This is a genomic window from Halomonas salsilacus, assembly GCF_051216275.1.
Taxonomy (GTDB): domain Bacteria; phylum Pseudomonadota; class Gammaproteobacteria; order Pseudomonadales; family Halomonadaceae; genus Halomonas.
The window spans coordinates 170,930-226,658 of sequence record NZ_JBPKAQ010000003.1 but is presented as its reverse complement, the minus strand read 5'-3'; the positions used below and the strand labels follow the sequence as shown (position 1 = coordinate 226,658).

Sequence of the window (55,729 nt, the reverse complement as noted above, 5' to 3'; positions counted from 1 at the left end):
TCTTGCTTGCGACCAGCCTGTCAACGAGGCGTTCATCAACAGTAAGCCGCTGGCCTGCTAGAATGCGCTCCCTTCGAGATGCGGCCAGGAGTGCCCATGACCTTTGACACGGTGATTATCGGCGCGGGCGCCGCCGGGCTGATGTGCGCGCTGACAGCGGGCTATGCCGGGCGGCGGGTGCTGGTGATCGACCATGCCAACCGGGCCGGCCGCAAGATCCTGATGTCCGGCGGGGGGCGCTGCAACTTCACCCACCTGGCCTCTACGTCGGACAATTTCTTCTCGGATAATCCGCGCTTCTGCATCTCGGCACTGAAGCGCTACCGCCCGGAGCACTTCGTCGAGCTGGTGGAGCGCCACGGGGTCGAGTATGTGGAGAAGGCCCCGGGCCAGCTGTTCTGCGCTGATTCCGCCAAGGAGATCGTGCGGGTGTTGCTGACCGAGTGCGAGTGGGCCGGCGTGGAGCTGCGCCTCAAGACCGCCGTGGAGCGCATCGAACGCCACGGCGAGGGCATGCGGGTGGTGACCTCGTCCGGCACCATCAACTGCGGGGCCCTGGTGGTGGCCACCGGCGGGCTCTCCATTCCCAGCATGGGCGCCACCGGCTTCGGTTTCGATCTCGCCCGCCAGTTCGGGCTCGCTGTGACCGCGACCCGTCCGGCGCTGGTGCCGTTCACTCTGACGTCGCAGTGGAAGGCGCGGGCCGAGGCCCTGGCCGGGGTCGCCTGCGAGGTGGGCGTGCGCGCGCTGCGCGGCGGCAAGTCCCACGGCCATTACCGCGAGCCCCTGCTCTTCACCCACCGCGGCCTCTCGGGGCCGGCGATGCTGCAGATCTCGAGCTTCTGGGAGCCCGGCGTCGAGTTGGCCATCGACCTCCTGCCGGGCGTGGACGCCTTCGAGGCGCTGTGCGCCGCCCGCCGGGAGACGCCCAGGCGCCAGCTCGCAAGCTGGCTGGGCGAGCGGTTGCCCAGGCGTCTGGCCCAGGCGCTGGTCGAGTGGCATGGTGGCGACGGCGTGCTGGCCGAGCGGAGCAATGCGCAGCTAGCCGCCTGGGCGGCGCATCTCGGCGACTGGCGGATCAAGCCCGCCGGCACCGAGGGGTGGCGCACCGCCGAAGTGACCCTGGGCGGGGTGGACACCCGGGTGGTGTCGTCGAAGACCTTCGCGGTGGAGGGGCTGCCCCAGCTGCGCTTCATCGGCGAGGTGCTCGACGTCACCGGCGAACTGGGCGGACATAACTTCCAGTGGGCCTGGGCCAGCGGGGTGGCCTGCGGCAGTGCGCTTTGAGACCGGCGTCGGGTGCAATTCGTGGGGTTATACCAGACGCTAAGTCAGGCGCTGGGCGATCTCTTCCCACAGCGCCCGGTAAGCCCGGGCCGCGGGGGTGGCGGGGGCAAACTGGCGCAGCGGGGCGCACTCCAGGCCCATTCGCTCCACCACGCTGGCGCTGGGAATGGATGTGGAGAGCCGCAGTGGCCAGCGTTCCGGCAGGGAGGCGATGGTCTCGCGGTGCAGGGTGCGCCGGCGATCGGCGAGGGTCACGAAGGGCCACACCTGGCAGGGGATGTCGCGCTCGTCGAGGAAGTCGCGCAGCTGCTCCAGGGTGCGCACCGAGAGCACCGTGGGCACGACGGGCACCAGCAGGGCGTCGACGCTGGCGAACACGCTCTCGGAGAGGGTCGAGAGGCTGGGCGGGCAGTCCAGGATGACCAGGTCATAGTCGTCGCGGACTGGTTTGAGGATGCGGCGCAACTGATTGTCGCGCCGGGCGGCGAGCAGATGGTCCAACTCGCGGGAGGCCAGCGCGGCGGGGAGCACGTCGAGGCGCTCGATTTCGGTGGCGCGGATCACCTTGTCGAAGGCGGCATCGCCCTTCACCAGCCGGGCCACGCCGCCGCGCACCTTGGGCTTGGCGCGCAGGTAGAAGGTGGTGGCGGCCTGGGGATCGAGGTCCCAGAGCAGTACTCGCCAGCCGGCGGCGGCGGCCTCGGCAGCCAGGTTCACCGCCGAGGCGGTCTTGCCGACCCCGCCCTTGATGCTGTAGAGCGCCAGCATGCGCATGGCGTGCCTCCCTTCCCCGTTCTTGCCTTACCGGTTCATTCCCGCTGCCTGCGGCTCGCCGGCCAGGAGGAACGGCTAAATACACTAGCAGCTTCAGACGTGCTTGAGATGACAGTTTTCTGACAGTCGGCCAGCTCGCGCCGTAACGACTATTCTCCTGGCAGAGACGGAACTTGTGCCGCGTGGCTCGGATTCCCTGGAGGTGCCCCATGACCCTGATCGCTGTTCACCACGACCCCGGCGCCGATGCGACGTCGCTGCGCGACCGCGTGCTCGACGAGGCCCTGCGTCAGGCCGAATCGCAAGGCTGGGAGGCGGTGCGCCTCACCGAGGTGGCCACCCAACTGGAGGTGCCGATGGCCGCGGTGCTGGCGGAGTTTCGCGACCTCGACGCGGTGGCCAATGCCTGGTTCCAGCGCGGCCTGGAGGCGCTGCTCGCCGACAAGCCCGACGGCTTCGATCACTGGCCCGAGGCGCAACGCCTCGAGCACTGCCTGCTGGCCTGGCTCGACGCCTTGGGAGCCCACCGCCGCGTCACGGTGGCGATGCTGCGCACCAAGGCCCACCTGCCGCACCTGCACACCTGGGTGCCGATGGTCTTCGACCTGTCGCGTACCGTGCAGTGGTGGCGCGAGGCGGCCCGCCTGCCGTCGCCTTACGGCACCCGGCGCGCCCAGATCGAGGAGCTCTCCCTGACCGGGCTCTTTCTGGCCACCCTGGCAGTATGGACCGGCGACGCTAGCGAGGGCCAGGCGCGAACCCGGCGCTTCCTCGAGAGGCGCCTGGCCTGTGGCTCGCGCTGGATGCGCTGGGTGCCCTGCGGCCACGCGCACCACAGGGACCACGAGGTGGCCCTTCAGATATAGCGCCCGCCTGCGGCGATGGCCACGGTGAGCAGACCCAGGATCAGGTTCAGGCCGATCATCCGGCGGATCTGGCCGAGCTGGCGTCCGCCCTCTGGCCAGTCGGCGGCATCCACGGCGCGACACAGCCGGCGATAGGGGGCGAACCAGACGTGCAGGTAGATTGCCATCATCGCCAGGCCCAGCAGCAGCATCAGGTGGATGTGCCAGCGTGCGCCGGCCATGCCGCCGAACACCGCGAACAGCATCCATAGCCCGGTGACCAGCAGCACCGCCACGGACCCCCACACCCAGGGGAAGAAGCGGGCGAAGACGCCGCGCCACAGGGTCAGGCGGGCCGGCGGCTCCAGCAGCCCAGCGGCCACCGGCCGCAGGATCATCCAGGCGAAGAACATGCCGCCCACCCAGAGGACAGAGGCGAGCACGTGCAGGGTAATGGCGAGAGACATGGGGGGGTCCTTTCGTCGGTGGGTCTTTTGTTGATGGGTCTTTCGTCGATGGGTCTTTCGTCGATATGACCGGCGGGATGGCGTAGCGCTTTTGCCGCACCATAGCGCGCTCCGGCGCTCAGCGTCACCCGCGGCTGGTGGGCGACGACGTCTCGCGGCATGATGGTCGGTCCCTGACCGTTAGCGCCGAGCGAACCATGAAGAAGCTACTGCTGATCGCCCTGTTGGCCCTGGCCGGCCTCTCTTTCCTCGAGGGGCCGGGGTCCTGGTTCGACTCCCGCGAGCCCGCCCCCGTCGAGCAGCGCCTGTCGGGCCAGGCCCAGATCGACGAGACCCTGCGGCTGATCGAGCGGGGCGGACCCTTTCCCCACTCCCAGGACGGCACGACCTTCCACAATCGCGAGCGGCTGCTGCCCCAGCGCCCGCGCGGCTACTATCGCGAGTACACCGTCGAGACGCCGGGGCTGTCCCATCGCGGCGCGCGGCGCATCGTCACCGGCGGCGACCCCCCGGAGATCTTCTACTTTACCGATGATCACTACGCCTCCTTCCGGGTGCTGGAGGATCACCGATGACCTCGCCTTCTTCCAGCCAGGCCCTGGCGCGCTTCCTGGCCGACCCCGCCCATGGCGGCCTCTATCGTCTGGCGGCCTCGATGGCCCGGGGCCTCGGGGACGCCGAGGGCCTGGGCTGGCACCGCTTGCCCGTGCCGCCTCGCTGGAACCGCGAGGCGCTGCTGGATGCCCTGGCGGAGAGCCTGACCTTTCCCGCCTATTTCGGCCGCAACTGGGACGCGGCCTGGGACTGCCTGACGGAACTCGGCTGGCAGGCGGGTAGGGTGCGGGTGATCTTGGTACCCGCCGCCCCGGTCGATGGCGCGGCCATGGCCACCTTCCTGGAGCTGATGGGCGATGCCTGCGACCACTGGGCGTCCCGCGGTCAGACCCTGACGGTGCTGCTGGTCGAGCCCGAGGATGGGGAAGCCCCCGAATGGCTGGCGGCGGTGCCGCCCCTGCCGGAGGCGGCGCTGGGAAAGGTTGGGTAGAGGGTCAGCGCAGCAGGCGCCGGGCGCGGCGCAGCAGCAGGACGCCAGCGGTCAGCCGCTTGGCCACGCGCAGCAGGGAATTCGGGTGGCGGGCGCTCTTCATGAGCAGTACCCCGCCCAGGGCATAGAGCGGCGCCTTGAAGCGCATCATCATCTGCCATCCCTCGTCGATGGGGCGACTCGCCTCACGGTAGCGGCTCGCTTCCACCAGAATATCGATGCGCTGCTGTTCGATCCTGGCTTCCAGCCTTCCCTTGCGTTCGGCGCGGGAGGGTTCGGGGGCTTCGCGGCGTGCCGGCAGCCTGGCTCTGGCATCAGCGCTCATGGCGTACCTCCCGGCGATCGCGCTCCACCAGATCGCGATCGGTGGCCAGGTGCTTCAGGGTGCTGGCCAGCAGGGTGCGCCGCTTGGCCAGCTGCAACGCCCGAAGCGCGAGCAGCAGGCCGCCGCCCAGCAGTATCCCGGCGCTGACGGCGATGGCGGTGAGCCGATAGCTGTCCCAGAAGGCGACGATCACCAGGGTCGTCAGCACTCCGATGCCGAGCATCAGCAGTATCAGGCTGAGCCCCACGATCAGCAGCAGGCCTACCAGCCTGACCCTCTCCTCCTCGAGCTCGAGAACGGCGAGACGCAGACGCGTCTCGCCGGTGGCCAACAGGCTGCCCAGCAGGCGCCGGGCGGCGGTGAACAGGCGCTGCGCCGGTCCCTGGCTTTCCGGCATCAGCGACGCCCGATCAGCATGCCGACGACCACGCCCAGGGCGGCGCCGATGCCGATGCTGGTCCAGGTGTTGTCGTGGACGTAGCGGTCGACGGCATCGACCTGTTGCTCAACCGAATCGCGGGCCTCGCCGTAGAACCGCTCGCCGCGGTCCTCGAGGCGGTCGCGGGTCTCCTTGAGGCGTTTCTCGGCGCGGTTGCGCAGCTCCTTGATGTTGCTTCGGGAGTCATCTGCTGTGGCGCTGACCAGCTCCTCGATGGTCTGGGTGAGATGGTGCAGGTCTTCCTTGAGCTGCTGGGTGGAATCTTCGGTATGGTGGGCACGTTTTGCCATCGGGTCTTCCTCTGACGGTGAATGACAGGCTCAGCATAGCAGCCGGTGCAGCTCTTGCCACGGCCATGACAGGTTGGCAGAGATGAACTTGATTCGAGTCAGGGTCAGCGCGTCATGCTGCCGCCGCTGAACAACGGGTTGATGCTGAAGCCCAGGCTCAGGCGGTGATTGCGGTGGTCGTAGTCGATCATGCTCTCGCCGTGGCCGTAGTAGTACTGCACATGGCCGCGAATGTTGCCGTTGAACAGCGGCCAGGAGTAGTCGACCTGGGTGCCCATGTTGCCCGCACTGGGGTTGCCCCGCCACAGCAGGCTGAGCTCACTGTCGCCGTAGCGCCGGGCGACGGTGACGTCGCCATAGCCCATGTAGCGTTCGATGTCGGGGTTGTCGTCCTCGCTCTCGGATTCCGGGATGCGCCAGTGGGGGGCCAGGCTGAAGGCCCAGTCGCCGCGCTGGAAGATGCTCTCCAGATAGACCCGGTTCCAGCTGCGCGAGAGCGGGTCGGAGCGACCATTGGAGGTATGGTTCAGCGCCAGGCGGTTGCGCACGTTGGTCCAGCCCAGGGTCCGCCAGGCGTTGTCGAAGTTCATGAAGATTTCCGGCTCGTAGTTGGTCTCGCGGAAGGGCGAGGAGGAGTCGGTGTTGTAGGCCTGCCACCAGCTGCGCTGGGTATAGGCGAAGTAGAGATCGCCGGTGTCGCCGAACAGTCCCTCGATCAGGTTGACCTTGGCGCTGAACTGGAACTTGATCTCCAGATCGTTAGGCCCGTTGATGTCGGAAATCTCGCGGAAGGCCTCTCGGTTGGGGCTGGTGGTGTAGCTCGCCGGGAAGAGGTAGTTGCGCCGGTAGGTGGTGATGGCATAGGGGTTGCGGCGGGACTCGAGCTCGAGCTGGCGCCGTTCAACGGCCTCCAGGGCCGCGACCTCTTCCACCGGGATCATTTCAGCCTGGGTGTCTTCCCCTTCGGGCAGCGCCTGGAGCTCGCTCTGCAGCGACTCGAGTTCCTCGTTGAGCGCCTGAATGCGGGCCTGCAGGGCGGCGCGGTCCGCGGCGCTCTCTTTGAAGCTCGCTTCTCCCGCTTGTGGGGTATCTGCCTGTACTGCGCCTGCGTGCAGCAGCAGGGCCAGAGTGGCGCCGGCGAGGGAGGCAGAGCGGTTCAGCGAGGTCATGGGGAGATCCGGAAGAGAATGAGATTCAGACCGTCCTTCTACCACGCCCGGTGGTCAAGTCAACATGTGGGACACTGCGGGGTAATTGCCATGCCTGCCGCAGGGGAAGAGAATCGATCCTGAAGAATCCCTTCGATAAGCGAGGTGGGCTGTGGAGAGAGGTAGGGGCGCAAGCGCCGTGAAGGGAGGCGCAGCGAGTCGCCGCGGATGGCTTGCACTGGCGCTCCTGGCACTGCTGCTGATGACGGCGCTGCAGCCGGCGCGGGCTGAGGTGGATCTGCCGGAGCGCGGGGATGTCGAGGCGCGGCTAGCCGCCCTGGCGCCCGCGGAGGGCGAGAGCCCCGGTGCCGCTCAGCGTCGCGAGATCGAGGCGCTGGAAGAGACACTTTCGGCCCTGGTCTCCCTGGATGAGCAGGAGAAGCGCCTGGAAGATCTGGAGGCACGCGTCCAGCGGGCACCCGCCGAGCTGCTGCGCCTGGAGCGAGAGCTGAGGGCGGAGGAGGAGGCGGCCCTCGACCTGTCGGCCACCGGCCTGGATGATCTGGCCCTGGACGAGCTGGAGCAGCGCCAGCAGGAATCGGTGATCGATCTGCAGCGGCTGCAGGATCGCCTGGCCGAGGTCAACGCCCAGCTCCTCTCCGCCCAGACCCTGCCGGAACGCGCCCAGCAGGCCATTTCTGAAGCCATGCAGGCAGTGGAGCGGGCGCGTCGCGCCCAGGATGAGCTCGAGAACCGTGAGCTGTCCAGCGATGACCCACGGGTCTGGCAGCGACAGGTGGAGCGCCGCCTGGCCGAGTTCACCCTGCTGTTTCACCAGCGTGAGCTGAGCACCAACACCCGCCTGCGCGAGCTCGACCAGCAGCGCCGCGATCTCATGACCCAGCAGATTGCCCGCCAGGAGTCGGAGCTCGCCCTGCTCCAGAACGTCATCGAGCGCAAGCAGCGCCTGGCCTCTGAACAAGCCATCGCCGATGCCGTACGGGACGACCCGCTGCTCGAGGCGGGGCATCCAGTGCTGGAGCGCGCCCAGCAGATCAATCGCGACCTCAGCCTGGAGCTGCTGCGAACCAACGACCGTAGCAACGCCCTGGTGCGCGAGAGTCTGGCGGTGCGCAGCCAGCTCGATCATGTCCGCCAGCTGCAGCGCAGCCTCAACGAGCAGATCGAGGCGATCCGCGGTAGCATCTTGCTGTCTCGGATCCTGCGCGAGCAGCGCCGCTCCCTGCCCCAGGTGGCGCCGCGGCACGACCTGCAGGACGAGATTGCCGATCTGCGCCTGCGCCAATTTGACCTGGTGCGCCAGCGGGATCAGCTGCGCCAGGGCGAGCGCCTGGCCAACCAGCGCCTGGAGGAGGCCGGCGTCGAGGTCAGTGTTGCCCTGGTCGACTCCCTGCAACGCCTCTACCAGTCGCGCCGAGAGCTGGTGGACCGTCTGGAGCAGACCTATGGCAGCCTGCTGAGCTCGGCCATCGAGCTGCAGCTCAACCAGCAGCAGCTGCTCGAGACCTCGCGGGAGCTGCGCGCGACCATCGACGAACAGCTCTTCTGGGTCGCCAACACCCGGCCGCTGGACCTGGCCTGGGTGCGCCAGCTGCCCGCCAACCTTGTGCTGGAGTGGCAGGAGGGCGAGTGGCGTCAGGTGCTGCCGGTGCACTGGCGCTTGCCCACGGCCGGTGGCCTGGTCGGCGTGCCCCTGCTGCTGGCGGCGGCCGTGCTGCTGTGGTTTCGCCGGCGCCTCAAGTCCCGTCTAGCTGTTCTGCATGAGCAGATCGGCCGGCTGCGCAGCGATACGCAGCTGCATACGCCCCGGGCGGTGCTGTTGAACATTCCCTTGGCGCTTCCCGGGCCCCTGGCCCTGGCGGCCGTTGGCAGCGCCCTGCTGGCGGGAGGCGAGGGCATCGCCCACGGCCTGGGCCTGGCCGCCCTGCAGCTCTCGCTGGCCTGGGTGGTGGTCGCCTGGGGACGGCGCCTGCTGGTGACCGACGGTGTGGCCACCAAGCACTTCTATTGGCCGGCGGACTATGCCGCCCGGCTGCGCTGGCTGCTCGGCTGGCTGGGTGTCTCGCTGGTGCCGGTGCTGATGATCGCCACCCTGGCGAGGGATACCGACTTCGGCCTCAGCCACCGCCCTGTGGCCCTGGGGCTGCTGGTCACTGGCCTGCTGGCCATGAGCTTCCTGCAGGGGCGGCTGATCCTGGCCCATGCGCCTTTCTTCGGCGTGCGGCTGTTCCGCCTGGTGCTGGGACTGGCCATGGCCGCTGTCCCCCTGGTGCTGATGGGGCTGATCGTTGCCGGCTACGAATATACTGCGCTGAGCCTGGTGGGGCGCTTCGTGATCACCCTCTACCTGCTGGGGCTGTGGATCCTGGTGGAGGCTTCGGTGGTGCGTGGCCTGGCGGTGGCAGCACGTCGCCTGGCCTTCAAGCGCGCCCTGGCCCGGCGGCGGGCCCATGCCCAGGAGGGGGCCGACGGGGGGCTGGAGGTGGTGGAGGAGCCACCGCTGGACATGGATAAGATCAACCAGCAGTCGCTGCGCCTCTCCAAGTTGATCCTGCTGATCGGCTTCGTGTTCCTGCTCTACCTGGTGTGGGCCGACCTGCTGACGGTGCTGAGCTACCTGGAACGAGTGGCAATCTGGGAGGGCGACGAGGCGGAGGGCGCCGACCTGATCGGCAGCACCCTGTCGGTGGCCGATATCTTCACCGCGTTGCTGATCGTCGGGCTGACGATGATGATGGCCCGCAACCTGCCCGGCCTGCTCGAGGTGATGGTGCTGTCGCGCCTGGAGCTGAAGCAGGGCAGCGCTTACGCCATCACCTCGCTGCTCTCCTATACCATCGTCGGTACCGGCCTGGTCGCGGCTCTGGGCACGCTCGGTGTCTCCTGGGACAAATTGCAGTGGCTGGTGGCGGCGCTGGGCGTTGGCCTGGGTTTTGGTCTTCAGGAAATCTTTGCCAACTTCGTCTCGGGGTTGATCATCCTCTTCGAGCGCCCGGTGCGTATCGGTGACACCGTGACCCTGGGCAACCTCACCGGCACGGTGAGCAAGATCCGCATCCGTGCCACCACGGTCACCGACTTCGATCGCAAGGAGATCATCATCCCCAACAAGACCTTCGTCACCGACCAGTTGATCAACTGGTCGCTGTCGGACACGGTCACCCGGGTGGTGCTCACCTTCGGGGTCGCCTACGGCTCCGACCATCGCCTGGTGCATCGTCTTCTGCGCCAGGCCGCCGACGAGAACAACCGGGTGCTGGCCGAACCGGAGCCCCAGGTGTTCTTCATGGACTACGGCGACAGCACCCTGAACTTCGAGCTGCGAATCTTCGTCAACGCCCTGGGTGATCGGCTCTATGCCACCGACGAGGTCAACTGTCGGGTGGGGGAGCTGTTTGCCGAGCACGAGGTCGATATTGCCTTCAACCAGCTCGATGTCTGGCTGCACCGCGCCGACGGGGCGGTCAAGCAGGTGCAGAGCCGTGGATCATCATCGACGATCAATCCGGCGTTCCCGCCGCCGGGCAGCCAGGGCGATCCTGGCGACGTCGACCTGGACGGCGGTGGTGGAGGAGACGGCGATGGCGGGCGCTGAGCCGGCGGCCTAGCGGGCAGACGCCTCGCGAACGGCGTGGAGCAGAAACTCCCGGTTGCCGTCGCCGCCCAGCAGCGGGCTCGCCTGCCAGTGGCGGATCGTCAGGCCCACCTCGGCGCAGCAGGCGCGGATCCTTGCCTCCACCTCCTGATGGCGGGTGGGGTCGGTGACCAGCCCGCGGCCGTTGACGCCGCCGGGGCCCACCTCGAACTGCGGCTTGACCAGGCTGGCGAGCTCGCCGCCCTCGCGCAGCAGGGCCGCGATCTCGGGCAGGATCAGGGTCTGGGAGATGAAGGAGACGTCCATGACCGCCAGGTCCGGCCCCACCGCCCCCTGCGCCTCGAGGGCCGCCCTCAGGCGAGGGTCGGCGCTCATGCCCCGGGCGTTGAGTCCCTCCAGGCAGGTGACCCGCGCCTCCTCGCGCAGGCCCGGGTCGAGCTGGTCGTGGCCCACCTCCACGCCGATCACGTGGCGGGCGCCGTGCGCCAGGGCGCAGTCGCTGAAGCCGCCGGTAGACTGGCCCACGTCGAGGACCAGCCTGCCCGTCAGGTCGAGCCCCAGCGCCTCGAGCAGGCCCTCCAGCTTGAGTCCCGCCCGCGACACATAGCGCTCCTCGGGGTCCTCCTGCACCGCCAGCCGGGTATCCTCCGGCAGCTTCTCGCCGGTCTTGGTGAGTACGCGGCCCCCCTCGGCCAGGCTCACTCGCCCGTGGCGGATCAGCCGCTGGGCCCGGGTGCGCGAACGGGCCAGGCCCTGGGTCACGAGAAGCTGGTCTAGGCGCGGCATGGTGGCTCCGTGCGGGGGAGAGGAGATAGATTATAGCCGGTAGAGAGCGTCTCCCGCAGCGCTGACGTCCGCGACCCGTCGCGGGATACTGGATTTTCATTAGCCGGATAATAGAAAGGGCGCCGGTGGATTAGAGTACCGGACAGGCGCTGGCGCTCGGCGCCCTGGACGGGGGCTGTCTTCCATTGGTTGCCGCTGGCTGCGGCGTGCGGCTGATATACTCGGCACATCAGGACATCATCAAGCAATGACGTGAAACGCCCGCGGGGCTGAGAAGGGAAGCAGAGGATGCTGGAGCAGGCGCTGGTACAGATGTTGCTGCTGCTGGGGGCGACCGTCGGCGTGGTGCTGGTCTTCCAGCGGCTGAGGATTCCACCAAGCCTGGGCTATCTGCTGGTGGGGGTGCTGCTGGGCTCCCATACCGCCGGCCCGGTGGTGGCCGATGAGAATATCCGGGTGATCGCCGAATTCGGCATCGTCTTCCTGCTTTTCACCATCGGGCTCAGTTTCTCGATGCCCCAGATCTATGCGCTGCGGCACACCATTCTGGGTCTCGGTACTGCCCAGGTGGCGCTGACCACGCTGGTGGTCGGCCTGCTGGCCTGGTGGCTAGGTCTTCCCGGTCCGGCCGCCTTCGTGGTGGGCGCGGTATTTGCCCAGTCCTCCACCACCATCATCACCAAGCAGCTGATGGAGCAGGGGGAGAACCAGACCCGCCACGGGCGGCTGGGCACCACCATGTCGGTGTTCCAGGACATCACCGCGGTGCCCTTCGTGGTGGTGATCCCGGTGCTGGGGGTGGCGGCCGCCCAGGAGGTCGCCGGCGCCCTAGGGCTGGCGCTGGCCAAGGCGCTGCTGGCCCTCGTCATCGTTCTGGTCTCGGGGCGGCTGCTGTTGCGCCCGCTGTTTCATCTGGTGGCCGAGCGGCGCTCGGCCGAGCTCTTTACCCTGACGGTGTTGTTCGTGTCGCTGGTGGCGGCCTGGACCACCAAGACCCTGGGGCTCTCCATGGCCTTCGGCGCCTTCCTGGCTGGCATGGTGCTGGGGGACACCGAGTTTCGCCACCAGGTGGAGTCGACCATTCGCCCGTTCCGCGATGTGCTGCTGGGGCTCTTCTTCGTCAGCATCGGCATGCTGGTGGAGCCGGCGCTGCTCCCCGAAATCTGGTGGGAGGCACTGCTCGGCGCTGCGGCGCTGCTGGGCATCAAGCTGGCTCTGGTGACCCTGATCGTGCGCCTCTCCGGAGTGGAGCTGCAGACGGCGTTCCGCACCGGTCTGCTGCTGGCGGTGGGCGGCGAGTTCGGCTTCGCACTGCTGGCCATAGGCCTCGAGGGCGAGGTGATCGGCAGCTATCCCGCCCAGGTGGTGCTCGCCTCGGTGCTCTTTTCGATGATCCTGGCACCCTTCCTGATCCGCTATAACCAGCCGCTGGCGGCCTGGTTGTTCGGGCGGGTGACGCCCGGGCCGGTGATGCCTAAACCGGACAAGGCCGCGCCGACGCCTCACGAACTGGAGGATCAGGGGCACGTGGTCATCTGCGGGTTCGGACGAACCGGGCAGACGGTGGCGCGCTTCCTGGAGAGCGAGAAGGTCGCCTACGTGGCCCTGGACATGGACCCGTCGATCGTTCGTGAGGCGAGGCTGGCCGGTCAGCCAGTCTACTTCGGCGACTCATCGGATGCCGCGATGCTGGAGAACGTGGGGCTGGATAGGGCCAGGTTGCTGATCATCAGTCACGATGATCGCCCGGCTGCGCTCAAGACCCTGCGCCATGCCGTTCAGCTCAAGGCCGGGATTCCTGCCGTGGTTCGCACTCGCGATGAGGGCGCCGTTGCCGAGCTGGTCGCCGCGGGGGCCAGTGAGGTCATTCCCGAAACTCTCGAGGCCAGCATGATCCTCACCTCCCATGCCCTCCAGGCCCTGGGGGTCCCGCTTCATCGGGTCACCCGTCACCTCCAGGAGCAGCGCGTCAGTCACTACCAGATGCTGCGCGAGCTGTTCCGGGGCAGCCTGGACAGCATTCAGGACCCGCGCCCGGCGGGCGAGCAGGAGCGGCTGCATGCCGTGGTGTTGAGCAAGGGGAGCCCGGCCATCGGCCGGAACCTGGCAGAGCTGAATACGGAGGATGATCAGGTGTCGGTGACCGCGCTGGTGCGCAACGACCGCCGCAGCCGTTATCCCGAGGCAAGCACGGATGTCCAGGCGGACGATGTGCTGGTGCTGCTGGGCAGCCAGGACAACATCGAGAAGGTCGAACGACGGCTTACCGGGACCGGTGCGCCGTCGCAATCTGAATGACCACTTTTGAGAGACTTCCTCTGAGCGGTGCTAGCTCAGTGGATGTTCCTTGCTCAACGCCTTGATATGCTCGCTGAGCCCCAGCGCCTGGCTGACGTCCAACTCCAGGGCGATACCGGTGTTGAGGCTCTCATCCAGCTCACCGGCCTCGCTGACCGCTTCGAGCACTGCGCTGGAGCGGCGCGCCTCGACGAGGATCAGCAACACGCTGCGCGCGGCCATGAACTCCAGGCCGAAGAAGGTCAGGTGGGGCTTGAGTCCCTGGCCCTGGGCGTTGTTGATGATGGTAGCACCGGTGGCACCGGCCGCGCGGGCGGCATCCAGCACCTCGTCGGTCCTGTCCTGGTCGACGAAGACCATCAACAGCTTGAAGTCCATGCGCATCTCCCTGTGTCGCCTGGGGGGGGGTGAGCCGCCGAGTCCGCGGCTCCCTGCCATTTATATTCTGGCAGAGCCCACCGTGGAAGTCCTGATCGAGATCAAGGCGTGCCGTCGGGACCCGCGTCGGCCTGCAGATCGGTGGGTGGGAATCTGTCCGCCCCCCAGCTGTGGTGAATGTGACCGACCACCACATCTAGCTCCGCCTGGGTGACCTGGGCCAGCTCGCCGCGCTCCAGCGGGTCGTAGTGGAAGATATAGAGTCGTGAGGCGAACTGCTCGAAGGGCAGTGAGGCCTCGCCCGCGCGCTCGCCGTGATCGGCGGTGCTGACCTTGATATCGTCACCCCAGTCCTGACCGCTATCGTTGTTGGGGTTGAAGAAGTAGACCCGCATCACGTCGGAGGGGTCCAACGAGACGCGCAGCACGGTGATGGCGTGCCAGCCGATGAAGCGCGCGGCGCTGTCGGTCACCGCAATGCCCGCCGGCTGGGGATGTATCAGCGGCTGGTTGCCATTGTAGTAGGGGTGGTAGCTGGCGTAGAAGTGACGCAGGAAGGTGTCCAACTCGTGGAGTTGGCCCGTGGCCACGTCGACGTTGATACGAAAGCCCCGCCCGGACCACCAGCCGTGGAATTCCGGATTGACCCAGCGGTGAGGGTCACCCTCACGGCCGGTGCAACGTCGGCCCATCTCGGCATAGATACGATCCAGGTGGGGCACCACGATCAGCGACACCGGGTCGAGGTCCATGGGCAGGCTCTGGGCCACGCCGCCGCTGCTCTCCATCGAGGAGATCGGCTGACCCTCGAAGTGCATGATGATTTCGTCGTCGCGGGCTGCCCAGGCCACCATCTGCAGCAGGTAGTCGGGGTCGTTGTAGGCCCACATGGAGAGCGCCCGGGCCGACTGACAGGTGGGGTTGTTGCCCTGTCCCACGCCCAGCGGTTGACCGAGCATGCACAGCACTCCCTCGAGCAGCCGGGCCCTGGGCGAGACCGCCTCGCCGAAGGCGATGTTGAGCCGCGCCTGGGACCATTCTGTAAGCGTCAAGCTCAGCTGGCGCCACATGGCCGGGGCGACCGGCGGCTGGTAGAGGATACCGCGCTCCAGCAGCAGCGCCAGGCCGAAGACGGCCTGGGGCGTGGTCGGATGCACGCCGCTGCGGATCAACGCGGAGACTAGCTCGCGGTAGCAGAGCAGGCAGTCGCGACCGGTGGCCGAGAGCCCGAGCGCCTCGGCCACGAGGTGATCGCTGTGATCCAACAGGTGGCGCAGCAGCACCGGGTGGTAGGACGAGACCAGCCCGGTGTCGTGCATGGCCCGGGCAAAGCCGGTGGCCTCGCCCTGAAGGGCGGCGCTGTCCATGCTGGAGAGCCGTTCGCGGTAGACCTCGAGCCCCGGATCCTCGCGGCAGGCCCGCGTAGGGCCGTAGAGCGAGCTGACCAGGCGGTCGGCGCCCTGGCCGCTGATGCCCAGATCGATCTCGGGGTTGGCCTGGCAGATGGCGATCTGGGTGATCATCGCCTTGACCGGCTCCACCTGGATGGGGCGCTGTTCCAGGATGCGCCAGATCTCGTCGATCAGGCGGTCGATGATGTGCTCGTAGCCGATGCGCTCGGCCAGATGCTGGAACAGGTGGCGGGGAATCTGGGCCAGGCGGCCCTGGGTCTCGCGCTCGGCCTCGCTGGGCGCGCCGAACAGCAGCCACAGATTGATCGCCATTACCTGGGTCAGGTAGTGGTGGGCCTGCTCGGCGGAGATCTGGTCATGGAGGTACTCCCCCTTGGCCACGGCCAGCAGACGCAACTCGCTCAATGCCTCGATCACGACCATGTTGGGGTCGGGACTCTTGAGGGCATGGGTGGTCAGCGAGGGCACCAGGAACTGGGGGGTCTCCCAGTCGGAGCCGAGGAAGACCCCGGCCTTTTCAAAGGCCTGGGCGCGGGCCTCTATGGCGGCGGCACCGCCCTCCTGGAGCAGCACCCGGCGGGCGGTGTCGAACACCCGAGGCAGCTTGCCGGGCTTGGCAAACTCTCGGGAGTGGGTCAGGAGGCTGATCGCCTCGTCCAGTTTCTGGCAGAGGCCAACGAGCTTGTCGTTGGCCGCAGGCGTTGCACTCATGTCTTGCGTCTGTCGGTGCGTGGTCACGCCGACTCCTTGTCGTCAGGCTGTCACCTTTCCATGACGCCTGTATCAGACATAGAAATCAAGCTCTTCCATATGCTTGAGCAATTCCTTCATGCGCGCCGCTTCGTTGCCCTTGAAGTAGATCAGGCCCCAGTGGGTACCGAAGGCGGTCCGTTTGGTGACGGTTTCTTCCATCGGCGGGGTCAGCTCGTGGGACTCGAAGTAGGGGTCGTCCTCGACCTCTTCGGGAATCTCCAGCTTGCTGACCACGCGGCGGCGCGGGTAGACCCCGAAGCAGCCTGCATAGCCGTCGGCGTCCACTACCTCCTTCGGGAAGAAAGCCTTGACCTCATCCTGGGTGGTCTTGGGATCAAACACCAGCATGGAAGCCTGGTAGGCGTTGAAGCCGTAGACCCGCTCGAGCAGCTCGAACACCTTGAAGCCCGGCGGACGGTAGGCCACCTCGCCGAAGTACATCTCGCCATCGCTGGTGACGAAGTATTCCGGATGGATCAGGCCGAACTCGATGTCGAAGGTCTTCACCAGCTTCTCGATCTGGGCGATGATCTGCGGACGATAGTGCTCTAGCTCCGGCGAGGCCGGCACGAACACCGAGTAGCCTAAGGTCACGTACTCGGAGATGTTGAGGAAGGCGATCTTGCCGTCGTGGATCCAGGCCTCCACGGCAAATTCCCAGCCATCCAGATGCGACTCCATCAGCACCGGAAACTCCTCCTCGGGGATGGTATCGACCTCGTCCGGGGTGCGTATCACCCGGTGACCCAGGCAGCCGGCCTTGTCGAAGGCCTTGAGGTGGATGGGGTCGTTGGGGTCGCCTTCGAGCTTGAGCAGGGTCTGATTGACCCGCTTGAGGAAGCGCACGACGTCAGCCTTGTCGTGGGCCTCCTCGAAGATGCCGACGCGGATGCCCCCCAGCTGGGCGCGCCGCTTCATCAGCGCCTTGTCGCGCAGCAGCAGCGACTGGCCGTAGAGGCGCGGGTTGTCGAGCAGCACCGAGTTGATGGCGCCGGCCCACTCCACGGTCTCCTCGAACATCGGGATCGCCACGTCGACGCCCATTTCCTGCAGGGTGTGGGCGATCTCCATGGAGCGGTCGTTCAAGCGCTCGAAGTTCCAGGGCACGTAGGGAATATCGTGCTTCTGGCAGTACTCCTCGGCCCAGTCCGGAGCCACTACCACGTAGCGTCTGTCGAAGTTCTCGGCGGCTTCGATGGCGTTCAGGCTCCAGCCAAGCAGAGCGATGTAGCCCTTGTTCGGATCCTTTTTCATGGTGTGCCTCCAGATGGGAGAGTGGACAGGTTCCCAGGCCGACCGGGGGACAAGCCTTGGGTGGGAAAGTGTTTTCCACGATACAGCAACGATCGGTCAGGTTCACCCTGGCCCGTGGGTGGAAACGCCCCTTGCCGGCCGGTCCTGGCGTTGTTATAGTGCGCCCGCACTCGGCAAGGCGTTGATTGCCAACGCTCCAGTCGCCGAGTCATCGATGTCGTTGTGAAAGACGTCGCGCTGTGGTGGCCCCGTCGGTCCTCCCGCAATGCCAAGCCGCAAACCCCGCCAGGCCCGGAAGGGAGCAACGGTAGCGGTGGCCGCGTGTGCCGGGATGTGGCTGTCGGGGCCGCCTCCTTTTCTGGCCTGTCTTCCTTGGTTCTACTGCCCCTGCGTATCGCCTTCTTTGATTGCCGACCCGCGTGGCATGGCGGCATTCAACTCCGCTCGCAGCAGGTCCACATGCCCTCCTTCCTTCCGATGCTGCCCGGAGGGGTCGTGCCCTGACCGAACGGCACGACGGTGACCTTTGACTTCCTTCGAGAGCTCAGAACGGGTGACCTGCTGCTGGCGGGACTTCGCGAGCGCGGCTAGTCGCGCACACCCGTGGGGCGCACGCCGCGCTGGCGTTGCTGAACCTGCATGGCGTCCAGGCGTGACTTGAGGGCGGCCTGGGTCGCCTGCAGGGCCTCGGCGCGAATCTCGGCCTTGGAGGCCCTCTGTGTCGCTTCCTGGGCCTGCTTCTGGGCCTCTTGTCGTGCCCGCTCCAGGGCATCCACGCGTTGCTTCTGCTCGCTGCGCATCTCGGCGATCTCCTGGCGCTGACGGGCGCGTTCGGCCTGCAGCTCCTTGTGCAGCACGGCCTGTTGTTCGGCCTTCTCGCGCACCTGAGCCAGCACGCTGTCGCGCTGGGTCTCGGCCACCGCCTGGCTGCGCTCCGACTTGACGCGTTCGGCATCGGCATCCCGCGCCTGCCGCTCGGCGGCCAGCCGGGCCTGTACGTTCTCCTCGAGTTGCTCGCGCAGCATCTCCACCTGCTGACGGGTCTGCAGCAGCGCCTCGCGATGGGTGCGTGCCTCGCGCTGTTCGATCTCAAGGCTCTCGCGCAGCTCGTTGAGACCCGCCTGCAGCTCATCGTGACGGGCGATGGCCTGCTCGGCGGCGCTCTCCGCGGCGGCCAGTCGAGTCGCTCGCTCGGCGAGGCGCTGTTCCATCGCCTCGCCCAGCTCGGCCAGGCTGGCGGCGTCGCAACGGGCCTCCTCGGCCAGCCGCTCCCCCCGAGACAGGGCGGCGCTGGCGTGTTGCTCAATCTCCTCCTCCAGCGCAGCGATGAGGGCCTGCGGCAGCCGGGGAGCGGGGGGAGACGGCGCAGGGCGCGCGGCGCGCCAGGCGCTCAGGTGGCGCTGGATACGGTTGGGCGAGCCTGCGCCCAGGTGCTCGCAGACCCGCGCCAGAGTAGGCTCGGCGCCGCGCCCCTCGAGGTTCTCTGCGGCGGCGACGACCTGCTCAAAGGAAATCCCCGCCGTGGGCGGTGCGGAAGGCTGTCGGCTCATGGTCTCATCCCTGTTCGAGGCGCGCTGAGTGTCATTCCGGCCGAGATTACCACAGCCGGAGGGCGGCGCAGAGGTCGAGGTGGTTCACAGGGCGCTGGGGCCTCGTGGCTTTCCGCGGCGGTCCCCAGTCGCTAGAATGAATGACTGTGTCGGGCTTCGGGCGCCGATCCATCTCCGGGCGTCGGCCCCTCGCCGACATCCGACCACCGCAAGGATTCCGCGCTGCATGAGCTATCAGGTTCTGGCCCGCAAGTGGCGGCCGCGTACCTTTCATGAACTGGTGGGCCAGGAGCATGTCCAGCGTGCGCTGGTGAACGCCCTGGACCAGGGGCGGCTGCACCACGCTTACCTGTTCACCGGTACCCGTGGGGTGGGCAAGACCACTCTGGCGCGGATCCTGGCCAAGTGCCTCAACTGCACGACCGGCGGGCAGGGCGACGAGGGCATCACCTCGACCCCCTGCGGCGAGTGCCCCAGCTGCGTGGCCATCGACGAGGGGCGCTTCGTCGACCTGATCGAGGTGGACGCCGCCTCGCGCACCAAGGTGGAGGATACCCGCGAGCTGCTCGACAACGTGCAATACGCGCCGACCCAAGGCCGCTACAAGGTGTATCTCATCGATGAGGTGCACATGCTCTCTACCAGCAGCTTCAACGCGCTGCTCAAGACCCTGGAAGAGCCGCCGCCCCACGTGAAATTTCTGCTGGCCACCACCGACCCGCAGAAGCTGCCGGCCACGGTGCTGTCGCGCTGCCTGCAGTTCACCCTCAAGCACATGCCGCCGGAGCGCATCGTCGGCCATCTGGCCAAGGTGCTCGAGGCCGAGGCGGTGCCCTTCGAAGAGAGCGCCCTGTGGCTGCTGGGCCGCGCCGCCGAGGGCTCCATGCGCGACGCCATGAGCCTTGCCGATCAAGCCATTGCCTTCGGGCAGGGCCGCGTGGAGCACGCCGACGTGGCCGCCATGCTTGGCACCCTCGACCAGCGCCACGTGCTGGCGCTGGTCGAGGCCCTGGCAGAGGTGGATGCCGCCCGGGTGCTGGTTGAGCTGGCGGCGCTGGCCGAGCGCGCCCCCGACTTCGCCTCCGTGCTCGACGAACTCACGTCGGTATTGCATCGCCTGGCCATTGCCCAGATGGTGCCCGACGCCCTGGACAACGGCCACGGCGATCGCGAGGCGTTGCTTGCGCTTGCGACGCACTTCACCGCCGAGGACGTGCAGCTCTACTACCAGATCGGTATCCAGGGCCGCGGCGACATGGAGCATGCGCCTGACCTGCGCACGGCGCTGGAAATGACCCTGCTACGCATGCTGGCCTTCCGCCCCCAGGGCGTGCCGAAGCCGGCCAGCACGCCGCTGCCGCTGCGCGGTTCAGGGCAGGCTGGGCAGACTCCGCCCTCGTCCAGTGCGCCCCACGCCGCTCCGGGCGCTTCCGGCGCTCCCGCGGCGACTCCCTCCCAGGGCCTGTCGCCAGACGCGCCGTCCGCTGCCGTGGAGGTTTCGTCCGCGCCTTTCCAGGAGCCTGAGCCACGCCCCAAGGACGAGATTACGCCCAGGCCTGACCCGTTGGCAGAGGGCCCTGCACCGGAGCCGCCGCCCTGGGAGGCCCTGCCCGAGCCCGCATCCATGTCCGGGCCGCTATCAGAGCCTCGCCTTGTGGTGCCGGCAGAACCCCCGGTGCCCGCCGAGCCCTGGATCGCAGATGCCGAGCCCGAGCCGATGGCAGAACCCCGGGCCGAGGTGCCCGAAGTCGACCTGCCCGCATCCGCCGAAGCATCTTCCGCCGCCTCGGCGCCGGCCCCCAGCAGGGAGGGCCTCTTCGGCCATGCCGAGTGGCTGGCCTGCTTCGAGTCGCTGGGTCTGGGCGGGCTGACCCGCAACCTGGCGGCCAACTGCGTGGTGGAGCAGGACGACGGCGAGGTGCTGAGGATGCGCCTGGACCCGTCGCTCTCCGCCATGCGGGCCGATATCCATCTCGAGCGTATGCGCGATGCCATGGCGACACAGGGCATCGTGCGGCGCCTGGTGGTGGAGGAGGGAGCCCTGCCCGAGGAGGTCGAGACCCCACGCCAGCAGGCCGAGCGGCTGGCGGCCGAGCGTCACGCCCAGGCCGTTGCCGCGCTGCAGCGCGATCCCAATATCCAGAAGCTCCAGCAGGCCTTCGGGGCACGGCTGGTCGAATCCACGGTCAAGCCCGCCGACGCCGGGGCGACTTCCTGACGGCGGGGTGCCTGAACGGCACGTATTGCTGAACGGCAGCAGTGCCGCGGCGTCATAGTCACACGCATCAGCGCCATACCGATTCACGAATCGTCAAACCTAACGACACAACAGAGAGGACTCACCATGTTCAAGGGTGGAATGGGCAATATCATGAAGCAGGCCCAGGAGATGCAGGAAAAGATGCAGCAGGTCCAGGAGGAGGTCGCTCGCGCCGAGGTACACGGCGAGGCGGGTGCGGGCATGGTCAAGGTGACCATGAACGGCCGCCACGACGTCAGCAAGGTCGACATCGACCCCAGTGTCATGGAGGAGGACAAGGAACTGCTCGAGGATCTGCTGGCCGCCGCGGTGAACGACGCGGTGCGCAAGGTGGAGGCCAACTCCAAGGCCAAGATGGAGGAGGTCACCGCCGGGATGAACCTGCCGCCGGGCTTCAAGATGCCGTTCTGATGAGCTTCTCCCCCCTCGTCGAGAAACTGATGGAGTCGCTGCGAGTGCTGCCCGGCGTCGGGCCCAAGACCGCCCAGCGCATGGCCATGCACCTGCTCGAGCGCGACCGTGACGGCGGCCGGCGTCTCGCCGCGGTGCTCGACGAGGCCATCGAGCGGGTCGGCTACTGCCGTCGCTGCCGGACCCTCACCGAGGAAGACGTGTGCAGACTGTGCGAGAGCGCGCGGCGTGACGACGCCCTGCTCTGCGTGGTCGAGTCTCCCGCCGACCAGCTGGCCATCGAGGAGGCCGGCGGCTTTCGCGGGCGCTACTTCGTGCTCCACGGGCACCTTTCCCCCCTGGATGGCATCGGCCCCGAGGACATCGGCCTCGACCAGCTCGAGGCGCGGGTGGCCGAGGGTGGCATCGAAGAGATGATCCTTGCCACCAACCCGACCGTGGAGGGTGAGGCCACCGCCCACTACATCGCCGCCCAGTTTGCCCCTCACAGAGTGCGCCTGTCGCGCCTCGCCTATGGCGTGCCCATGGGGGGCGAACTCGAATACGTGGATGGCGGCACCCTGAGCCGCGCCTTCAATGGCCGCCTGCCATTCCGGGGCGACTGAGCCCCCGTGTTCAGGTATCCCGACCCTGATGATTCCCGACCTGCCGGAAGCCCCATGCCCCTGACCCCCGAAATACGCTGGATCGATACCCCCGAGGCCCTGGACGCCGCTTGTGCAGAGGTGGCCGGTGCCGAAGTCATCGCCCTGGACACCGAGTTCTTCCGCGAGAACACCTTCCACCCGGTGCCGGCGTTGATCCAGTTCTCCACCGGCGGCCCGGCCTGGCTGGTCGACCCCCAGGCGGTGGCCTGCACCGACGCCTTCCGTCGGCTACTGGCCGAGGGACCGCTGAAGCTGGTCCACGCGGCCAGTGAGGACCTCGAGGTCTTCGCCGGCTGGGCCGGCGTCACTCCGTCGCCGCTGGTGGATACCCAGCTGGCCCAGGGCCTGCTGGGCGAGACCCCGTCCATGGGCTACCAGAAGCTGGTGGAGCACTGGACCGGCCACACCCTGCCCAAGGACGAGACCCGCTCCGACTGGCTCAAGCGTCCGCTCTCCGAGACACAGCAGGCCTATGCGGCCTTGGACGTGATCTACCTGATCGAGGTGTGGCAGCAGCAGTGCCAGTCCCTTCAGCTCCACGGTCGGTTGGCCTGGCTGGAGGCGGACTGCGCCGAGCTGGTGGCCCAGGCGGGGCGCAACGGCGAGTCCGACGCCCAATGGTACCTGCGCCACCGCCAGCTGTGGCGTCTGACGCCGCGACAGATCGAGGCCTACCGTCGCCTGACCACCTGGCGAGAGGGGGAGACCCGGGCGCGCAACCTGCCGCGGGGCTGGCTGGTTCATGACCGCGTGCTCTACGCCATCGCTGAGGCGCTCCCGGAGAACCGCTTCGAGCTGGCCCGTATCGAGGACGTCAAGCCGAGCCTGATCAAGCGCGATGGCGATAGCCTGCTGGCGCTGGTGGCCGAGGCGCGTCATCTGGACGACGCCGAGCTGCCGCCGGCGCTGCCGTCGCCCATGGCGCCGGAGTTCAAGCGCGTTCTCAAGGCGCTGAAGAAGGTGGTCAACGACGAGGCCGAGGCCCAGGGTCTGGCCCCGGAGGTGCTGCTGCGTCGCCGCGACCTGGAGGCCCTGGTCACCGCCTACCTGGAAGACGAGCACCTGCCGCTGCCCTCGGGTTGGCGCGGTGAGCAACTGAATGCGGGCCTGGTGAAGGCCCTGGAGGAACAGCCTCGATGAGCGACGACCGGATGCGCGGCGACAAGCTGCTGTGCGAGGTGTTCAAGAGCTCCCGCATGGAGGAGATGTATCTCTACGTGGACAAGCGCGAGGGGCTCACCCGGGTGCCCGAGCCGCTGCTCGAGCGCTTCGGCAAGCCACTGCCGGCGATGACCCTGATCCTTTCCCCCGAGAAGCGGATGGGCCGCGCCCAGGCCGCCGACGTGATGGCAGCGATCCGCGAGAAGGGCTTCTACCTGCAGATGCCCCCCGCCAAGGAGGAGTACCTGCTCGACCTTTACCGCACCCCCACCGAGGCGCGCTACTAGCTCCGCGCGGCTTCGGGCGCGATAATCCAGTATCGCGCCCGACGCTTGCGCAAGCCGTTAATCGCGCCTTACAACGTGGAGGAGACATCATGCGAGAGCGATTCTGGGAGCACTATCCCCTCGATGAGCTCACCGCCGAGGAGTGGGAGGCGCTCTGCGACGGCTGCGGTCAGTGCTGTCTGCTCAAGTTCCAGGACGACGAGACCGGCGAGCTGGCGGTGCTCAATCTGGCCTGCGAACTGCTGGATATCCACAGCTGCCGCTGCAGCGATTACGAGAACCGGCTCTCCCGGGTGCCGGATTGCACCCGACTCACCCCGGCGCTGGTCGACCAGTTTCGCTGGCTGCCCAAGTCCTGCGCCTATCGCCGGGTGGCGGAGGGGCGCAAGCTGGCCCGCTGGCATCCGCTGCTCTCCGGCGACCCGGAGCGGGTTCACCGCAAGGGCACCAGCGTGCGCAGCTTCGCCGTGACGAGCCGCGGGGTGCCCGAGGAGCAGTACGAGGACCATATCATCGCGGTCATTCCCATCGATTGATGGGGGTGACTGATGGAAGCTATGCCTTGCGGTGTTCCACCCCTAGCGCCCAGAGGAGATAGGCGTCCTGCCGGGCGCCGTCGTGCCACGCCTTGAAGCGCCCCGAGGCGCCGCCGTGGCCGGCGGCCATGTCGGTGCGCAGCAGCACGGGCCCGCGTGCGGTACCCAGCTCCGTCAGCCGCGCGTAAAGCTTGGCCGGCTCCCAGTAGGGCACCCGGGTGTCGTGCCAGCTGCCCTGCAGGAACATGGTCGGGTAGGGGGCCGCGACCAGGTTGTCCAACGGCGAGTAGGCGCGGATGCGCTTGCGGGTATCGGGCTCGTCTGGGTTGCCCCACTCGGTGTACTCCGCGGTGGTCAGCGGCAGGTCGGGGTTCTCCATGGTGCGCAGCACGTCTACGAAGGGCACGTCGAGCACCGCCGCACAGAACGCCTCCGGCGACAGGTTGAGGCTGGCGCCCACCAGCAGGCCGCCGGCGCTGGCGCCATAGGCGGCGATCCGCTCGCCGTCGCTGATGCCGTGCTCCACCAGGCAGTCCCTGGCGGCGAGGAAGTCGCGAAAACTGTTGGCCTTGTGCGCCAGCTTGCCGGCCAGGTACCAGGGCTCGCCGCGGTCGCCGCCGCCGCGCACATGGGCCACGGCGAAGGCCACGCCGCGGGCCAGCAGCTCCAGGCGCGCCACCGAGAACCAGGGGTCGAGCACCTCGCCGTAGGCGCCGTAGCCGTAGAGCAGCGTCGGCAGCGGGTGGCCGATCAGGTCGGCCCGCATCACTACCGAGACGGGGATGCGCTCACCGTCGTGGGAGGTCGCCCAGAGCCGCTCGCAGGCCAGCGCATCGGGGGCGAGGTCACCATGGATCGGCTGCTGCTTGAGCAGGGTGCGCTCGCCGCTGTCCAGGTCGTGTTCAATCCAGCTCACCGGCAGCACGAAGGACTCCTCGTGCAGGCGCAGGCGGCGCTGGTCGAAGTGGGGCGCATCGCCCAGCGCCAGGCTGCAGGGCGTCTCCGGCAACGGCAGGCGCTCGTCACGGGTCATGGCGTGGGCGTGATCGAATTCGATCACCCTCAGTCGAACCTGTGCCTCCTCATGGTCGCGTTCAGTGATCACCAGGCCCCAGGCGAAGGCGTCGACCCCCTCCAGGGTGTCCTCGTCGCGATGGGGGATCAGCGGCTGCCACCGGTCGGCGTCGGCGGCCTCCTCGAGGCGAACTTCCTCGATCATATCCAGGCGGAAGTGGGTCGCGTCGCGATTGTGCAGCAGGTAGAAGTGGCCCGGGCGATGATCGAGCGAGAGCTCAACGCCGCTCTCCCGGGGGCGGAAGCAGCGGGGGGCGGTGGCCGGCGCCCGGGCCGGGATCAGGTAGCTCTCGCTGGTATCCTTGGAGGCGCTCTCCAGCACCAGCCACTCCCGGGAGCGGGTCTTGCCGAGCCCCAGCCAGAACTCCGGGTCCTCCTCGCGCAGCACCAGGTCGGGCTCCCCCGCCACCCCCTCGTTGAGCGTCAGGCGCCAGATGCTCTCGGGGCGCTGGGTGGCGTCATAGCGGGTGAAGAACAGGGTGGTGTTGTCCTCGGCCCAGGTGAGCTCAGGACCGATGCCCTCCAGCAGGCGTACCGGCTCCCCATCGGGGAGTCGAGCCAGGAAGAGGTCGAACATCTCGTTGCCGCGGGTATCCTCGCTCCAGGCCAGCCAGCGTTCGTCCGGCGAGAGGGCCATGTCGCCGAGTTCCAGAAAGTCGTGATCGGTGGCCCGGGCCTCGAGATTCAGGAAGGGCGCGGCACGGTCCGGCTTGCCGTTGGGATGACGCCACCACACCGGATAGTCGGCCTCGGCGGCGGTCTCGCTCCAGTAGGTGTAGTGGTCCAGCGGAGTGCGCAGGCCGTGGACGGCCAGCTCGCGGCGCGCCAGGTGGCCGTGGTAGAGGCGTTCCACCAGGTCGTCCAGGGGGGCAAACCATGTGGAGAACTCGGCGTTGGCCGCCTCGAGAAAGGTCGTGACCTCCGGGTCCTCGCGGTTCTCCAGCCAGTGCCACTCCGGGTCTTCCGGGCGGCGGAAACGGGCGACCGGCGAGGCGGATACCCGGCGGTCGGGGCGATGCGGCGGCTGTGCTTTCATGGTGGGAGATGTACCATACTCATGACAGTGAAGAGAGAGGTGGCAATGCCAATTACCGATTCGATGACCCTACTATGGCTGGTCTATGGCGTCCTGTCGCTGGTGGTGCTGCTCACCGGCTACCTGGGCCTGGCCTTCCTGCCGCGGCTGCTGCGGCTACCAATCACCTGGCTGGTGGCCGGCGTGATGTGGGTGCCGACGCGCTTCCGGATGCCGCTACTGGAGGAGGGGGAATTCTACACCGGCCTGGCCCCAGCGGTGGTGGTGGCCCTGGTGGGCTTCCTCGAGCGCGACAGCGGCCTATTGCTGCCGGCGCTGCTGTTGACCGCGGCCGGTGCGGCGGCCGGTGTGGCCTTCGGGCTGCTGCTGGCCTGGCGCGGCCGCAGGCGCGACGACTACGTCGACATGGATGACAACGAGGACGACGCTCCTCCCGCCCGACGTGGCGGTGGTGGGCGTCGGGAGCCGGTCATCGTCTGATCGACAGCCGATTGCCGGCCACACAGCAGCCGATAATTGGCTAAGGAGCCGGGAATGGCCGGGTCGTGGATGACGGAGTCATGGAAGGTCAGCCCGAGAGGGCGGGGGCTGACCTGCCTGCTGCTCGCGAGCCTGCTCTGGCTCGCGGCCGGTTCTGGTGTGGCGCAACCGGTCGAGGAGAACCCGGACGTGCGGGTGATCATCGATGTCTCCGGCAGCATGCGCGGCAACGATCCCGACCAGCTCGCCGCCAGTGCCCTGGAGCTGCTGGCCGCGCTACTGCCCGAGGGCACCCCGGCCGGTGTCTGGACCTTCGGAGAGCGCGTCGACAACCCGCTGCCCCTCGACGAGGTGGACGACGGTTGGCGAGAACGTGCCATGGCCCTGCGGCCTGCCCTGGTGGAGTACCAGCAGTACACGGACATCGAGGCAGCCGTGCGCGAGGCCGCCGAGGCCACGGCCAACGGCTGGCGCCACCTGGTGCTGCTGACCGATGGCATGATCGACCTGTCGCCGGCGAGAGGCGCCAAGCCGGCAGTGGACGCGGCCTCTCGGCGTACCCTGCTCGAGGAGATCGCCCCGGCGCTGGCCCAGCGTGGCGTGGTGGTGCATGCCATCGCCTTCTCCGATGCGGCGGATCTGGTCCTGGTGGAGCGCCTCTCCCGGATGACCGGCGGCCTGCCAGTCAGGGTCCACTCGCCAGAGAGCCTGCTCGGCGCCTTCGTCGATATCGTCGAACGCATCTTCCCCGCCGATAGGGTGCCCCTGGCCGAGGGTCGCTTCTCTATCGAGCCCGGCGTCGAGACCTTCTCGGCGCTGCTCTTTCATACGCCCGACGCCGCTCCCCTGGCCCTTGTCGCCCCGGACGGCACTCGCTATGACGCCCAGAGCGCGCCGCCGGGCGCGCGCTGGCAGGTGGAGCCGCGCTTCGATCTGCTGAGGGTGCCCGACCCCGCCCCCGGGGAGTGGCGCCTGGAGGGGGCGTTCGCCGACGATAGCCGCATCGGAGTGCGTGGCGCGGTGAGCCTGCAGCTCGCACCACTGCCGGCGGTGATTCACCCGGGGCTGGTATTGCCGCTGGAGGCCTGGCTGGCCCGAAGCGGGGAGCCCTGGCAGGAGGCGCCGGAGGATCTCGCCATCGGCGCTGCCCTGCTCGACGGTGAGGATACACCGCATGTGGAGGTACAACTGGAGCGCCAGAGTGAGCGCTTCGTCGGTGAGTTGACGGTGCCGGAGCTCTCCGGCGCCGCCCGCCTGCGACTGCATGCCGAGGGGCAGGGGATCGTTCGCCAGCGCTACCTGGCGGTCAATGTGCAGTCGCTTTTGAGCCTCATGGACGACGCCGAAGAGGGCCTAGGGCTTGGCGGGGAAGCGGGTCTGCGCCCGCTGGGCGAGCGCTTCCACGAGGACCTCGCCACCGGCCGCGAGGGAGAGGCGGTGCCCGACAGCGCCGCCGACCGTTTCATCGCGTTCATCAGTGATCTGCCGGCTCAGGCCGCCGCTATGTGGCGGAAAGGCCGGCCCTGGCTCGAGCGCCGTGGCGCGGCCTTTGCCGCCGACCCGCGCCAGTGGGCGGTGGCGGGACTGGTCGTTCTGACGCTTCTGAGTCTGCTGGCATGGCGGCATCGACGCCGGCCGCGCAGGAACGTCCACCGGGAGGAACCCCATGTGTGAGCTTCTGGGCATGAGCGCCAACGTGCCCACCGATATCTGCTTCAGCTTCACCGGCTTCCTGCATCGCGGGGGCGGTACAGGGCCCCATCGCGACGGCTGGGGCATCGCCTTCTACGAGGAGGGCGGCTACCGGGACTTCCGCGACCCCCACCCCTCGGTGCATTCGCCTATCGCGCGACTGATCACCGACTATCCGATCAAGTCGAATATTGTCATCAGCCATATTCGCCAGGCCAACGTGGGTCAGGTGCGCCTGGCCAATACCCATCCCTTCGTGCGCGAGATGTGGGGCAGCCCCTGGTGCTATGCCCATAACGGCCAGCTCGAGGATTGGCAGGGCCTGCCGCTCAGCTTCTACCGCCCGGTCGGCGACACCGACAGCGAGCACGCCTTCTGCTGGCTGCTGGGCGAGCTGCGCCGCTGCTTTCCCCAGCGCCCGGAGAACGACGCGGCGCGCCAGGGATTGTGGCGGCTGCTTCACCAGCTCTGCGAGCGCCTGCGCGGACTCGGAGTGTTCAATCTGCTGCTGGCCGATGGCGACTATCTCTACACCTTCTGCTCCACCAAGCTGGCCCACATCACCCGGCGCGCCCCCTTTGGCCGGGCGAGCCTGTCGGATGCCGAGCTCACCGTGAATTTCGCCGAGCACACTACGACCCATGACATCGTCTCGGTGATCGCCACCGAACCCCTCACCGACAACGAGGCCTGGGAGCGCATGGCCCCGGGGGAGCTCTTGGTATGGCGCGATGGCGTGATCCAGGCGCGCTTTGGCCGCCGTCAAGCGTGAAATCGGCCGGTTGGCCTTCGCGGTCATCGTGGCACAGGCTGTCAGTAAAGGAGCCCGGCATCAGGGCACAGCCACACCGTTTTCAAGCTGTCGTTTCAATCGGCCGTTTTACAGCCTGAGCCGGTCGGTTTAAGGTAGGGTCCCGGGACAACAACAAGCGTCGATGACCCATCGGCGACACTGTGGAGACACGTGATGAGTGAGCATGCCAACGCCCCGATCCTGTCCGGCCCCGAGCTCAAGGGGATGGATGAGTACGATTCGGTCAACGATGTCTTCCATGCGGCGGTCAAGCGCTATGCCGACAAACCGGCCTTCAGCTGCATGGGGCAGACGCTGACCTTCGCCGACCTGGATCGCCTCTCCGGCGACTTCGCCGCCTGGCTCCAGCACGACACGACGCTGCAGCCGGGCGATCGCATCGCCATCCAGCTGCCCAACGTGCTGCAGTTTCCGGTGGCGGTGTTCGGCGCCATGCGCGCCGGCATGGTGGTGGTCAACACCAACCCGCTCTACACCGAGCGGGAGATGGCCCACCAGTTCAAGGATTCCGGGGCCAAGGCCATCGTGATCCTGGCCAACATGGCCGACAAGCTCGAGAAAATCCTCGATCGCACCGATATTCATCACGTACTGGTGACCGAGCTCGGCGACCTGCACGGCTTCCCCAAGCGGCCGCTGATCAACCTGGTGGTCAAGTACGTCAAGAAGATGGTGCCGTCCTTCCACCTGCCCGGCCATACCCCCTTCCGCCGCGCGCTCAAGGAGGGCGCGGGGCGCCAGCACCGCGAGGTGGAGCGCGAGCTTGACGACATCGCCGCGCTGCAGTACACCGGCGGTACCACGGGCCTGGCCAAGGGCACCATGCTGACCCACCGCAACCTGGTGGCAAACATGCTGCAGGCGGGGCAGGCCATCGGCAAGGGACTGACCAACGGCGAGGAGGTGGTGATAGCGCCGCTGCCCGTGTACCACATCTATACATTCACGGTGAACTGTCTGTTCCTGATGGAGACCGGCAACCACTCCATCCTGATCACCAACCCCCGCGACCTGCCCAACTTCGTCAAGGAGCTCAAGGGGCTCAAGTTCACCGCCTTCATCGGCCTGAATACCCTGTTCAATGCCCTCTGCAATCGCGAGGACTTCCGCGCCCTGGACTTCTCGAAGCTGCACCTGACCATCTCCGGCGGCATGGCGCTGACCCGGTCTGCCGCGGAGCGCTGGAAGGGGGTCACCGGCTGCGAGATCGCCGAGGGCTACGGGCTCACCGAGACCTCTCCGGTGGTCAGCTTCAACCCGGTGGATGCCATCCAGCTCGGTACCATCGGCAAGCCGGTGGCCGGTACCCGGGTCAAGGTGGTGGACGCCGATGGCAACGACCTGCCCTTCGGCGAGCCCGGCGAGCTCTGCGTGCAGGGGCCCCAGGTGATGAAGGGCTATTGGAACCGCGACGACGAGACCGTCAAGGTGATGGATGACGACGGCTGGTTCCACACCGGCGATATCGCGGTGCTCCAGGAAGACGGCTACATCCGCATCGTGGACCGCAAGAAGGACATGATCCTGGTCTCGGGTTTCAACGTGTATCCCAACGAGGTGGAGGACGTCGTCGCCACCCATCCGGGGGTGCTGGAGTCCGCCGCGGTGGGCGTGGACGACGAGACCAGCGGCGAGGCGATCAAGCTGTTCGTCGTGCCCCGAGGTGATGATCTCGACCCCGAGGAGCTGCGGGCCTGGTGCAAGAAGGAGCTGACCGGCTACAAGGTACCCAAGTACGTGGAACTGCGCGACGAATTACCCAAGACCAACGTGGGCAAAGTGCTGCGCCGCCAGCTACGTGACGAGGAGCGCGAGAAGGTCAAGGGGAAGACCGATGCCTGATAGCCGATGCCTTATCGGGCGATAGTCAGCCTTAATGGTCCGGATTAGGCGCCGCCAAGGCGGCGGCGTTACAATGCTCTGCCCGTATCGGTTCGCCGCTACGGGCAGTTTTTCCTTGTCGCCCTCCACCCACGGAGCCACCGTGTCCGATGTGACCACCGACCCTTCACCCACCACCATCCAGACCGATGCCGACCGCCTCGGCGCCCTGCGCCAGGCGCTCGACAGCGTGCTGCTGCGCGACCGTGCGACGCTCGACAAGCGCCTGCACGGCCTGGCGCGACGGATGAAGGAGGGCAAGCCGGTGGATCGCGGGCTGAACGAGGTGGCCCAGGTCATGGCGCGCTCCCGGGAGATGGTCGACCGTCGGGCGCAGCGTCCGGTGACGCTCAACTATCCCCCCGAGCTGCCCGTGGCGGAGCGCCGCGAGGAGATCCTCGCCGCCCTGCGTGACCACCAGGTGGTGGTGGTGGCGGGCGAGACCGGCTCCGGCAAGACCACCCAGCTGCCCAAGATCTGCCTGGAACTGGGCCTGGGGCGCCGCGGGTTGATCGGCCACACCCAGCCGCGGCGGCTCGCGGCGCGCTCGGTGGCCACGCGGCTGGCCGAGGAACTCGAGACGCCGCTGGGCGAGCAGGTCGGCTACCAGGTCCGCTTCACCGACCAGAGCAGCGACCACACCCTGGTCAAGCTCATGACCGATGGCATCCTGCTGGCCGAGACCCGCCACGATCCCGAACTGCGCCGCTACGAGGCGATCATCATCGATGAAGCCCACGAACGTAGCCTCAACATCGATTTCCTGCTGGGCTACCTCAAGCGGCTGCTGCCGCGCCGCCCCGACCTCAAGGTGATCATCACCTCGGCCACCATCGACGTTGCGCGCTTCGCCGCCCACTTCGCCGAGCCCGACAGTGGCGATGCGGCCGGCCGGCCGGCGCCGGTGGTGGAGGTCTCCGGGCGCACCTACCCGGTGGAACTGCACTATCGCCCGCTGGTGCGCGAGGCCGAGGACGAGGAGGACCGCACCCTGCAGGAGGGCATCCTGCATGCGGTGGAGGAGGTCGAGCGGATCGAGCGCGAGAAGCGCTGGTTCCACGGCCCCCGCGACATCCTGGTGTTCCTGCCCGGCGAGCGGGAGATCCGCGAGACCGCCGACACCCTGCGCCGGGCCGACCTGCGCGGCACCGAGATCCTGCCGCTCTACGCGCGGCTCTCCAATACCGAGCAGAACCGGGTCTTCGCCCCCCACGCCGGGCGGCGCATCGTGCTGGCCACCAACGTGGCCGAGACTTCGCTCACCGTGCCGGGCATCCGCTACGTGATCGACCCGGGCCTGGTGCGCATCAGCCGCTACAGCTACCGCACCAAGATTCAGCGTCTGCCGGTGGAACCAGTCAGCCAGGCCAGCGCCAACCAGCGCATGGGCCGCTGCGGCCGGGTGGCCGAAGGGGTCTGCATCCGCCTCTATGACGAGGAGGATTTCCTCGCCCGGCCCTCCTTCACCGACCCCGAGATCCGCCGCACCAACCTGGCCTCGGTCATCCTCTCCATGCTGTCGCTCAGGCTCGGCGACATCGAGGCCTTCCCCTTCGTCGACCCGCCCGATTCGCGCTTCGTCACCGACGGTTTCCGGCTGCTCTTCGAACTGGGTGCGGTGGACGAGCAGGGCGGCATCAGCCCCATCGGCCGCAAGCTGGCCCGCCTGCCCATCGACCCGCGCCTGGCGCGCATGGTGCTGGCTGGCGCCGAGCAGGGAGGCCTGCGCGAGGTGCTGATCGTGGTGGCCGGCCTGGCGGTCCAGGATCCCCGGGATCGTCCGGCGGAGAAGCGCCAGGCCGCCGACCAGGCCCATCGCCGCTGGCAGGACCCGGACTCCGACTTCGTGGCGCTGCTCAACCTCTGGGACGGCGTCGAGGCGGCCCGCGAGGCGCTCTCCGGCAACCAGCTGAGGCGCTGGTGCAAGGAGCGCTACATCAACTACCTGCGCGTGCGCGAGTGGCATGACACCTTCCGCCAACTGCGCCAGCTGCTGCGCGACATGGAGATCGAGGTGCCGCCCCCGGCCCCGCGGCCCGCCCTCGATGGCGCCGCGACAGAGGGCGGCGAGGGCAAGGACGAGGACGAGCAGCGCGCCCAGGCCCGGCACCAAAGCGCCGTTACCCTGCACCGGGCGCTGCTGCCGGGGCTGCTCTCCCACTTGGGCACCCTCACCGAGAACCGCGAGTACCTTGGCGCGCGCAACCGCAAGTTCGTGATCCATCCCGGCTCGGGGCTGGCGAAGAAGTCCCCCAGGTGGCTGATGGCCTTCGAGCTGGTGGAGACCACCAAGCTGTTCGCCCGCACCGTCGCGAAGATCGACCCCCAGTGGATCGAGCCGTTGGCCGGCCACCTGGTCAAGCGCAACCACGCCGACCCCCACTGGGAGATGAAGCGCGCCCAGGTGGTGGCCAAGGAGCAGGTCACTCTGTTCGGCCTGCCCATCGTCAGCGGCCGCCGTGTGCACTACGGGCCCATTGCGCCGGCCGAGGCCCGCGAGCTGTTTATCCGCCGGGCCCTGGTCGAGGGGGAGTTTCGCACCCGCGGCGACTTCTTCGCCCACAACCGGGCGCTGATCGAGGAGGTCGAGGACCTGGAGGACCGCGCCCGGCGCCGCGATATCCTGGTGGACGAGGAGACGCTGTACGCCTTCTATGACGAGCGCCTCCCCGAGGGCATCCACAACGGCAAGGGCTTCGAGGCGTGGCGTAAGGCCGCCGAGTCCGAGAACCCCGCGGTGCTCAAGTTCGACCGCGCCGCCCTGCTGGCCCGGGAGGCCAGCGAGATCACCCAGGCCGATTATCCTGACGAGCTCGCCCTGAACGGCGTACGCTACCCGCTCGCCTACCACTTCGAACCCGGCGCGGTCGACGATGGCGTGACCCTCACCGTGCCCGCCGCCATGCTGCCCCAACTGCCCCTGGCGCGCCTCGAGTGGCTGGTGCCAGGCCTGCTGCGCGAGAAGTGCATCGCGCTGATGAAGTCGCTGCCCAAGGTGTTGCGCCGCCAGGTGGTACCGATCCCCGATTGGGTGGATGCCGCCCTGGAGGCGATCGTCCCCGATGACCTGCCCCTCACCGAGGCGCTGGGTGAGTTCCTGCGCCGCAAGACCGGCGTGCGCGTCCACCCCGACGACTGGCACCTGGACCAGCTCGAGCCCCATCTGGTGATGAACCTCAAGGTGGTGGACCACGAAGGCCACGTGCTGGGCCAGGGGCGCGACGTTCGCGAGTTGGAGCGCCGCTTCGAGGCCGCGGCGGGGCAGGGGGCCCGGTCGCTGGCCGCCGAGGTGCGCCTGGAGGCGCCGGTGGAGGGTCTGCCGGGGGAGGCACTGCCCGAGTCCCGGGTCACCACCCAGGCTGGCATTCGCGTCGAGGCCTTCCCGGCGCTGGTGCCGGAGGGTGAGGCCTTCCGGGTCGAGCTCTTCGACCATCCCGACAAGGCCCGCGAGGCCCATCGCGAGGGGATCGTGCGCCTGGCCATGCGCCGTCTGCCCGATCAGGTGCGCGAGATCGAGCGCCTCAAGGGGCTCGGCACCTGCGGGCTGCTGTTCGCCAAGGTGGGCAGCAAGCGCCAGCTGACCGATGACGTGGTGGGGGCGGTATTTACCCGGGTGGTGGCCGCGGATCCGCTGCCGCGCTCGGCCGCGGAGTTCGAGGCTTGTCTGGCCGCGACCCGGGGTGAGCTCCTGCCCCGGGCCGAGGCCCTGGTGGGGACCCTGGAGGCCGCCCTCAAGGGCCATCTGGCGGTCACCAAGGCGTTGAAGGGCAAGCTGAACCTGGCCCTGGCGCTGGTATACAGTGATCTCAAGGTCCAGATGGCGCGCCTGGTACACCCCGGCTTCGTGAGCGAGGCGGGCGAGTGGCTCGAGGAGTACCCGCGCTACATGGAGGCGGCCCAGATCCGCCTGGAGAAGGCGCCCCGCGAGCGCCTGCGCGACCAGATGCACCTGCAGGAGATCCAGGCCCTCGAGTCGCGCCTCGAGACCCGCCTCCAGAGCGAGCGGCGCGGCGGCATGGCGCCGCCGGCGCTGGTCGAATTCCGCTGGTGGATCGAGGAGCTGCGCGTCTCGCTCTTCGCCCAGCAGTTGGGTACCCGATTTGCGGTCTCCCCCAAGCGGCTCGAGAAGCGCTGGGCGGAGATCACCGGGCGCGCCTGAGCCCCGTATGAACAGCGGCCGCCGCGAGCGGCCTGGGCGGCTTTGGCCGCGACAAGGGAGAGATCCATGACCAACGTCGTGATCACCGGCACAGGCCTTTTCACGCCGGAGAACACCATCGACAACGATGCCCTGGTGGCTTCGTTCAATGCCTGGGTGGACGCCGAGAACGCGCGCCACGCCGAGGCGATTGCCGCGGGCGAGCGTGAGCCCCTGGCGCACTCCAGCAGCGAGTTCATCGTCAAGGCGTCGGGCATCCATAGTCGCCATGTGCTCGATGCGACCGGCATTCTGGACCCCGAGCGCATGCGCCCGCGTCTGCGCGAGCGCAGCAACGACGAGCCCTCCCTCCAGGGCGAGATGGGCAACGCCGCGGCCCGCCAGGCCCTGGAGCATGCCGGCGTGGCTGCCGCCGATATCGATCTCGTCATCGTTGGGTGCTCCAACCTGGAGCGCCCCTACCCGGCGGTGGCAGTGGAACTCCAGGCCCTGCTCGGTGCCGGCGGCTACGCCTTCGACATGAACGTGGCCTGCAGCTCGGCCACCTTCGCCATCGAGACCGCCGCCAACGCCATCCGTGCCGGGAACGCGACCCGTGCGCTGGTGGTCAATCCGGAGATCTGCTCGGCGCACCTCAATTTCCGGGACCGTGACAGCCACTTCATCTTCGGCGATGCCTGCACCGCCATCGTGCTGGAGCGCGATGACCTGGCCAGCGCCCAGGCGCGCTTCGAGATCCTCGGCACCCGGCTGGTGACCCGCTTCTCCAACGCCATTCGCAACAATGCCGGCTTTCTCAATCGGGTGACGGATTCGGACCCCCAGGCGCTGGACAAGCTGTTCGTCCAGGAGGGGCGGCGGGTGTTCAAGGAGGTCTGCCCCCTGGTGGCGGCGCTGATCAGCGGCCACCTGGCGAGCCTCGACCATAGCGGTGATGACCTGGCGAGGATGTGGCTGCACCAGGCCAATCGCCACATGAACGACCTGATCGCCCGGCGCGTGCTGGGCCGCGACCCCAGCGAGCAGGAGGCGCCGGTGATTCTCGATCGCTACGCCAACACCAGCTCGGCGGGCTCGATCATCGCCTTCCATCTGCACCGCGACGACCTGGCGCCGGGGGCGCTGGGGGTGATCTGCTCCTTCGGAGCGGGCTACAGCGCCGGCAGCGTGGTGGTTAGGCGTGTCTGACACCCCGGAAATAACTGGCAGTACAACTCGCAGAACAAGCCGCAGGGAGAGAACGATGATGGCCAGCAGGAAGGTAACGTGGGGCAAGGCGGTGGCGGGTCTGCTTGCGGTGGGTCTGCTGGCGGGTTGCGCCAGCACGGCGGCGGTGGAGGAACGGCATCCCGACGATCCCTGGGAGGGCTTCAATCGGCGCGTCTTCGTCTTCAACGATGCCGTGGATCGCGCGGTGCTGAAGCCGACCGCCCGGGGCTATCGGGCGGTGACGCCGCAGCCGGTGCAGACCGGCGTGGGCAACTTCTTCTCCAACCTGGGCGAGCCACGCACGGCGCTCAACAGCTTGCTGCAGGGTAAGCCGGGCAACGCCGGCATCGCCGTCTCGCGCTTCTTGATCAACACCACGGTGGGCATCGGCGGCCTGTGGGACTTCGCCACCCACATGGAGATCACCGGCCGCGACGAGGACTTCGGCCAGACCCTGGCGGTCTGGGGGTGGGGGGAGTCGCGCTACCTGGTACTGCCCCTGCTGGGGCCGAGCACCGTGCGCGATACTGGCGGTCTACCCGCCGATGCGGTGACCTATCCCCTCTATTATCTCGACGACGCCGAGCTCGAGCTCGCCCTGACGGCGCTGAGGATCGTGGACATGCGTGCCGGGCTGCTCGACCAGGAGGAGCTGATCAGCGGCGATCGCTACAGCTTCATCCGCGACGCCTGGCTGCAGCGTCGACGCTTCGAGATCAGTGACGGTGAGATGGGCGATGATCCCTTCGCCGCGGATGACTTCGATTTCGACTTCGATGATACCGATTTCGACGACGCCGACTCCGACGACGCCTTCTCAGACTGAGGCCCCTTTCCATGGTTCGTCCCAAGCAGCTGATCGGTGTGATCGATGCCCCTGGCCCGGCGCGTGATGCGCTGGCCGAGACCATCGCCCGAGACGGCCTGGCGGTGATCGCCGTCGAGAGCCCCGATGGGCTGCCCCCGGAGGTGTCGCTGGTGGTGGCCCACGTCCGGGCGCTGTCCGACGACCAGTGGGCGCCCCTCTGCGAACGTCTGCCGACCCTGGTGGTCAGCGATAGCCGCGAGGCGCCCGGGCTGCTCTCGGCGGTGGATGTCGGGCTGGTGGACTACATCGTCGAGCCGCTGCGCCACGGCCAGCTGTTGCGTCGCATGATTCGCAAGGTGATCGAGCTGCGCCAGCTGGAAGAGGCTCGGCGCGAGGATCAGGCGCGGCTCGAGGAGCTCAACGATAGCCTGGAGACCCACCTGGCGATGCTGCGCCTCGACCAGCAGGCCGGCGGCCAGATCCAGCGCAAGCTGCTACCGACCCGGCCCCAGACGGCGTCCGGGGTGACCTGCGACTACTGGTTCGCTCCCTGGCTCTATCTCTCCGGCGATTTTCTCGACTTCCAGCGCCTGGATGAACGGCACCTGTTGTTCTATTTTGCCGATGTTTCCGGCCATGGCGCCTCGTCGGCCTTCGTCACGGTGCTGCTCAAATACCTGGCCAACCGCTGGCAGGGGGAATGGGACGGAACGGCGCCGGAGGCCCTGCCGCCGCGCTGGCTGTCGGATCTCAACCGCGAATTGCTGGAGACCGGCATCGGCAAGCATGCCACCCTGTTCGTCGGGGTCATTGACCTGGAGCGTCGCTATCTTCACTATTCGCTGGGCGCACAGCTTCCCATGCCCCTGTTGGTGGCGGAGGGTGAAGTTCATCCCCTGCCGGGTGTCGGCATGCCGGTGGGGCTCTTTCCCGGTGCCGAGTACCCGACCCTGGGCTGTTCGCTACCCGAGAACTTCCGCCTGTGGCTGTGTTCGGATGGAGTATTGGAATGCCTGCCGGGCGAAACGCTCGACACGCGGCTCAGGGAACTCGAGCAGCGGGTGCTGGCCAGCGAGACGCTGGAGGACCTGCGGACCAGACTGGCGCTTGGCCAAGTGGCCAGCGGTGATGACACCAGCCTGGATACCGGGATCGAGGCGCTGCCCGACGACCTGACCATCATGATGTTGAGCGGATTCGGCAATGTTGAACCCTGAAGGACGCATTAAGGCGGCATTCGATGCGGGTGTCTTCGTCCTCAAGCTGTGCGGCGATGTACGCCTGACCCTATGCGCGACCCTGGACAGACAGGCCCAGCAGCTCGCCGAGACCCCGGGGCTCACGACGCTGATCATTGACCTGCGCGAGGCCACCAACGTGGACTCCACGGCGCTGGGTTTTCTGGCCAAGGTGGCCATGGCGGTGGAAGGGCGACTGGCCGAGCGTCCCACCATCGTTGCCGACAATCCCGACATCCAGCGCATGCTGGATGTGATGGGCTTTGCCCGCTATTTCACCCAGGTGGAGGCGCCCATCACCGAAGTCTGTGAGCTGTGTGACCTGCCGGAGATCCCCTGCGACCTGGAGGAGACTCGCCGGCGCATTCTCGAGGCCCATCGCATCCTGATGCGCATGAACGAGCACAACCGGGAGGAGTTCCAGCCCCTGGTGGAGATGCTCGAGGCCCAGGAGGCCGACCCCCACCATCATTGATCCGCGGGGTCACGCCCCGCGGCGTTTCTTCAGCCCCGTCGCAGCTCGCCCAGCAGCGCCTCCAGCTTGCGCTGATCCTCCATGAACTTGCGGATGCCCTCGGCCAGCTTCTCGGTGGCCATGGCATCCTCGTTCATGTGCCAGCGGTAGTCGGCCTCGTGCAGCGGCTCAGGGGCCCGAGTCTCGGCATCCTGGGGAGAGAGTCGGCGCGCCAGGGTGCCGTTGGCCTCGGCCAGCTCGCCGAGCAGAGCAGGGGAGATGGTCAGCCGGTCACAGCCTGCCAGTGCCAGGATCTCGCCACTGTTGCGAAAGCTCGCCCCCATCACGATGGTGTCGTAGCCGTGCCCCTTGTAGTGCTCGTAGATGCGCTTCACCGACTGGACGCCGGGGTCGTTGTCGCCGCTGAAGTCGGCATCCGGTGACTGCGCCTTGTGCCAGTCGAGGATGCGACCTACGAAGGGCGAGACCAGGGTCACCCCGGCGTCGGCGCAGGCCTGGGCCTGGGCGAAGCCGAACAGCAGGGTCAGGTTGGTGTGGATGCCTTCACGCTCGAGCTGCTGAGCGGCGCGGATACCCTCCCAGGTGGCGGCGACCTTGATCAGGATGCGCTCCGGTCCGACCCCGTGACGACCATAGCGCTCGATCAGTGAGCGGGCCCGTGCCAGGGTGGCGTCGGTGTCGAAGGAGAGCCGGGCGCTCACCTCGGTGGAGATGTAACCCGGCACCAGGGAGCTGATCTCGCTGCCGATCTCCACGGCCACGGCATCCAGGGCGTCGTCGATATCCGCGGCCTGGCGGGCGATCTCGCCCAGCCGTTCGCGACGCTCCTCCAGTTGGGCGGCCTGGAGGATCAGTGAGGGGTTGGTGGTGGCGTCGGTGGGCTTGAATAGACGGATGGCGTCGATGTCGCCGGTATCGGCGACCACGGTGGTCATCTGTCGGAGTTGCGAAAGCAGGTCATCGGCCATGGGCTGGGCTCCTCGTGGAAAGGGGGAAGACACTCTATCAAGCCAGTATGACAGGGAACAGGGACCGGCAGGTAAGGTGACAATAGGCTATTATTAGCCGCCTATCTATGCATGTTCAGGAGCCTCCTTGACCCTCGACGCCCGACGCGTGGCGCTGCTGGTGGCCGCCAACACCGCCCTGGCCCCCTTCGCCATCGACGCCTACCTGCCCGCCATGGCGGCCCTGGCCGATGCCGTGGGCGCCAGTATCCACCATACCGAGCTCTCGCTCTCCGCCTTCCTGGCCGGCTTCGCCCTGGGCCAACTGCTGTTCGGTCCGCTCTCGGATCGCATCGGCCGCAAGCCGGTGCTGCTTGGCGGCCTGGTGGTCTTCCTGCTGGCGAGCCTGGCCATCACCACGGTGAGCTCGCTGCCCGAACTGCTGGCCTGGCGTTTCGTCCAGGCCCTGGGGGGAGGCGCCACGGTGGTCAACTCGGCAGCCATCGTGCGCGACTGCTTCAGCGGGCGCGAGGCGGCCAAGGTGATGTCGACCATGGCGATCATCATGCTGATGGCCCCGCTGGTCGCACCAGTGGTGGGCAGCGGCCTGCTCTATCTGGGCGAGTGGTGGCTGATCTTCATTTTCCTGGCAGTCTATGCCGCCTTCCTGATGTGGCTGCTGGGCACCCGCCTGCCGGAGACTCGGGCCCCGGGGTCGCCCGTCGCTTCGCCGCGGCAGGTGCTGGCCAACTATGCCAGCGTGCTGCGCCACCGCGAGGCCATGGGCTATGTGTGCGCCGCCTCCATGTCGTTTGCCGGCTTGTTTGCCTTCATCACCGCCTCGCCCTTCCTCTATCTGGAGCACTTCGGGCTGGGCCCCGACCTCTATCCGCTGGTATTCGGGGTCAACGTGATCGCCATGGCGGCCTCCAACCGCCTCAATATCCGCCTGCTGAGGTGGCGCAGCCCCCATCAGAACCTGCGCCTGGGTCTGGCCATCCAACTGGGCGCGGCGCTGGGATTGGTGCTTGTAGTGGCCAGCGGGCTGGAGTCGCTGTGGACCATGGTGCCGCTGATCATGGTGTTCGCCGGCACCATCGGCCTGGTGGCGCCCAATGCCATCTCCGCGCTGCTCGACCACTTCCACCACATGAGCGCCACCGCAGCGGCCCTGCAGGGCAGCATCCAGTTCTCCTGCGGCGCGCTGGCTGGTGTGCTGGTGGGGGCCTTCGAAGTAGACAGCGCCTGGCCCATGGTGGGCACCATGCTGGGCGCGGCGTTGATCGGCAACCTGGGGCTGCGTTTGCTGGCGGGCCGCCCTGGCCATGCCTGAAGCGCTGCTGGCCTGGCTGGACATGATCCCCGGGACTTGGCTCGACATGAGCCCCGCGATCTGGCTCTGGTGTGCCGCCGTGCTGGCGCTGGGCGCCTTCGTGCAGCGCGCCACCGGCTTTGGCCTGGCCGTAGTGGGGGCGCCGCTGCTGCTGATGCTGGAGCCGCGGTTGGTGCCGGTGATTCTGGTGCTGTTCGGCTTCACGGTGGCACTGACCACCCTGCGCCACTACTGGCGCGAGGTGCGCCTGGCCGAGATCGGCATGGCCCTGGTGGGTCGGGTCCCCGGCAATGCCCTGGGGCTGTGGCTGTTGATCGCCACGCCCATGGCGGTGCTGGAAAAGCTGATCGCCGGCAGTGTGCTGTTCGCCGTGGCGGTGACCCTGTTCCGCTTCCGCCTGCCGGTCAACCGCGCCACTCTGTTCGGCGCTGGGGTTTTCTCGGGGATCCTCGGCACTGTGGCTGCGCTGAGCGGCCCGCCCCTGGTGCTGCTGCTACACGGCTTCTCGCCGGATCGGCTGCGCGGCACCCTCTCGGCCTTCTTCGTGGTCACGGCGCTGATGACGCTGGTCACCCTGGCCCTGGCGGGGCTGATCCGGCCCTGGCACTTCGGCATGGCGCTGACCTTCACCCCGGGGGTGCTGGCCGGCAGCTGGCTGGCCAGCCGCGTCGCCCATCGCCTCGACCGCCGCCTGCTTCAGGGGGTCTCGCTGGCCCTCTGCACCCTGGCGGCGCTGGGGCTGCTGTTCTGACGGTGCGCCCAGGTCGTGCTGTCACACAATATTCATCAACTCGGCGCGCCATGTCACCGAAGTGTCATGCGGTCTCCCTATAGTCGCCCCCATCGATCCACGGATTGCGGATCGAGTCCTCAACGCTGTGGCACAGCCGCACGACACCTGGAGACCAAGATGAAATTCAAGCTCATCGCTGCCGCCGTTATCGGTGCCTCTTTCGTCAGCACTGCCGCTATGGCGGAACGCGTCGATCCCAACCTGCCGACCTATGAGCGTGCCAGTGGCATCTCCGGCAACATGACCAGCATCGGTTCCGACACCCTGAACAACCTGATGACCCTCTGGGCCGAGGAGTTCGCGGGCTTCTATCCGAACATCAACATCCAGATCCAGGGCGCTGGTTCCAGCACCGCCCCCACCGCCCTGACCGAGGGCACCTCCCAGTTCGGCCCAATGAGCCGTGAGATGCGTACATCCGAAGTGCAGGCCTTCGAGGATCGCCACGGCTATCCGCCCACCATGGTGCCGGTGGCCATCGATGCCCTGGCCATCTACGTCAACCAGGATAACCCCCTGGAAAGCATCACCGTACCGCAGGTCGACGCGATCTTCTCCGACACTCGACGCTGCGGCTACCCGGAAGATATCACCCGCTGGGGTCAGTTGGGCCTGGAAGGCAGTTGGTCAAACCGTGACATGACCCTTTACAGTCGTAACGCTGTCTCCGGCACCTACGGCTTCTTCGCCGAGAATGCCCTGTGCGGCGGTGACTTCAAGGACTCCATCAACGAGCAGCCGGGTTCCGCCTCGGTGGTGCAGGGCGTAAGCGAGTCGATCAACGGCATCGGCTACTCCGGCATCGGCTACATCACCTCCCAGGTCCGCGCCGTGCCGGTGGCCCGCGACGAGGGCGAAGAAGCCTTCGAGGTGGATAACGAGAATTACCCGTTGGCGCGCTTCCTGTTCGTCTACGTGAACAAGCACCCCAACGAGGATCTGGCCCCGCAGCAGGCCGAGTTCCTGAAGATGGTGCTCTCCAAGCAGGGTCAGGAAGTAACCGCCCGCGACGGCTACATCCCGCTGCCCGAGACCGTGGCCAGCCGCGTGCGCGGCGAGTTGGGTCTCGACTAATCAGCAACTAGTAAAGGCTGTATCCGGGGCGCTCAGGCGCCCCTTTCTTATTTCAGGGACTGTCACATAGCTGTCACGGTCCCTGATTACCCTCTGCGTATCTTTCCACCTGACGGGATTGCCCATCCGCCATGAATGACATGTCCCAACGCCCCACGTCGGGTCAAGGCAGATCGCTGCTGCCCACCCCTGAGCAGCGTGAGCGCCTGCGGCGCAAGCGCACGCTGAAGGACAACATTTCCCGGTACGGTATTGGTGCCGCCGGCATCGGGGTCGTGATCGCCCTCGGGATGATCTTCGTCTACCTCTTCTCCGAGGTCATGCCGCTCTTCAAGTCGGCCCAGGTATCGACCGAGCAGACCTATGCCATTCCCGGAATGGAAAGCGGCGAGTCACTCGAACACCTGACCATCGATCGCTACGACACCCTGGGGGCGAGTTTCACCGACACGGGGCGCATCACCTTCTTCGACCTGGAGGGGGGGGGCTTGCGTTCGTCGTTCGAGATGCCTCGGCCCGATGGCGCGACGCGCACAGCTTTCGCGACCGCCTTCGCTACCACGGGGGCCTTCGCCTACGGCTACGATAACGGGGCCATCAGCCTCGGCCAGGTGGACTACGCGATCACCTACCCGGATAACCTGCGCCACATCGAGCCCGAGCTGAAGTTTCCCCTCGGTGAGGAACCCCTGACCCTGGACGAGGAGGGACGTGCCATCCAGGTGCTGGGCTTGCAACTCAGTGATCGCGGTACCTATGCCGCCGCCGAGCTCGAAGACGGCACCTTGATGGTGACCTCCTTCGATCGCCAGGAGAACATCATGACCGGCGCGGTGACCGTGGAGCAGACCACGGCCGAGCTGCCCGGCTTTGAGGGTCGCGCCCGTCAGATCCTGATCGACAACCGCTACCGTCACCTCTACGTCTCCGACGATGCGGGCTACATCCATCACTACAATATTGGCAATCTCAGCAATCCCCGTTACCTCGGCGCCGTTCAGGTCACTGATAACGGCTACGTGTCTGAGATGGCCTATCTCAATGGCACGGTATCGATCATCGCCGGCACCTCCGACGGTCAAGTACGTCAGTACTTTCCCGTCCGCGATGCCCAGAACCAGTATGACCTGGCCCATGTTCGTGACTTCGCCCGCTATGAGGCCCCGATCACCCATATCGCACCGGAGCACATGCGGCGGGGCTTTTTGGTGGGTGATGAGCTTGGGAATATGGGCATTCACCACGCCACGGCGGGGGCTGACGTCTTCGATGGGACGATGACCGAAGGCCCCCTGGCGCGTATCGCCATCTCGCCGGTTAACTCGATGGCGCTGATTGCCGACGAGAACCATCAGCTACAGGTGGCCAGCGTCAATAATGCACACCCCGGTATCTCCTTCTCCTCCCTGTGGCAGAAGGTCTGGTATGAGGGCAGCAGCGAGCCTCGCTATGTGTGGCAGTCCACCGCCGGCGGCGATGAGTACGAGCCGAAGATGAGCCTTATGCCCCTGACCCTGGGCACCTTGAAGGCGGCGTTTTACGCGATGCTGTTTGCCACGCCGCTGGCACTGATGGGGGCCATCTACACCGCCTACTTCATGTCGCCGAAGCTGCGCGGCAAGGTGAAGCCCACCATCGAGGTGATGGAGGCGCTGCCCACGGTCATTCTCGGCTTCCTGGCCGGCCTGTGGCTCGCTCCCTTCGTCGAGAACCGGTTGCCGGCAGTGTTCAGCATCCTGATCCTGATGCCCATCGCCATGCTGGTCTTTGCCTATCTGTGGAGTTTACTGCCCGAGCGCTTGCGCACCCGGGTGCCCGACGGTTGGGAGGCAGTGCTGCTGATGCCGATCATCATCTTCATCGGCTGGGCCTGTGTCACGGCGAGCCCCTATGTGGAGATCATGTTCTTCGATGGCAGCATGCGACAGTGGCTGACCGATAATGGCTTCACCTACGACCAGCGCAACGCTTTGGTGGTCGGCATCGCCATGGGCTTCGCGGTGATTCCGACCATCTTCTCCATCGCGGAGGATGCGGTCTTTAACGTGCCCAAGCATCTCACCCAGGGTTCCCTGGCGCTGGGCGCCACCCGCTGGCAGACCGTGGTTGGCGTAGTCCTGCCTACCGCCAGCGTCGGCATGTTCTCTGCGGTGATGATGGGCTTCGGCCGTGCGGTGGGTGAGACGATGATCGTGCTGATGGCCACCGGCAACAGCCCAATCATGAATTTCAATATCTTCGAGGGCATGCGCACCCTGTCGGCCAACATCGCGGTGGAAATGACGGAAGCCGCGGTGGGGTCCAGCCACTTCCGGGTCCTCTTCCTGGCGGCGCTGGTGCTGCTCGCCATGACCTTCGTGGTCAATACCCTTGCCGAAATCATTCGCCAGCGCCTGCGCAAGCGCTACGGCAACCTCTGAGTCCGGGAGACAACGATGAAACTTTGGTGGAAAAGCGGTGCCCCCTGGGTGTGGTTGAATGCCGGCGCGGTGGCGATTTCGGTCATCATGGTGGTGGGGTTGATCGGCCTGATCGCCGTGCGCGGCCTCAGCCACTTCTATCCCACCGAGATTGTCGAGTTCCAGGTCGGCGACCCCGAACTGGGCCTTGGCCAGATGGTGATGGGGGAGCACGTGCGTGCCGAGACCATTCCCGTTCCCGTGGCGCGGGATGCGGGCATTGCGGTGCCTCCCGAGCTCGATAACGATGACCTGGTTGTCCGACATTTGATCAAGCAGGGCAACCGGGACGTGACCGGCAATGATTTTGCCTGGTACGCCGAACTGCAGATGACGGAGTGGCAGGCGCCGCCGGATGCCATGCGCCTGGAGCGCCGCGAGTGGGGCGACTTCTTCGGCTATGCGCTGCGGGTGCTGGAAGCGGGCGAGGTGGTCGCCGAGGGCGAGGGTCTGTGGGACGCCCTGCAGTCTCGGGTCGCCCGCGCCAACACGCTCTATGGTGAGCTGAATCAAATCGAGCGTAACGATGTGGGGGTGATCAGCGCGGAAATGGAAGAGCTGCGCCTGCGCGAGCGTGCCCTGCAGCGGGATCCCGATATCGATCCCGACGTGCTTCAGGCGCAGCTGGGCCAGATCCAGGATCGGCAAGCCATTCTGCAGGAGGAGTTCCAGACCCTGCGCGGTGAGATCGATATCCTGCGCCGTGAACTCTATCGCGACACCCTGGTGGCATCGGTCACCGGTGGCGAGGAAGTGCAGATTCGCATCGGCGATATCGTGCGGGCCGTGCAGCCCAACAGCCTGACCCTGACCGCCAAGGTGGTGGAGTATGTTCAGCAGTTCTGGGCCTTCGTCAGCGGCGAGCCTCGCGAGGCCAACACGGCCGGCGGCATCTTCCCGGCCATCTTCGGCACCGTGACCATGGTGCTGCTGATGTCCATGATCGTCAGTCCCTTCGGCGTGCTGGCGGCCATCTACCTGCGCGAGTATGCCAAGCAGGGGCCACTGCTTCGCCTGATCCGTATCTCGGTCTACAATCTCGCCGGGGTGCCCTCCATCGTCTACGGGGTCTTCGGCCTGGGCTTCTTCATCTACACCATGGGGGGGTCCATCGACCAGCTGTTCTACTCGGAGCGGCTGCCATCCCCCACCTTCGGCTCGCCGGCGCTGATCTGGGCCTCATTGACGCTGGCGCTGCTGACCCTGCCGGTGGTGATCGTCTCCACCGAGGAGGGGCTGGCGAGGATTCCTTCCTCGGTGCGCCATGGCTCCCTGGCGCTGGGGGCGACCAAGTCAGAGACGCTGTGGAAAGTGGTGGTGCCGCTGGCCACACCGGCGATGATGACCGGCATGATCCTGGCCATCGCCCGGGCCGCGGGTGAGGTAGCGCCGCTGATGCTGGTGGGGGTGGTCAAGCTGGCGCCGACCCTGCCGGTGGATATGACCTTCCCGTTCGTCCATCTGGAGCGACAGATCATGCACCTCGGCTTCCATATCTATGATGTGGGCTTCCAGAGCCCCAACGTCGAGGCCGCCCGCCCGCTGGTCTATGCCACGGCGCTGGTGCTGGTGATTCTGATCATTGTGCTTAACCTGACCGCCATCAGCATCCGAAACCGGCTGCGTGAGCGCTACCGCGCCGCTTCCGACTGATTGACGGCGATTCTCCGGATACCGATCGGCGGTCGAGGCCGCCGATCGCCAGAACACGAGACACGAGACACGAGACCATGACCTCAATGACTACCGCGACTACCGCTCCCCGTCCCGTCGCCAGCCATGCCAAGACTCCCTCGGGCATGAAGGGCGTCACCTTCCAGGTGCGTGACCTCAATCTCTTCTACGGTAAGGAGCAGGCGCTCAAGGGCATCAACCTGGATATCCCTCGCAACAAGGTCACCGCCTTCATCGGGCCGTCCGGCTGCGGCAAGTCGACCCTGCTGCGCTGCTTCAATCGCATGAATGATCTGGTGGACATATGCCGGGTCGAGGGCAAGATCCTGCTCGACGGCGACGACATCTATGCCCGTGGCGTCGATGTGGCCGAGCTGCGCCGCAAGGTCGGCATGGTGTTCCAGAAGCCCAACCCCTTTCCCAAGTCGATCTACGAGAACGTGGCCTACGGCCTGCGCCTGCAGGGAGTCAACAACAGGGCCGTGCTCGATGAGGTGGTGGAGCGCTCGTTGCGAGGCGCCGCGCTCTGGGATGAGGTCAAGGATCGCCTGAGCGACAACGCCTTCGGGCTATCCGGCGGCCAGCAGCAGCGCCTGGTGATCGCGAGGGCCATTGCCATCGAGCCCGAGGTGATCCTGCTCGATGAGCCGGCCTCGGCGCTGGACCCCATCTCCACGCTGAAGATCGAGGAGCTGATCAACGAGCTCAAGGACAAGTACACCATCCTGATCGTGACCCACAACATGCAACAGGCGGCCCGGGTCTCCGATTACACCGCCTTCATGTACCTGGGTGATCTGGTGGAATACGACGAGACCGACAAGATCTTCACTGATCCGGTCAATAAACAGACCGAGGATTACATTACCGGCCGCTACGGGTAGATCAGGTGCCCCATCCGGCATGCCGGACTCATCAACGGGATGCCGGCCGGGTTCCGATGGCGTAGAATTTGCGACATTCCATTTCCGTTAGGTTGCATTGTGATCCCGCTGAATCCCGCTCGACTGTTCAAGTGCCTGGGCGATGAGACTCGCCTGACCCTGACCCTGCTGATCCGTCGCGAGGAAGAGCTGTGTGTCTGCGAGATGACCCACGCGCTGGAGGAGTCACAGCCCAAGGTGTCGCGCCACCTGGCGCAGCTGCGTACCTGCGGCCTGCTCAGCGATCGACGCGAGGGCCAGTGGGTCTATTATCGTATTGCCGAGACGGTGCCGGACTGGGTCGTTGAGGCGCTGCTGGCCGCCGAGAAGGGGCAGGCCGAGCGCCTGGCAGGATTGCAGGCACGCCTCGTCGGCATGGGTAACCGCCCCGAGCGGCGGCTGGCCATGTGCTGAGGCTCTGTGGGGCCGTCGCTTCTCCTTCCACTTCTCTACCCATTCCTCTGTCCACTTGCCCCGCTACAACCCGCGATCCGCTTTCCTTTCTCCACATGTTCCTGGCCATTTTCGACTAGTCTTGAATCTAATTGCTGGATCCTGTCAGAAGCGGTACCCGTGTCATCGCGCTTCTGACTAGACGTGGCCTCTGTCGGAGCGTTCACACGTGGAATTCAAGGATTACTATCAGGTGCTCGGGGTGGCGAAGACCGCGACGGCCGATGACATCAAGAAGGCCTACCGCAAGCTGGCGCGCAAGTATCATCCCGATGTCAGCAAGGAGTCCGACGCCGAACAGCGCATGCAGGAGATCAACGAGGCCAAGGCGGTGCTGTCCGATCCGGAAAAGCGCCTCGCCTATGACCAGTTGGCTCAGCAGTATCGGTCGGGACAGGATTTCCAGCCACCGCCTGATTGGGATGCGGGCTTCGAGTTCAGCGGTCGTGGCTTCGAGGAGGCCGATCTCGGTGAGTTCAGTGACTTCTTTGCCAACCTCTTTGGTCAGGGCGGCCGGCCAGGGCGAGAGGGGCGCGGCTATCAGATGCGCGGCGAGGATCGTCACGCCAAGGTGGTGATCGACCTGGCGGACGCCTTCCACGGCGCGACCCGTGGGATCACCCTGCAGGTGCCCCAGGTCGATGCGCAGGGCCGTGTGGTCTCCCGGGAACACACCCTGAGCGTGCGCATCCCCAAGGGCGTCAAGGAGGGCCAGCATATCCGCCTGAGTGGGCAGGGCAGCCCCGGTATCGGCGGCGGCCCGGCGGGTGACCTGTATCTGGAGATTCATTTTTCGCCGGATTCGCGTTATCGGGTCGAGGGTCGGGATGTGTATCAAACGGTGCCGGTGACGCCCTGGGAGGCTGCCCTGGGGGCCAGCATCGAAACCCCGACCCCCTCGGGGGGAGTGAAGCTCAAGGTGCCTGCCGGGTCACAGACCGGTCGCCGATTGCGCCTGAAGGGGCGCGGTATCCCCGGGCCGGAACCGGGTGATCTCTATGTGGAACTCGAGGTAGTGCTGCCCCCGGCCGACACCGACAGGGCGCGGGAACTGTACGAGACCATGGCGCATGAACTCGCTTTCGATCCGCGCCAACGGAAGGGAGGCTAGGACATGGTGCACCAACACATGGTCAGTGGCGAACTGATCGACGAAGCGGCCCTGTCCCTCGAGGAACTGGCCCGCGCCTGCTCGGTCGACACCGACTGGGTCGTCGAGCGCATCGAGAGTGGCCTGCTGGCCGATGGGTCGCCCTATGTGGCGAGCTGGCGCTTCACCAGTCGTGACCTGACCCGTGCTCGACGGCTGTGTCGGCTGGAACGTGATTTCGAGGCAGCGCCCGAGCTCGCTGCCCTTGCGACCGACCTGATCGAGGAGAACCAGCGCCTGAGGGAGCGGTTGCGGACCGCGGGACTGGCTGCTGACTAGCACCGCTCTCCCATGGGGCAATGGGCCGCGTACTCCCTGGATTCCTGTTGCAGCACGCTGTGGCGTATCCTGAAACGCTCATGCAGCATCAGGGTGGCCTGCTCGAGCAGAGCGTCTCGGTCGAGATGGTCTGTATCGATGACCAGGTGGGCGGTGAGGGCGTTGTCAGAGGTGCTCATCGCCCAGACGTGCAGATCGTGGACATCAATCACGCCGGGAAGCCCCCGCAGGCTCTCATCCACCGCTTCCATATCAATGTCGTCCGGGACGCCATCGAACAGCAGGTGTAATGATCGGTGCAATAAGGACCAGGTTCCCACCACGATCACCAGTGCGATCAGCAGGCTGACCACCGGATCGATCCAGCTCCAGCCTTTCCAGAGATAGAGGCCACCGGCCACCACGACACCCAGCGAGACCAGCGCATCGGCGGCCATGTGCAGGAAGGCACCGCGAATGTTCAGGTCTTGCTTGCTCCCTGCCAGAAACAGCCAGGCCGTTACCGCATTGATGATCACCCCGATTCCCGCGACCACCATGACCGTGCCGGCATCGATGGTTGACGGCGTCTGCAGCCGCTGCACGGCCTCCCAGGCCAGGATGCCCATGGCCACCAGCAGCAGGATGGCGTTGGTGAAGCTGGCCAGGATCGAGCCACGCTTCCACCCATATGTGTGACGAGCATTCGGCCTGAGGCGAGCGGCGCCGAAGGCCGCCCATGCCAGCAGCAAGCCTCCCACGTCGCTCAAGTTGTGACCGGCATCGGCCAGCAGGGCCAGTGAGCCGGTCTTCCAACCGTAGAAGGCCTCGACGAGCACGAAGGCCACATTGAGCGTGATGCCGATGGCAAACGCCTTGCCAAAACTGACCGGGCCGTGGTCGTGGTCGTGGGTGGAGGTCATATCTGCATCTCCGCGACCAGCTCGCCGTCACGCACCGCGAGGATGCTGCCCTGGGGCAGTGGCCGCCAGTCCTCGCCCGATAGGGGCACGCTGGACACCAGAATGGCGTGCTGGGCCTGGTCGGATTGCGGTGAAGGGGGCCTCTCCAACAGCTCGCTGGATGACTGCCTCGGACAGGTCAGCCAGAAAAGCCCGGGCGGCTCGACAAGCCCTGTCGAGGGCTGAAGGCGTCGGTCGGCATGGACAAACATGGTATCACCGTCCGCATAGAGGAAGTTGGCCGGGCCGAAGCGGCGCAATGTACTGGCGACCTCGGCGACCGCCTCCAGCCGAGTTTCTAGAGGGGGAATGTTGTGGAGCGGGGCGCTCAACCTCTCCAGGCCTGACATCAGATGGCAGAAGGCCAGCTCGGAGTCAGTGGCGCCTACCGGTCGAAAGTGTCCCGGTGGCGCTTCGGCATCATCGAACAGGCGAGACAGATTGCCGTTGTGGGCGAAGCAATGGACCCTTCCGTTGTGCTCACGAATGTAAGGCCCGGTATTGGCGAGTTCGACCGTTCCCTGGGTGGCGTGCCGGATGTAGCCCAGGGACAGTCGAGTCAAAAGGCCGTGGGCCTCCAGCCACGTGACCATGGCACTGGTGTCGGCCGCCTCGATACCTCGGTAGAGGGCAACGTCCCGGCCCTGGTAGAAGGCGAGTCCCCAGCCATCGCGATTACGGCTCTCTCCCTGGGCATGGGAGGCCAGCGCGGTCAGCGATGACGTTAGTCTCGTCGGGTGGCGGCACGACAGGGCGAGTAGCTCACACATCCCGGGATTGTTCTCCGATGGCCTGGCAGGCGTCAGCTGTGTGGCTGTTCGGAGGTCTCCCGGGTCTGTTACTCATCGAGAGTGACCCAGCGGATCGGCTGGTAGTCCAGCTCTCCCTGGGGCGGCCGCCTGCCCGGCTGGACCTCCAGGATCCGAATATCCCATGTCACGGTCCTGCCGGCCAGCGGATGGTTGCCATCCAGCATGGCGCCGCGTTCGGTGAGGCTCACCACCTTCAGCGAGAACTTGCCCCGTTGGCCGCCGGGCGTCAGCGTCATGCCGATGCGGAGCTCCTGGCCCGGCGGCAGGTTGTCGCGTACCGCCTCGAAGACCAGTTCCGGCCGATGGGGGCCATAGGCCTGTTCTGGCGTCAGCGTCACGCTGATCTCGTCGCCGGCCCGGTGGCCTGTCAGCGCTGACTCCAGGGCCGGCAGCATCTGACCCGTGCCGTGCACATAGCGCAGTGGCGCCTCTGGGGTCGAGGCCGCCAGGCGTTCGCCATCCTCGTCGTTCAGCACATAGTCGGCGGTGACCTCGCACAGGGGGGAGATTCGCGTCATGGGAGGCTCCTGTTTCGGGTTGCCTTTTGAGTCACTGCCAGGCCTTGAGGCCTGCGCCGGGAGGCCTCAGGGTTGTCGGGCCGTCCTGACCGTCGCGACAGCCCGGGCAAACCGCCAGGTGATCCGCGCTGACGCCGGCGGCGGACAGTCTCTGGCGCATTTCCGCCATCACCGGGTCACTCTCGAAGGCCTCGCCGCAGGAGCGGCAGGACAGTGTCTCCCGCGGGGCCTCGCTGGCCTCGAAGGTCTCCACGGTATTGACGTTGCGACGCTTTGGAGGAGGAGTTGCACGGGAGGCGAGGGAGGGCAGTGCGGCCTCGAGGCATGCCAGATCATGGGTCAGCTGGTCATGGGTCAGTTCAATCAGCAGGCGCCAGGGCAGGGTGATCTCATCTCTTGCGGCCTGTGTCACCTTGCGGCGAACCCCGGCCAGGGCGGGCAGGGTGAGATCGTGCAGCATGGTTGCGGCGTCCGTCAGCGCGGGGGTGGCGTCTGTCCCGGTTTCGCGGGCTTCCATGGCCTCGCTGTAGACCCAGGCCAGCCACTGCAAGTGCAGCGAGAGGTGGTCGGGCAGGTCTAGGAACGTTGGATCGCGCTCCAGTCCGTGGCGGAGATAGAGGGCTTCCATGGAGGGCACGCTGCGGGCCATCAGGCCACCGTCCAGATAGGCGCCCAGGTTGAGCGGCGCCGGGGCTGGTGGCGTCAGGAACAGGCGGCTGTAGCCCAGGATCAATTGCTGGCTATCGGTCAACGCCGCCAGCGCCCGGGAGAGGGCATCGAGGCGCTCGGTGTCCAGCGTCGGTAGCGTCTCGGCCAGGCTGCGCAGGTCGTCTAGCAGCGGACCTTGGGCCTCTGCCAGCGTCACTCCTGCCTGGGGGGCGAGGAAGGCCCGGGAGAGGCAGAGGCTGAGCTCGGCGGCCGGCAGTAGATCGGGAAGTTGCGAATCTTGTGTCATCTTGCTGACGAGGCGGCCTGCCGACTGGCAGGCCGCCCCTTCTCCTTCAGGATGCGACGGTGAGGATGGATCAGGCGGTGCCCGCCTGGGAGCCGGTCGCCTGGGAGGCGGCCGCCGGGGCGCCGGCCGCCGGGGCGCCGGCCGACACCTCGGCCATATGGCGCGGCATGTCCCCCAGGTTCAGGAACTTCTCGCCAAGCAAGTAGAGCACGAAGCACAGCGACCCCCCGATCAGGGTCAAGGACCACTCGGTGGCGGAGGGGCTGTAGCTGATCAGGTTGGGTATCCAGGTGCCCTTGAACAGCGGTACCACCTGTCCGCCGACCACGAAGTAGAAGCGCTCGGCGAATAGCCCCAGGAACACCAGGCAGGCGACCAGCACCTGCACGCCCACACGGTTGCGCAGCGAGGCGCTGAGCATCACCACGAAGGGCAGCAGCAGGCCCAGCAGCAATGAGGCGATGTAGAGCGGCGAGGCGAAGAGATAGTCGGTCCACACCAGGTTGATCTCGGGGTTGTTGCTGTAGAGCCCGGTGATGGCGCGCACCGTGATGAACAGCAGGGTACCCCCGATCAGCGCGGCGAACAGCTTGGGCAGGGCGCCAGTGAGCAGGGTCTGCAAGGCAACGGGCATGCGCTGGCGACTGAAGCCGTGGGCCAGGTAGGTGAAGAACACCAGGGCGGCCGCGCCGCTAGTCACGCCGGTGAAGTAGAAGTAGATCGGCAGCAGGGCGTCGAACCAGAAGGGGCGCATGCTCATCATGCCGAAGATCAGCGCCAGGTTGCCGCTGGCCAGCAATACCCCGATGAACGAGGCGATGCCCACTTGCTTGGCGGTCTTGCTGTCCCACTCGCCGCCCTGCAGCTTGCTGAACTTCCACAGCAGGAACAGCAGGTCCAGGGCATAGAAAACGCCCATCCAGAACATCGCCGACTGCACCTGCAGGTTCAGCGGGATGGCCCACAGCATGCGGAAAACGTTGCCGAGCTCCAGGGCCAGCACGCTCATCCCCGAGATGAGCACGATGAAGGCCAGAAAGATACAGCGCTTGGCCACCGGATAGTACTGCTTGAAGCCGAAGACCAGCGGCAGCGAGGCAATCAGCCCCAGCCCCGAGGATGCCAGGGCAAAGTAGAGGTAGGTGGCAATGGGCTGCCCCCAGGGCAGGTTGGAGTTGGTATTGAAGGAGGTGTGGCCGCTAGCGATCAGCTGGGAAAAAGCGAAACCCAGGCTGGCCAGCAGCACCACAGCGGCGATCACCAGCAGCCCCCAGCCGAGCGGGCCCTGGATGGCGTTGTCACGAGTCCGGGTCGTCATGCGTCATGCTCCCTGTCGGCGGGGGTGAAGGCGGGGATGCCGGCGCCGGCCCCCAGGTAGTAGACCTGCGGCTTGTTGCCGGTATGATCCTTGAGGCGAACCCCGTGCTTGTCACCGATCAGCTGGTTGACCTGGCTCTCGGGGTTGTCCAGATCGCCGAAATAGCGGGCCTTGGGCGCACAGGTGCGCACGCAGGCCGGCACGTACTCCTTGACCTCGGGATTGTCCTCGTCGAGGTCGGCCACGCCCTCCGGCGCATGGCGGACCTTGTGGTAGCAGAAGGTGCATTTGGAGACCACCCCGGGTGGCTGGATGCCGATGCCGCGCCTCCAGTCCTCCTCGGGGTTCTGGTAGGGCGGGCTCCACAGCTGGCCGTTGTCGCTCGGGAAGGTCTCACGGATATCGGGCTCGATCAGCGGCTTCTCGTCGGCATAGAAGCGCACGCCGTAGGGGCAGGCGATCATGCAGTACTTGCAGCCGATGCACTTGTTCCAGTCGACGAACACGATGCCGCCGGCCTCTTCATCCTTGTAGGTGGCCCGGGTCGGGCAGACGTGCACGCAGGAGGGGTTCTCGCACTGCATGCAGGGTCGCGGCAGCCATTTCATCTGGCCGCTCGGGTATTCTCCCGCGTTGTAGAAGAGAACGTCCTGCCAGCTTTCCCCGGGCAGGGTGTTGTTCTCCATCGCGCAGGCGGTCGTGCAGGCCTGGCAGCCGGTGCACTTGTCCAGGTCGATGACCATTCCCCACTTTGCCATAGTCGTTGTCCTCAAAGCCTTGTTCGGTCGGGGTTCAGGATCAGGCGCGTTCCAGCCTGACCTTGCCGGTGTAATAGCTGACGAGCCCGGAGATCGGATCCGATGCATTGGCAGTGATTTCGCTGGAGTTGCCCGGACCGCGTCCCTTGGCCCAGCGCCCCTGGGCCCAGTGGCCGTATTCGAAGGGCAGTACCAGGGTGTCGGGACGGTGTGAGGCCACGAAGCGGCACTCCGCCTCGATGCTGCCGAGATCGGAGGTGATCCTGACCCGGTCGCCGTTACGGATACCTCGATCCTTGGCTGTCTGCGGGTGAACCTCCAGGTAGACGGTGTTGCGCCCGCCAACGATGGGCTGGTGAACCGCCATCTGGTGGGGGACGTTGGCGCCGCGTCCCTCGGCGTGCAGCGGTGTCTTGGGGGTCACGAAGTAAAGATCGCCGTCGCCGCCGGTGTGCACCGGCTCGACCCACTGCACCAGGCCGACCCGGTCGCGGGGAATGCCCAGCT

At 66.9% G+C, this 55,729-nt stretch carries 50 protein-coding genes and 1 other RNA gene (1 of these 51 only partly in view); 31 read left to right on the top strand and 20 right to left on the bottom strand.

What is annotated here, in order from left to right; translation table 11 throughout:
• The first annotated feature begins 96 nt into the window (after window positions 1–96).
• The gene (locus ACR80S_RS06570) at window positions 97–1,287 is read left to right on the top strand and encodes a BaiN/RdsA family NAD(P)/FAD-dependent oxidoreductase (protein ID WP_435402864.1); all 1,191 of its coding nucleotides are present in this window, start codon (window positions 97–99) and stop codon (window positions 1,285–1,287) included.
• Window positions 1,288–1,326: 39 nt separating this feature from the next.
• Here ACR80S_RS06570 and ACR80S_RS06565 read toward each other — a convergent pair whose 3' ends face one another.
• Window positions 1,327–2,061, bottom strand: coding sequence for a ParA family protein (locus ACR80S_RS06565; RefSeq protein WP_435401442.1), 735 nt, complete (start codon window positions 2,059–2,061; stop codon window positions 1,327–1,329).
• Between the two features lie 209 nt (window positions 2,062–2,270).
• Between ACR80S_RS06565 and ACR80S_RS06560 the strand changes: the two genes are divergently transcribed.
• The gene (locus ACR80S_RS06560) at window positions 2,271–2,927 is read left to right on the top strand and encodes a hypothetical protein (protein WP_435401443.1); all 657 of its coding nucleotides are present in this window, start codon (window positions 2,271–2,273) and stop codon (window positions 2,925–2,927) included.
• Here ACR80S_RS06560 and ACR80S_RS06555 read toward each other — a convergent pair.
• The gene (locus ACR80S_RS06555) at window positions 2,918–3,373 is read right to left on the bottom strand and encodes a CopD family protein (protein ID WP_435401444.1); all 456 of its coding nucleotides are present in this window, start codon (window positions 3,371–3,373) and stop codon (window positions 2,918–2,920) included. The genes ACR80S_RS06560 and ACR80S_RS06555 overlap by 10 nt on opposite strands.
• A 197-nt stretch (window positions 3,374–3,570) precedes the next feature.
• Here ACR80S_RS06555 and ACR80S_RS06550 point away from each other — a divergent pair, with 197 nt between their 5' ends.
• Together ACR80S_RS06550 and ACR80S_RS06545 are read left to right on the top strand one after the other, a co-directional pair.
• Window positions 3,571–3,948 (top strand): guanyl-specific ribonuclease, encoded by a 378-nt coding sequence (locus tag ACR80S_RS06550; protein ID WP_435401445.1) that lies wholly within the window; start codon window positions 3,571–3,573, stop codon window positions 3,946–3,948.
• Window positions 3,945–4,418: a barstar family protein gene (locus tag ACR80S_RS06545; RefSeq protein ID WP_435401446.1), complete on the top strand. Its 474-nt coding sequence runs from the start codon at window positions 3,945–3,947 to the stop codon at window positions 4,416–4,418. The genes ACR80S_RS06550 and ACR80S_RS06545 overlap by 4 nt, the downstream gene beginning before the upstream one ends.
• 4 nt (window positions 4,419–4,422) lie before the next feature.
• Here the strand turns inward: ACR80S_RS06545 and ACR80S_RS06540 are convergent, their stop codons facing one another.
• From ACR80S_RS06540 to ACR80S_RS06525, 4 genes are all read right to left on the bottom strand, one after another.
• Window positions 4,423–4,743, bottom strand: coding sequence for a YqjK-like family protein (locus ACR80S_RS06540; RefSeq protein WP_435401447.1), 321 nt, complete (start codon window positions 4,741–4,743; stop codon window positions 4,423–4,425).
• A complete protein-coding gene (locus ACR80S_RS06535; protein WP_435401448.1) occupies window positions 4,733–5,140 on the bottom strand; it encodes a phage holin family protein in 408 nt (135 codons plus the stop codon). Before ACR80S_RS06535 ends, ACR80S_RS06540 begins: the two co-directional genes overlap by 11 nt.
• Window positions 5,140–5,472 (bottom strand): ElaB/YgaM/YqjD family protein, encoded by a 333-nt coding sequence (locus ACR80S_RS06530; protein WP_435401449.1) that lies wholly within the window; start codon window positions 5,470–5,472, stop codon window positions 5,140–5,142. Before ACR80S_RS06530 ends, ACR80S_RS06535 begins: the two co-directional genes overlap by 1 nt.
• Window positions 5,473–5,576: 104 nt before the next feature.
• A complete protein-coding gene (locus ACR80S_RS06525; RefSeq protein WP_435401450.1) occupies window positions 5,577–6,641 on the bottom strand; it encodes a phospholipase A in 1,065 nt (354 codons plus the stop codon).
• Between the two features lie 178 nt (window positions 6,642–6,819).
• On the opposite strand from ACR80S_RS06525, the gene mscK reads away from it, so the two are divergent.
• On the top strand, window positions 6,820–10,236 hold the full coding sequence (gene mscK, locus ACR80S_RS06520; protein WP_435402863.1) for a mechanosensitive channel MscK: 3,417 nt from the start codon (window positions 6,820–6,822) through the stop codon (window positions 10,234–10,236).
• 9 nt (window positions 10,237–10,245) lie between these two features.
• Here mscK and ACR80S_RS06515 read toward each other — a convergent pair whose 3' ends face one another.
• Window positions 10,246–11,022 carry a TlyA family RNA methyltransferase gene (locus ACR80S_RS06515; RefSeq protein ID WP_435402862.1) on the bottom strand — a complete coding sequence of 259 codons (777 nt, stop codon included), beginning with the start codon at window positions 11,020–11,022 and terminating at the stop codon, window positions 10,246–10,248.
• 288 nt (window positions 11,023–11,310) lie between these two features.
• On the opposite strand from ACR80S_RS06515, the gene ACR80S_RS06510 reads away from it, so the two are divergent.
• Window positions 11,311–13,320: a monovalent cation:proton antiporter family protein gene (locus ACR80S_RS06510; RefSeq protein WP_435402861.1), complete on the top strand. Its 2,010-nt coding sequence runs from the start codon at window positions 11,311–11,313 to the stop codon at window positions 13,318–13,320.
• A gap of 30 nt (window positions 13,321–13,350) precedes the next feature.
• Here the strand turns inward: ACR80S_RS06510 and ACR80S_RS06505 are convergent, their stop codons facing one another.
• The 3 genes from ACR80S_RS06505 to ACR80S_RS06495 all read right to left on the bottom strand — a co-directional run bounded on the left by ACR80S_RS06505 (window position 13,351) and on the right by ACR80S_RS06495 (window position 17,117).
• Complete coding sequence (locus tag ACR80S_RS06505) at window positions 13,351–13,698, bottom strand: P-II family nitrogen regulator (protein ID WP_435401454.1); 348 nt, start codon at window positions 13,696–13,698, stop codon at window positions 13,351–13,353.
• A 101-nt stretch (window positions 13,699–13,799) separates the two neighbouring features.
• Window positions 13,800–15,821 (bottom strand): transporter permease, encoded by a 2,022-nt coding sequence (locus ACR80S_RS06500; protein ID WP_435402860.1) that lies wholly within the window; start codon window positions 15,819–15,821, stop codon window positions 13,800–13,802.
• 72 nt (window positions 15,822–15,893) lie between these two features.
• Window positions 15,894–17,117 (bottom strand): ATP-grasp domain-containing protein, encoded by a 1,224-nt coding sequence (locus ACR80S_RS06495; RefSeq protein WP_435401456.1) that lies wholly within the window; start codon window positions 17,115–17,117, stop codon window positions 15,894–15,896.
• A 249-nt stretch (window positions 17,118–17,366) separates the two neighbouring features.
• Here ACR80S_RS06495 and ffs point away from each other — a divergent pair.
• An RNA gene (gene ffs, locus ACR80S_RS06490) (signal recognition particle sRNA small type) lies at window positions 17,367–17,463 on the top strand.
• A gap of 241 nt (window positions 17,464–17,704) precedes the next feature.
• Here the strand turns inward: ffs and ACR80S_RS06485 are convergent.
• Window positions 17,705–18,667 carry a DNA-binding protein gene (locus ACR80S_RS06485; RefSeq protein WP_435401941.1) on the bottom strand — a complete coding sequence of 321 codons (963 nt, stop codon included), beginning with the start codon at window positions 18,665–18,667 and terminating at the stop codon, window positions 17,705–17,707.
• A gap of 226 nt (window positions 18,668–18,893) precedes the next feature.
• Between ACR80S_RS06485 and dnaX the strand changes: the two genes are divergently transcribed.
• From dnaX to ACR80S_RS06455, 6 genes are all read left to right on the top strand, one after another.
• A complete protein-coding gene (dnaX, locus tag ACR80S_RS06480) occupies window positions 18,894–20,885 on the top strand; it encodes a DNA polymerase III subunit gamma/tau (protein WP_435402859.1) in 1,992 nt (663 codons plus the stop codon).
• Window positions 20,886–21,011: 126 nt separating this feature from the next.
• On the top strand, window positions 21,012–21,338 hold the full coding sequence (locus ACR80S_RS06475; protein ID WP_435402858.1) for a YbaB/EbfC family nucleoid-associated protein: 327 nt from the start codon (window positions 21,012–21,014) through the stop codon (window positions 21,336–21,338).
• Complete coding sequence (gene recR / locus ACR80S_RS06470) at window positions 21,338–21,943, top strand: recombination mediator RecR (RefSeq protein ID WP_435401944.1); 606 nt, start codon at window positions 21,338–21,340, stop codon at window positions 21,941–21,943. The genes ACR80S_RS06475 and recR overlap by 1 nt, the downstream gene beginning before the upstream one ends.
• Window positions 21,944–21,997: 54 nt before the next feature.
• A complete protein-coding gene (rnd, locus tag ACR80S_RS06465) occupies window positions 21,998–23,125 on the top strand; it encodes a ribonuclease D (protein ID WP_435402857.1) in 1,128 nt (375 codons plus the stop codon).
• Window positions 23,122–23,433 (top strand): YcgL domain-containing protein, encoded by a 312-nt coding sequence (locus tag ACR80S_RS06460; RefSeq protein ID WP_435401946.1) that lies wholly within the window; start codon window positions 23,122–23,124, stop codon window positions 23,431–23,433. The genes rnd and ACR80S_RS06460 overlap by 4 nt, the downstream gene beginning before the upstream one ends.
• A gap of 89 nt (window positions 23,434–23,522) precedes the next feature.
• A complete protein-coding gene (locus tag ACR80S_RS06455) occupies window positions 23,523–23,969 on the top strand; it encodes a YcgN family cysteine cluster protein (protein ID WP_435401947.1) in 447 nt (148 codons plus the stop codon).
• Window positions 23,970–23,988: 19 nt separating this feature from the next.
• Here the strand turns inward: ACR80S_RS06455 and ACR80S_RS06450 are convergent, their stop codons facing one another.
• Window positions 23,989–26,079 carry a S9 family peptidase gene (locus tag ACR80S_RS06450; protein ID WP_435401948.1) on the bottom strand — a complete coding sequence of 697 codons (2,091 nt, stop codon included), beginning with the start codon at window positions 26,077–26,079 and terminating at the stop codon, window positions 23,989–23,991.
• 45 nt (window positions 26,080–26,124) lie between these two features.
• On the opposite strand from ACR80S_RS06450, the gene ACR80S_RS06445 reads away from it, so the two are divergent.
• From ACR80S_RS06445 to ACR80S_RS06405, 9 genes are all read left to right on the top strand, one after another.
• Window positions 26,125–26,559: a hypothetical protein gene (locus tag ACR80S_RS06445; RefSeq protein ID WP_435402856.1), complete on the top strand. Its 435-nt coding sequence runs from the start codon at window positions 26,125–26,127 to the stop codon at window positions 26,557–26,559.
• A gap of 54 nt (window positions 26,560–26,613) precedes the next feature.
• On the top strand, window positions 26,614–28,233 hold the full coding sequence (locus ACR80S_RS06440; RefSeq protein WP_435402855.1) for a vWA domain-containing protein: 1,620 nt from the start codon (window positions 26,614–26,616) through the stop codon (window positions 28,231–28,233).
• On the top strand, window positions 28,226–29,023 hold the full coding sequence (locus ACR80S_RS06435) for a class II glutamine amidotransferase (protein WP_435401951.1): 798 nt from the start codon (window positions 28,226–28,228) through the stop codon (window positions 29,021–29,023). Before ACR80S_RS06440 ends, ACR80S_RS06435 begins: the two co-directional genes overlap by 8 nt.
• Before the next feature lie 195 nt (window positions 29,024–29,218).
• Complete coding sequence (locus tag ACR80S_RS06430; RefSeq protein ID WP_435401952.1) at window positions 29,219–30,907, top strand: AMP-binding protein; 1,689 nt, start codon at window positions 29,219–29,221, stop codon at window positions 30,905–30,907.
• Between the two features lie 142 nt (window positions 30,908–31,049).
• Window positions 31,050–35,105, top strand: coding sequence for an ATP-dependent RNA helicase HrpA (hrpA, locus tag ACR80S_RS06425; RefSeq protein ID WP_435402854.1), 4,056 nt, complete (start codon window positions 31,050–31,052; stop codon window positions 35,103–35,105).
• A 66-nt stretch (window positions 35,106–35,171) separates the two neighbouring features.
• Complete coding sequence (locus ACR80S_RS06420; RefSeq protein ID WP_435401954.1) at window positions 35,172–36,293, top strand: beta-ketoacyl-ACP synthase III; 1,122 nt, start codon at window positions 35,172–35,174, stop codon at window positions 36,291–36,293.
• 55 nt (window positions 36,294–36,348) lie between these two features.
• On the top strand, window positions 36,349–37,140 hold the full coding sequence (locus ACR80S_RS06415; RefSeq protein ID WP_435401955.1) for an MlaA family lipoprotein: 792 nt from the start codon (window positions 36,349–36,351) through the stop codon (window positions 37,138–37,140).
• Between the two features lie 11 nt (window positions 37,141–37,151).
• Window positions 37,152–38,339, top strand: coding sequence for a PP2C family protein-serine/threonine phosphatase (locus ACR80S_RS06410; RefSeq protein ID WP_435402853.1), 1,188 nt, complete (start codon window positions 37,152–37,154; stop codon window positions 38,337–38,339).
• Entirely contained in the window at window positions 38,326–38,835 is a 510-nt protein-coding gene (locus ACR80S_RS06405; protein WP_435401957.1) for an STAS domain-containing protein, read from the top strand. Before ACR80S_RS06410 ends, ACR80S_RS06405 begins: the two co-directional genes overlap by 14 nt.
• A gap of 29 nt (window positions 38,836–38,864) precedes the next feature.
• On the opposite strand, the gene tal is transcribed toward ACR80S_RS06405, so the two are convergent.
• Window positions 38,865–39,803, bottom strand: coding sequence for a transaldolase (tal, locus tag ACR80S_RS06400; RefSeq protein WP_435402852.1), 939 nt, complete (start codon window positions 39,801–39,803; stop codon window positions 38,865–38,867).
• A 127-nt stretch (window positions 39,804–39,930) separates the two neighbouring features.
• On the opposite strand from tal, the gene ACR80S_RS06395 reads away from it, so the two are divergent.
• The 9 genes from ACR80S_RS06395 (at window position 39,931) to ACR80S_RS06355 (ending at window position 49,920) form a co-directional block, all read left to right on the top strand.
• Window positions 39,931–41,115 carry a Bcr/CflA family multidrug efflux MFS transporter gene (locus tag ACR80S_RS06395; protein ID WP_435402851.1) on the top strand — a complete coding sequence of 395 codons (1,185 nt, stop codon included), beginning with the start codon at window positions 39,931–39,933 and terminating at the stop codon, window positions 41,113–41,115.
• On the top strand, window positions 41,108–41,866 hold the full coding sequence (locus ACR80S_RS06390; protein ID WP_435401960.1) for a sulfite exporter TauE/SafE family protein: 759 nt from the start codon (window positions 41,108–41,110) through the stop codon (window positions 41,864–41,866). The genes ACR80S_RS06395 and ACR80S_RS06390 overlap by 8 nt, the downstream gene beginning before the upstream one ends.
• Before the next feature lie 159 nt (window positions 41,867–42,025).
• Window positions 42,026–42,982 carry a PstS family phosphate ABC transporter substrate-binding protein gene (locus ACR80S_RS06385; protein ID WP_435401961.1) on the top strand — a complete coding sequence of 319 codons (957 nt, stop codon included), beginning with the start codon at window positions 42,026–42,028 and terminating at the stop codon, window positions 42,980–42,982.
• 140 nt (window positions 42,983–43,122) lie between these two features.
• Window positions 43,123–45,402 carry an ABC transporter permease subunit gene (locus ACR80S_RS06380; protein ID WP_435401962.1) on the top strand — a complete coding sequence of 760 codons (2,280 nt, stop codon included), beginning with the start codon at window positions 43,123–43,125 and terminating at the stop codon, window positions 45,400–45,402.
• Window positions 45,403–45,417: 15 nt separating this feature from the next.
• Entirely contained in the window at window positions 45,418–47,094 is a 1,677-nt protein-coding gene (gene pstA, locus ACR80S_RS06375) for a phosphate ABC transporter permease PstA (protein WP_435401963.1), read from the top strand.
• 77 nt (window positions 47,095–47,171) lie between these two features.
• Complete coding sequence (gene pstB / locus ACR80S_RS06370) at window positions 47,172–47,999, top strand: phosphate ABC transporter ATP-binding protein PstB (RefSeq protein ID WP_435402850.1); 828 nt, start codon at window positions 47,172–47,174, stop codon at window positions 47,997–47,999.
• Between the two features lie 102 nt (window positions 48,000–48,101).
• Window positions 48,102–48,452 (top strand): metalloregulator ArsR/SmtB family transcription factor, encoded by a 351-nt coding sequence (locus tag ACR80S_RS06365; RefSeq protein ID WP_435401986.1) that lies wholly within the window; start codon window positions 48,102–48,104, stop codon window positions 48,450–48,452.
• Window positions 48,453–48,660: 208 nt separating this feature from the next.
• Complete coding sequence (locus ACR80S_RS06360) at window positions 48,661–49,602, top strand: DnaJ C-terminal domain-containing protein (RefSeq protein WP_435402849.1); 942 nt, start codon at window positions 48,661–48,663, stop codon at window positions 49,600–49,602.
• A 3-nt stretch (window positions 49,603–49,605) separates the two neighbouring features.
• Window positions 49,606–49,920: a chaperone modulator CbpM gene (locus ACR80S_RS06355; RefSeq protein ID WP_435402848.1), complete on the top strand. Its 315-nt coding sequence runs from the start codon at window positions 49,606–49,608 to the stop codon at window positions 49,918–49,920.
• Here ACR80S_RS06355 and ACR80S_RS06350 read toward each other — a convergent pair.
• From ACR80S_RS06350 to ACR80S_RS06320, 7 genes are all read right to left on the bottom strand, one after another.
• Complete coding sequence (locus ACR80S_RS06350) at window positions 49,917–50,822, bottom strand: cation diffusion facilitator family transporter (RefSeq protein WP_435401966.1); 906 nt, start codon at window positions 50,820–50,822, stop codon at window positions 49,917–49,919. The genes ACR80S_RS06355 and ACR80S_RS06350 overlap by 4 nt on opposite strands.
• Window positions 50,819–51,631 carry a class II glutamine amidotransferase gene (locus ACR80S_RS06345; protein ID WP_435401967.1) on the bottom strand — a complete coding sequence of 271 codons (813 nt, stop codon included), beginning with the start codon at window positions 51,629–51,631 and terminating at the stop codon, window positions 50,819–50,821. The genes ACR80S_RS06350 and ACR80S_RS06345 overlap by 4 nt, the downstream gene beginning before the upstream one ends.
• Window positions 51,632–51,699: 68 nt before the next feature.
• Window positions 51,700–52,191, bottom strand: coding sequence for an FKBP-type peptidyl-prolyl cis-trans isomerase (locus ACR80S_RS06340; RefSeq protein ID WP_435401968.1), 492 nt, complete (start codon window positions 52,189–52,191; stop codon window positions 51,700–51,702).
• A 31-nt stretch (window positions 52,192–52,222) separates the two neighbouring features.
• Window positions 52,223–53,146 carry a molecular chaperone TorD family protein gene (locus ACR80S_RS06335; RefSeq protein WP_435401969.1) on the bottom strand — a complete coding sequence of 308 codons (924 nt, stop codon included), beginning with the start codon at window positions 53,144–53,146 and terminating at the stop codon, window positions 52,223–52,225.
• Window positions 53,147–53,216: 70 nt separating this feature from the next.
• The gene (gene nrfD, locus ACR80S_RS06330; RefSeq protein ID WP_435402847.1) at window positions 53,217–54,464 is read right to left on the bottom strand and encodes an NrfD/PsrC family molybdoenzyme membrane anchor subunit; all 1,248 of its coding nucleotides are present in this window, start codon (window positions 54,462–54,464) and stop codon (window positions 53,217–53,219) included.
• Window positions 54,461–55,222 (bottom strand): 4Fe-4S dicluster domain-containing protein, encoded by a 762-nt coding sequence (locus tag ACR80S_RS06325; RefSeq protein WP_435401971.1) that lies wholly within the window; start codon window positions 55,220–55,222, stop codon window positions 54,461–54,463. The genes nrfD and ACR80S_RS06325 overlap by 4 nt, the downstream gene beginning before the upstream one ends.
• Window positions 55,223–55,262: 40 nt before the next feature.
• On the bottom strand, window positions 55,263–55,729 hold the end of the coding sequence (locus ACR80S_RS06320; RefSeq protein WP_435401972.1) for a molybdopterin-dependent oxidoreductase. The gene runs 2,017 nt beyond the window's last position; the window shows 467 of its 2,484 coding nt (coding positions 2,018–2,484); the start codon falls outside the window, past its right edge; the stop codon is at window positions 55,263–55,265.

What these genes read in the sequence shown, in the direction of transcription:
- ACR80S_RS06555 (WP_435401444.1), bottom strand. Translation starts at nt 3,373, where the DNA reads ATGTCTCTCGCCATTACCCTGCACGTGCTCGCCTCTGTCCTCTGGGTG.
- recR (WP_435401944.1), top strand. Translation starts at nt 21,338, where the DNA reads ATGAGCTTCTCCCCCCTCGTCGAGAAACTGATGGAGTCGCTGCGAGTG.
- ACR80S_RS06410 (WP_435402853.1), top strand. Translation starts at nt 37,152, where the DNA reads ATGGTTCGTCCCAAGCAGCTGATCGGTGTGATCGATGCCCCTGGCCCG.
- pstB (WP_435402850.1), top strand. Translation starts at nt 47,172, where the DNA reads ATGACCTCAATGACTACCGCGACTACCGCTCCCCGTCCCGTCGCCAGC.
- ACR80S_RS06335 (WP_435401969.1), bottom strand. Translation starts at nt 53,146, where the DNA reads ATGACACAAGATTCGCAACTTCCCGATCTACTGCCGGCCGCCGAGCTC.
- nrfD (WP_435402847.1), bottom strand. Translation starts at nt 54,464, where the DNA reads ATGACGACCCGGACTCGTGACAACGCCATCCAGGGCCCGCTCGGCTGG.
- ACR80S_RS06485 (WP_435401941.1), bottom strand. Translation starts at nt 18,667, where the DNA reads ATGAGCCGACAGCCTTCCGCACCGCCCACGGCGGGGATTTCCTTTGAG.
- ACR80S_RS06350 (WP_435401966.1), bottom strand. Translation starts at nt 50,822, where the DNA reads ATGACCTCCACCCACGACCACGACCACGGCCCGGTCAGTTTTGGCAAG.
- ACR80S_RS06505 (WP_435401454.1), bottom strand. Translation starts at nt 13,698, where the DNA reads ATGGACTTCAAGCTGTTGATGGTCTTCGTCGACCAGGACAGGACCGAC.
- ACR80S_RS06450 (WP_435401948.1), bottom strand. Translation starts at nt 26,079, where the DNA reads ATGAAAGCACAGCCGCCGCATCGCCCCGACCGCCGGGTATCCGCCTCG.
- ACR80S_RS06510 (WP_435402861.1), top strand. Translation starts at nt 11,311, where the DNA reads ATGCTGGAGCAGGCGCTGGTACAGATGTTGCTGCTGCTGGGGGCGACC.
- rnd (WP_435402857.1), top strand. Translation starts at nt 21,998, where the DNA reads ATGCCCCTGACCCCCGAAATACGCTGGATCGATACCCCCGAGGCCCTG.
- ACR80S_RS06570 (WP_435402864.1), top strand. Translation starts at nt 97, where the DNA reads ATGACCTTTGACACGGTGATTATCGGCGCGGGCGCCGCCGGGCTGATG.
- ACR80S_RS06435 (WP_435401951.1), top strand. Translation starts at nt 28,226, where the DNA reads ATGTGTGAGCTTCTGGGCATGAGCGCCAACGTGCCCACCGATATCTGC.
- ACR80S_RS06405 (WP_435401957.1), top strand. Translation starts at nt 38,326, where the DNA reads ATGTTGAACCCTGAAGGACGCATTAAGGCGGCATTCGATGCGGGTGTC.
- ACR80S_RS06355 (WP_435402848.1), top strand. Translation starts at nt 49,606, where the DNA reads ATGGTGCACCAACACATGGTCAGTGGCGAACTGATCGACGAAGCGGCC.
- ACR80S_RS06415 (WP_435401955.1), top strand. Translation starts at nt 36,349, where the DNA reads ATGATGGCCAGCAGGAAGGTAACGTGGGGCAAGGCGGTGGCGGGTCTG.
- ACR80S_RS06475 (WP_435402858.1), top strand. Translation starts at nt 21,012, where the DNA reads ATGTTCAAGGGTGGAATGGGCAATATCATGAAGCAGGCCCAGGAGATG.
- tal (WP_435402852.1), bottom strand. Translation starts at nt 39,803, where the DNA reads ATGGCCGATGACCTGCTTTCGCAACTCCGACAGATGACCACCGTGGTC.
- dnaX (WP_435402859.1), top strand. Translation starts at nt 18,894, where the DNA reads ATGAGCTATCAGGTTCTGGCCCGCAAGTGGCGGCCGCGTACCTTTCAT.
- ACR80S_RS06530 (WP_435401449.1), bottom strand. Translation starts at nt 5,472, where the DNA reads ATGGCAAAACGTGCCCACCATACCGAAGATTCCACCCAGCAGCTCAAG.
- ACR80S_RS06545 (WP_435401446.1), top strand. Translation starts at nt 3,945, where the DNA reads ATGACCTCGCCTTCTTCCAGCCAGGCCCTGGCGCGCTTCCTGGCCGAC.
- ACR80S_RS06460 (WP_435401946.1), top strand. Translation starts at nt 23,122, where the DNA reads ATGAGCGACGACCGGATGCGCGGCGACAAGCTGCTGTGCGAGGTGTTC.
- ACR80S_RS06560 (WP_435401443.1), top strand. Translation starts at nt 2,271, where the DNA reads ATGACCCTGATCGCTGTTCACCACGACCCCGGCGCCGATGCGACGTCG.
- ACR80S_RS06340 (WP_435401968.1), bottom strand. Translation starts at nt 52,191, where the DNA reads ATGACGCGAATCTCCCCCCTGTGCGAGGTCACCGCCGACTATGTGCTG.
- ACR80S_RS06535 (WP_435401448.1), bottom strand. Translation starts at nt 5,140, where the DNA reads ATGCCGGAAAGCCAGGGACCGGCGCAGCGCCTGTTCACCGCCGCCCGG.
- ACR80S_RS06495 (WP_435401456.1), bottom strand. Translation starts at nt 17,117, where the DNA reads ATGAAAAAGGATCCGAACAAGGGCTACATCGCTCTGCTTGGCTGGAGC.
- ACR80S_RS06525 (WP_435401450.1), bottom strand. Translation starts at nt 6,641, where the DNA reads ATGACCTCGCTGAACCGCTCTGCCTCCCTCGCCGGCGCCACTCTGGCC.
- ACR80S_RS06455 (WP_435401947.1), top strand. Translation starts at nt 23,523, where the DNA reads ATGCGAGAGCGATTCTGGGAGCACTATCCCCTCGATGAGCTCACCGCC.
- ACR80S_RS06565 (WP_435401442.1), bottom strand. Translation starts at nt 2,061, where the DNA reads ATGCGCATGCTGGCGCTCTACAGCATCAAGGGCGGGGTCGGCAAGACC.
- ACR80S_RS06420 (WP_435401954.1), top strand. Translation starts at nt 35,172, where the DNA reads ATGACCAACGTCGTGATCACCGGCACAGGCCTTTTCACGCCGGAGAAC.
- ACR80S_RS06440 (WP_435402855.1), top strand. Translation starts at nt 26,614, where the DNA reads ATGGCCGGGTCGTGGATGACGGAGTCATGGAAGGTCAGCCCGAGAGGG.
- ACR80S_RS06540 (WP_435401447.1), bottom strand. Translation starts at nt 4,743, where the DNA reads ATGAGCGCTGATGCCAGAGCCAGGCTGCCGGCACGCCGCGAAGCCCCC.
- ACR80S_RS06390 (WP_435401960.1), top strand. Translation starts at nt 41,108, where the DNA reads ATGCCTGAAGCGCTGCTGGCCTGGCTGGACATGATCCCCGGGACTTGG.
- ACR80S_RS06445 (WP_435402856.1), top strand. Translation starts at nt 26,125, where the DNA reads ATGCCAATTACCGATTCGATGACCCTACTATGGCTGGTCTATGGCGTC.
- ACR80S_RS06345 (WP_435401967.1), bottom strand. Translation starts at nt 51,631, where the DNA reads ATGTGTGAGCTACTCGCCCTGTCGTGCCGCCACCCGACGAGACTAACG.
- ACR80S_RS06385 (WP_435401961.1), top strand. Translation starts at nt 42,026, where the DNA reads ATGAAATTCAAGCTCATCGCTGCCGCCGTTATCGGTGCCTCTTTCGTC.
- ACR80S_RS06550 (WP_435401445.1), top strand. Translation starts at nt 3,571, where the DNA reads ATGAAGAAGCTACTGCTGATCGCCCTGTTGGCCCTGGCCGGCCTCTCT.
- ACR80S_RS06325 (WP_435401971.1), bottom strand. Translation starts at nt 55,222, where the DNA reads ATGGCAAAGTGGGGAATGGTCATCGACCTGGACAAGTGCACCGGCTGC.
- pstA (WP_435401963.1), top strand. Translation starts at nt 45,418, where the DNA reads ATGAAACTTTGGTGGAAAAGCGGTGCCCCCTGGGTGTGGTTGAATGCC.
- ACR80S_RS06500 (WP_435402860.1), bottom strand. Translation starts at nt 15,821, where the DNA reads ATGAGTGCAACGCCTGCGGCCAACGACAAGCTCGTTGGCCTCTGCCAG.
- ACR80S_RS06380 (WP_435401962.1), top strand. Translation starts at nt 43,123, where the DNA reads ATGTCCCAACGCCCCACGTCGGGTCAAGGCAGATCGCTGCTGCCCACC.
- ACR80S_RS06515 (WP_435402862.1), bottom strand. Translation starts at nt 11,022, where the DNA reads ATGCCGCGCCTAGACCAGCTTCTCGTGACCCAGGGCCTGGCCCGTTCG.
- ACR80S_RS06430 (WP_435401952.1), top strand. Translation starts at nt 29,219, where the DNA reads ATGAGTGAGCATGCCAACGCCCCGATCCTGTCCGGCCCCGAGCTCAAG.